Here is a 56,590-nt window from a genome sequence, read left to right as displayed (position 1 = left end):
ACGAAGCGCATGGCATGCGAGCCCGGCTCGGCATTCAGGATGTAATTGATATCGCCCTGTCGCCAGACGGTAATGTTCTTGCTCTTGTGTCTCGCGACAGGGCTGTAGCCCATGCGGGTAAAGAGCTCGGCGAGCTTCTCCGGCTCCGGATGGGCGAATTCGACGAATTCGAAGCCATCCGTACCAGCCGGGTTCTCCGCGGTAATCGTTGCGGGCGGGGCGTCATGCGGGAACGGGCCCATCGGAAGTCTCCTCTTTAAGTTCTCCAGATTTCTCTGGCCTCCAAACTTTGCTGGAGTATGACGCAAATTCGATGCATGATGCTTGTATTCTTGTGCGTTTTGAGCAGGATGCCGCACAAAACGTGCGAAATACTGTATAAGGATGCATGAATGGAGCAGCTTGACGGGTTCGATCTCAAGATCCTCAGCGAACTGCAGCGCGACGGACATCTCACCAACAACGAGCTATCGGAGCGCATCGCCCTTTCGCCCTCGCAATGCTCGCGCCGCCGCACCCGCCTGGAGGCGGAAGGCTTCATCACGGGCTATCAGGCGCAGATCGACCGGCAGAAGCTCGGACTCGATCTGATGGTGGTGATTTCGGTGACGCTCGCCACCCACAACCGCGACAACGCCAAGCGCTTCGGCAAGCTGATCTCGGCTCTGCCCGAGGTTCTGGAGGCTTACGCGCTGACCGGCGAAATGGATTATCACCTGCGGGTGGTGACGCCGGACCTCGCCGGCCTCTCGCGCTTCGTCAACGATGTGCTGCTGCCGCATGACAGCGTGCAGCACGTCAAGACGTCGATCGTGCTCGACACCTTGAAGAGTTTCCAGGGCGTGCCGATCCCGGAACGCATGAAAGGCTGATATCAGCGCCGGCTGGTACAAGGCTCATTTGCGGGAAGGGCGCTTCTCGGCCCTGTCGATCGCCCGTTCGATCGCTTCAAGGCCGGCGCATAGCGCCTTCAAGCCGCCGGCGCCGATCAGTTCGTTGAGGTGCGCCTGGTAGACGCTCGCAAGTCCTGTGAGTTCGCCATAGGCCAGCCGGCCGGCCCTGGTCAGTTCCAGATGTTCCAACCGGCGGTCGTCTTCGTCCTCGCTGCGCTTCAGCCAGCGCCGCTCCTCAAGCGCCGAGACGGCGCGGCTGACCTTGGTCTTGTGCATGGCCGAATGGGTGCCGACTTCCGTCGCCGTCATCGCACGGGCCGAGCTTCCAAGCGCCGCCAGCGTGCGCCACTCGGGGCGCGTCAACTGATAGCGCGCCTTGTATTCGGCTGCGAAGCGCACGGCGACGAACTCGGCGGCGCGGTTCAGTCGGTAGGGCAGGAATGCGTTGAGCTCGAAGCCATCGGCCGCCATCTGTGGCATCCTTGATAGTTACAAAATCGATAGTTACGATTGCAACTAATAGGGCGGCAGCGCGCCACCGTCCATTCGGATTTGGGGCGGCGCCCATATGTATAGAACGTGCCGTGGACTTCCGGGATCAGCCGTGATCCTCGATGGGCAGGCACCAGAGGAGGAGGTTGAGGTCATGTTGGACAAGGCACAGAAGCAGGCGGGCGCCGGGTCGACTGCTGATCAGTCGCTTGATTACATGCCGGGGTTCGGCAACGATTTCGAGACCGAAAGCCTGCCGGGCGCCTTGCCGCAGGGCCAGAACAGTCCGCAGAAATGCGCCTACGGTCTTTATGCCGAACAGCTCTCCGGTTCGCCCTTCACCGCGCCGCGCGGCACCAATGAGCGCTCCTGGCTCTACCGTATTCGCCCGAGCGTGCGTCACACCGGGCGGTTCCAGAAAATCGACTATCCGTACTGGAAGACCGGGCCGCATGTGGCCGATCATTCGCTGGCTCTTGGCCAGTTGCGCTGGGGGCCGCTGCCGGCGCCGTCGGAAAAATTGAACTTCCTCGAAGGCATCCGCACCATGACGACGGCCGGCGACGCGCTGACGCAGGGCGGCATGGCAGCCCACGCCTATGCCTTCAACGCCGATATGGTCGACGACTATTTCTTCAACGCCGACGGCGAGCTTTTGATCGTGCCGGAATGCGGCGCCATCCAGGTGTTCACCGAACTCGGCAAGATGGATGTCGAGCCTTCGGAGATCTGCCTGGTGCCGCGCGGCACCATGTTCAAGGTGACCAGGCTTGGCGACGAAAAGGTCTGGCGCGGTTACATCTGCGAAAACTACGGCGCCAAGTTCACACTGCCGGATCGCGGTCCGATCGGCGCCAACTGCCTTGCCAATCCGCGCGACTTCAAGACGCCGGTAGCTGCATATGAAGAAAAGGAAACGCCCTGCCGCGTGCATGTGAAGTGGTGCGGCGCCTTCCACGTCACCGAGATCGGCCATTCGCCACTCGACGTCATCGCCTGGCATGGCAATTACGCGCCCTATAAATACGATCTCAGGACCTTTTCGCCTGTTGGAGCGATCCTGTTCGATCATCCTGATCCGTCGATCTTCACCGTGCTCACCGCGCCGTCGGGCGAGGAGGGAACGGCGAATGTCGATTTCGTCATCTTCCCGCCGCGCTGGCTGGTGGCCGAACACACCTTCCGGCCGCCCTGGTATCACCGCAACATCATGAGCGAGTTCATGGGCCTGATCTATGGTCGCTATGATGCCAAGGAGGAGGGCTTCGTGCCCGGCGGCATGAGCCTGCACAACATGATGCTGGCCCACGGGCCGGACGCATCAGGTTACGACAAGGCGACAAACAGCGAGTTGAAACCGGTGAAGCTCGATCATACGATGGCCTTCATGTTCGAAACCCGCTTTCCGCAGCAATTGACCCGCTTCGCCGCCGAACTGGAGACGTTGCAGGACAACTACATCGATTGCTGGACCGATCTGAAAAAGCGCTTCAACGGCACGCCGGAAGGCGACTGGTCTTGAGAGCACGCCTGGTTCTGCTCGGCAGCAAGGGTGGCCCGGCAATCCGTCCGGGCGGCCCTTCGCCGACCTCGTCCTTGCTTGAAATCGGCGGCCGCACTGTGGTTGTCGACTGCGGCCTCGGCGTCACCCGCGGCCTCACCGATGCCGGCGTCAGCCTCAAAGCGCTGGATTTGATCTTCATCACCCATCTGCATTCCGATCACGTGCTCGAGCTCGGGCCCTTGATCCACACCGCTTGGACCGCCGGTCTCGCAACGACCGTGCGCGTCTTCGGCCCGCCGGGAACCCGCGACTACTGGCACGGCTTTCTGCAGGCGATGAAATTCGACATCGTTATCCGCGTCATCGACGAGGGCCGGCCCGATCTGCGCCAACTCGTCGACATCGTCGAATTTGCCGAGGGCCCGGTCCTGGCCGAAGGCGACCTGGCGGTGTCGGCGCTGCGCGTCGATCATCCGCCGGTGACCGATTGCTTCGCGCTGCGGTTCGACCATGCGGAGGCGAGCGTGGTATTTTCGGCCGACACGGCCTATTTCGCGCCGCTCGCCGATTTCGCTGATCGTGCCGACATTCTGGTGCATGAGGCAATGCTGACAGAGGGCGTCGATCGGCTGGTGGCGCGCACCGGCAACGGCGCGCGGCTGAAGGAGCACCTGCTGGCAAGCCACAGTTTTGCCGGAGAGGCCGGTGCGATTGCCACGGCGGCCGGCGTCGGGCGGTTGGTGCTGCATCATCTCATCCCGGCCGACGATCCTGAAATCACGCACGCTCATTGGACGGCTGCCACGCGCAAAAGCTGGACCGGTGCCTTGACGATCGCGTCTGACGGCCTTGTTGTGGAACTTGCGGACGAATCGTCTGCGTAGAGGGAGGATTGCATGAAACTGGCGACACTCAAGGATGGCTCGCGTGACGGAAAACTCGCGGTCGTCTCCCGCGATCTCACCCGCTGCTCGGAGGTCGGGCACATTGCCCGCACGCTGCAGGCCGCACTCGACGACTGGGCACATACAGGGCCGCGGCTCGAGCGCGTTGCCGAAGGCATCGAAACCGGTGCGCAGCCAACGGTCCGCTTCCACGAGCACGATGCGCTTTCGCCGTTGCCGCGCGCCTATCAGTGGGCGGACGGTTCAGCCTACGTCAATCACGTCGAGCTGGTGCGAAAAGCCCGCAACGCCGAGATGCCGGCGAGCTTCTGGACCGATCCGCTGATCTACCAGGGCGGCTCGGACAGCTTCATTGCGCCGCGCGATCCGATCCTGATGGCGGATGAAAGCTGGGGCGTCGACATGGAAGGCGAGATCGCCGTCGTCGTCGACGACGTGGCGATGGGTGCCTCGATCGAAGAGGCGCGCGCCGCCATTCGGCTGGTGATGCTGGTCAACGACGTGTCGCTGCGCGGTCTTATCCCGGCCGAACTCGCCAAGGGTTTCGGTTTCTATCAGTCGAAGCCGTCGTCTGCCTTCTCGCCGGTCGCCGTCACGCCGGATGAATTGGGCGACGCCTGGGATGGCGGCAAGCTGCATCTGCCGCTTCATGTCGACCTCAACGGCAAGCCTTTCGGCCGCGCGGACGCCGGCGTCGACATGACCTTCGATTTCGGCCAACTGATTGCGCACGCGGCCAAGACGCGGCCGCTTGCATCGGGCACGATCATCGGTTCGGGCACCGTCTCCAACAAGCTCGACCGTGGTCCCGGAAAACCGGTCTCCGAAGGTGGCGCCGGCTACTCCTGCATTGCCGAGCTGCGCATGATCGAGACCATCGTTGGCGGCGCGCCCAAGACGCACTTCCTGCGCTTCGGCGACATCGTGCGCATCGAGATGAAGGACAAGGCGGGCCATTCGATCTTCGGTGCGATCGAGCAGTCGGTCGGGCCTTACGAAAAGGCCTGATTGTGGGCAGCGCACGCGACGAGGATAGCAGCATGGCCGAGACCGATCTCTATGACTATTGGCGGTCCTCGGCGAGCTACCGTGTCCGCATCGCGCTGAACAGTCTCGGCGAGACCTATCGATCGGTGCCGGTGGACCTGCTTGCCAGGGGCCATCGGCAAGCGGAACATCTCGACCGCAATCCGCAGGGGCTCTTGCCCGTGCTCGACATCGATGGCGAGCGGTTCACGCAATCGCTCGCCATCATCGAGTATCTGGCGGAAACGCGGGAAGCGGCCGGCTTCCTGCCTGATGATGCGGTGGGGCGGCAGCGCGTGCGCGCGCTGTCCTACGCGATCGCGATGGACATCCATCCCGTCTGCAATCTCGGCGTCGTATCCTTCGTCATGGCCAATGCTGCAGACGGCGAGGCCGCGCGCCGCGACTGGATGCGCAAGTTCATCGGCGAGGGCTTGGCGGCGTTCGAGCGCCTGCTCGACCACCCGTCAACCGGGAGCTTCTGCCACGGCGACAGCCCCGGCATGGCCGATTTCTGCCTGGTGCCGCAGGTCTACAATGCCCGTCGCTGGGACGTCGATCTTTCCGCCTGCCCGAAACTTGTCGCCATCGACCAGCGCTGCGCGGAGATCGACGCGTTTGCCCGCGCCCATCCCGATCGCACCCCGCGCTAGCCAATCCAGGCGCCATTCACAAAGCCGCACCGGTGCCGGCTGGCCGGTTCCGTCCAGCCGATGTCGCGAATGGATCGACAGCCGGGCGAAGGCCGCGCTAGTTTTCGCGGTGACTGGCCGTATAAGGGGGGCCGGAAAAACCTCTGGAGCGAGAGACAGATACCGATGAAAAGCTATGTGCTGACCGTCACCTGCAAGTCCACCCGCGGCATCGTTGCCGCCATTACCGGTTATCTCGCGGAAAAAGGCTGTTATATCACCGACAGTTCGCAGTTCGACGACCTGCAGACGGGCCTGTTCTTCATGCGCCTGACCTTCATCAGCCAGGACGGCGTCAAGCTCGACGAGCTGAAGGAAGGCTTTGCGCCTGTTGTCAAGCGGTTCGACATGACCTGCGAGATCCGCGACAGCGAAGAGCGCATGAAAGTGCTGCTGATGGTGTCGCGTTTCGGCCATTGCCTCAACGACCTGCTCTACCGCTGGAAGATCGGCGCCTTGCCGATCGATATCGTCGGCGTCATCTCCAACCACTTCGATTACCAGAAGGTGGTCGTCAACCACGACATCCCCTTCCACCACATCAAGGTGACCAAGGAGAACAAGCCGCAGGCCGAAGCACGCATGCTGGAGATCGTCGAGCAGACGGACGCCGATCTGGTCGTGCTCGCCCGCTACATGCAGGTTCTGTCCGACCAACTCTGCAAGAAGATGTCCGGCCGGATCATCAATATCCACCATTCCTTCCTGCCGTCGTTCAAGGGCGCGAACCCCTACAAGCAGGCCTATGAGCGCGGCGTGAAGCTGATCGGTGCGACGGCGCACTATGTCACCGCGGATCTCGACGAGGGTCCGATCATCGAGCAGGACATCGCCCGCATCACCCATGCCCAGAGCGCCGAGGACTATGTCTCGATCGGCCGCGACGTCGAAAGTCAGGTGCTGGCGCGCGCCGTACACGCCCATATCCATCATCGCTGCTTCATCAACGGCAACCGCGTCGTCGTCTTCCCGGCGAGCCCCGGCAGCTATGCTTCCGAGCGCATGGGCTGATTGCCGGCCGGCAGCCCGACCTGCCATCGCCGGGCGTTGTCCCGGCGGTGGAACACGTGAAAATCCGATCCGGTCGCTGGCGCCAACAAGTCGCGTTGCACTGCACAATCGCTGCGCTATAGTCGCTTCCAACCGCGAGAGAGGCGGTGCAGGAGGAAGACATGGACAAGCTTGACCCGGTCGTCATCGTTTCGGCGGCACGCACACCGATGGGCGCCTTTCAGGGCGGCCTCAAGGATTTGACGGCGCCGGAGATCGGCGCCATCGCGCTGAAGGCGGCGCTTGCGCGCGCCGGCCTCGATGCCGTCGACGAAGTGCTGATGGGCAATGTACTGCCCGCGGGCGTCGGCCAGAACCCGGCGCGCCAGGCGGCACTCGGCGCCGGCCTCGGCATGGAAACGCCGTCGACCACGATTTCGAAAGTTTGCGGTTCGGGCATGAAGGCGCTGATGCTCGGCCATGACACGCTGCTTTCCGGCGGCGCCACGGCGCTTGCGGTCGGCGGCATGGAGTCGATGACCAATGCGCCCTATCTACTGCCCAAGGCACGCGGCGGTTTTCGCCTCGGCCACGGCGAAGTCAAGGATCACATGTTCCTCGACGGTCTCGAGGATGCCTATTCCGGTCGGCTGATGGGCACCTATGCCGAAGATACGGCCGAGCACTACCAGTTCTCCCGCGAGGATCAGGATGCCTTTGCCCTGCGTTCGCTGGAACGCGCCGTGAAGGCATTGGAGGATGGTTCGTTTGCCGAGGAGACGGTTGCGATCAACGGCGCCGGCAAGCGACAGACCGTAACGCTTGACCACGATGAGCAGCCCGGAAAGGCGGACCCGGCAAAAATCCCGAAGCTGAAGCCGGCGTTCCGTGAAAACGGCAGCGTGACGGCCGCCAACTCCTCCTCGATCTCAGACGGTGCGGCAGCGCTCATCCTGATGCGCGCAAGCGAGGCGGAGAAGCGTGGGCTGACGCCGCTTGCGATCGTTGCCGGCCATGCCGGTCATGCGCAGGAGCCAGCCTGGTTCACCACCGCGCCGATCGGAGCCATTGAGAAGCTGCTGTCAAAGCTCGATTGGGAAAAGAACAGCGTCGGGCTCTATGAAATCAACGAAGCCTTCGCCGTGGTTGCCATGGCTGCGGTCCGCGACCTCGGCCTTTCCGATGACATCGTCAACATCCACGGCGGCGCCTGCGCGCTCGGCCACCCGATCGGCGCTTCCGGCGCCCGGATCATCGTGACGCTTCTGCACGCGATGCGCGCCAAGGGCGTCAGGCGCGGCATCGCCTCCCTCTGCATCGGCGGCGGCGAGGCGACGGCGGTGGGGCTGGAGTTGTTGCAGTAAGGGGGGCATTGTCGCCGCCCTCATTCCTGTGCTTGTCACAGGAATCCAGCAGCGCCGCGTCTGCGGCGCTGAAGGGCTTCTTTCCTCCGAAGAGCTGAATGCGCGATGACGATTCATTCACGGCGCCGACGCGCCGTAGCTGGATTCCTGTGACAAGCACAGGGATGAGGTGAGAGGAGATCGTCTCTCGCCGTTCAGATATGCAGCGCGTGGCCCAAAGCCTTGAGGGCCGCCTCCTGGAACGCTTCCGATTGCGTTGGGTGAGCATGGATCGTGCCGGCGATGTCTTCTAGGCGCGCGCCCATCTCAATCGCAAGTCCGAAGCTTGCCGAAAGCTCGGACACGCCGTGGCCAACGGCCTGGATGCCGAGGACCAGATGGTTGTCGGCGCGCGCGACGACGCGCACGAAACCGTCCTCCGACAGCGTCGTCATGGCGCGGCCGTTCGCCTGGAAGGGAAACTGGCCGATCTTGATCTCGATGCCGCTGGCACGGGCTTCTTCCGGCGATAGTCCTGATGTCACGATCTCCGGGTCGGTGAAGCAGACGGCGGGAATGCAGCGCTTGTCCCAGGCGCGTTTGTTGCCGGCGACGATCTCCGCGACCATTTCCCCTTGCGCCATGGCGCGGTGGGCCAGCATCGGCTCGCCGGTGACGTCGCCGATCGCATAGATGCCGCGCATCGACGTGCGGCACTGGTCGTCGATGCGGATGAATTTTCCGGCGCGGTCGAGATCGATTTCTTCAAGCCCAAAACCTTCGGTCACGGGTTTGCGGCCGACCGTCACCAGAACCTTTTCCGCCGGTACCTCGATCGGCCGACCATTGTGCTCGGCAAGCAGGCTCTTGCCGTCGGCGGAGAGCCCCTTGGCAACTGTCTGGGTGAACACTTCGATGCCGAGTTCGCCGAGCCGCTTGGCAATCGGCTTCGACAGATCGGCGTCATATTGCGGCAGGATGCGCGTCTGCGCCTCGAGCACGGTGACGTGAGCGCCGAGCTTGGCAAAGGCGGTGCCGAGTTCCAGTCCGATGTAACCGCCACCGATGACGGCAACGCTGGCCGGCACGCTTTTCAACGACAGCGCCTCGGTCGACGAAATGATCGAGCCGCCGAACGGCATGTCGGGAAGCTCGATCGGCGCCGAGCCGGTGGCAATCACGATCGCGTCGGCGCGAATGCGCTGCAGGCCGATCTCGGTCTCGACATCGACCGTCTTGCCGTCGACGAAACGGGCGACGCCGATGACGGCCTTAACGCCTGCCTTCTTCAGAAGGCCGGTGACACCGCCGTTCAGCCGGCCGACGATGCCGTCCTTCCAGGCAACGGTGCGGGCGAGATCGATCGTCGGGTTGGCGAGCGACAGGCCGAGCGGACTGCGGCCGGAGGCAGCCGAGCGCAACTTATGGAATTCGTCGGCGGCGTGGATGAGCGCCTTGGACGGGATGCAGCCGACATTGAGGCAGGTACCGCCGGCCTTCGCCTTCTCGACGATGACGGTGTCGACGCCGAGCTGGCCAGCGCGGATGGCGCAGATGTAGCCGCCGGGGCCGGCACCGATGACGAGCAGCTTGCAGGAAATTTCCTTCATGATCGCCTCATGCCTCCACGAAAATCAGCGCTGGCGTTTCGAGCAGAGCCTTCAGCCGCTGCACGAAGGTGGCCGCATCCCAGCCATCGATGACGCGATGGTCGAAGCTCGACGACAGGTTCATGATCTTGCGCGGTACGAATTGCGCACCGTCCCAGACCGGGCGAACCGCCAGCTTGTTGACGCCAACGATCGCGACCTCGGGGTGGTTGATAACAGGGGTCGTGACGATGCCGCCGAGTGCGCCGAGCGAGGAGATGGTGATGGTCGAGCCGGTGAGCTCGTCGCGGGTCGCGGTGCCAGTACGGGCCGCTTCCGCCAGCCGGTTGAGCTCGACGGCGCAATCCCAGATGCCGCGCGCTTCGGCGTGGCGCACGACCGGCACGGTCAGGCCCGCCGGCGTCTGCGTGGCGATGCCGATATGTACCGCGTGGTGACGGTTGATGATGCCGGCGCCATCGTCGAAGGTGGAGTTCACACCCGGCAGATCGGCGATCGCCCGCACAAGCGCGCGCATCAGATAGGGCAGGATCGTCAGCTTCGGCTGATCCGGCTTGCGATCGCGGTTCATCATGGTGCGCAGGTCTTCGAGTGCTGTCATGTCGACCTCCTCCACATAGGTGATGTGGGGGATGCGCGAGGTCGACAGCGTCATCTTCTCGGCGATGCGGCGGCGTAGACCGGTCACCTTGATCTCGTCGATGGCGGTCTTGCGCACGAGCCCGGCAGGGACTGCCACCGGCTGCGCGCCACGGGCAAGAAACTGGTCGAGATCATCATGGGTGATGCGCCCGGCAGGCCCGGTGCCGGTCACCTGGCGCAGGTCGACTCCGCTTTCGCGGGCGCGCAGGCGCACGGCGGGGGAGGCCAGTGCCTTCTCCAGGCGCTCGGATGAAACATGCACGCCGTTCTTGGCCGGGGCCGCCGTCTTCGCCTCGACCTTTGCCGGTTGGCTCGGTGTTGCGGCCGGGGCTTCGGTCTTCGGCACCGGTTTTTCCTCCGCCTTGGCCGCTGGCTTTTCTTCGGCCGCAAGAGCCTCCGTGCCTTCGCCGGCGATTTCGATGCGAACGAGAGGGGCCTTGACCGCCACCGTGTCGCCGATCTCGGCACCGAGCCAGAGCACCGTGCCGTTGACCGGTGAGGGGATCTCGACCGTCGCCTTGTCGGTCATGACGGCGGCGAGGATCATGTCCTCGCGCACGGGATCACCGGGTTTCACATGCCATTCGACCAGTTCGGCCTCGGCCACGCCTTCGCCGACATCCGGCATCTTGATTACGAATTCGCCCATGCTCAGGCCTCCATCACTTCGACGAGCGCGCGTCCGACGCGCGCCGGGCCGGGGAAATAGTCCCACTCCTGGGCATGCGGGTAGGGTGTGTCCCAGCCGGCGACGCGCACGACGGGGGCTTCCAGATGGTAGAAGCAATACTCCTGGACGAGGGAGGCGATTTCGCCGCCGAAGCCCGATGTCAGCGTCGCCTCATGCACGACGACGCAGCGGCCGGTCTTTTCGACCGACTGGACGATGGCGTCGAGATCGAGCGGCAGCAGGCTGCGCAGGTCGATCACCTCGGCGTCGATGCCGGTTTCTTCCACTGCTGCCAGCGCCACATGCACCATGGTGCCATAGGCGACGACGGTGACGGCCGAGCCCTTGCGACGCACTTCCGCCTTGCCGATCGGGATCGTGTAATGCCCCTCCGGCACCTCGCCGAGATCGTGTTTCGACCAGGGGATGACGGGCCGGTCGTGATGGCCGTCGAAGGGACCGTTATAGAGCCGCTTCGGCTCCAGGAACATCACCGGATCGGGGTCTTCGATCGAGGCGATCAGCAGGCCCTTGGCGTCATAGGGATTGGACGGCACCACGACCTTGAGGCCGCAGACATGGGTGAACAGCGCTTCCGGGCTCTGGCTGTGCGTCTGGCCGCCGAAGATGCCGCCGCCGGTCGGCATGCGCAGCACGATCGGGCAGGTGAAGTCGCCGTTGGAGCGATAGCGGATGCGGGCTGCTTCCTGGGTGATCTGGTCGTAGGCGGGGTACATGTAGTCGGCAAACTGGATCTCGACGCAGGGTTTCAGCCCGTAGGCCGCCATGCCGATTGCCGTGCCGACGATGCCGCTTTCGCTGATCGGCGCGTCGAAGCAGCGGGTCTTGCCATATTTCGCCTGAAGCCCTTGCGTGCAGCGGAAGACGCCGCCGAAGTAACCGACGTCCTCGCCGAAGACGACGACATTGTCATCGCGCCCCATGGAGACGTCCATGGCGCTGCGCACGGCCTCGATCATTGTCATTCTGGCCATATCAGTATCCTGCCTTCTGGCGCTGGCGGCGAATATGTGGCGGCATCTCGGCGTAGACGCCTTCGAAGATGTCGCGCACCGATGGCTTGCCGCCGGCATGCAAGGTGCCGTGGCCTTCTGCCTGCTTTTGCGCCTGGATCACCGCGTCGACGATCTCGGCTTCCGCCTGGGTGTGGCGCTCTTCCGACCAGGCGCCACGCAGGATCAGGTGCTTTTTCAGCCGGAGGACCGGGTCGCCGAGTGGCCAGGCTTCCGATTCCGTCTTCGGCCGGTAGGCGCTCGGATCGTCGGAGGTGGAATGTGCTCCGACCCGGTAGGTGACATATTCGATCACCGTCGGGCCGAGGTTGCGCCGGGCGCGCTCCGCCGCCCATTTGGCGACCGCATAGACGGCGAGATAGTCGTTGCCGTCGACGCGCAGTGCCGGGATGCCGAAGCCGAGGCCGCGGGCGGCAAAGGTGCCGGAGCCGCCGCGGGCGATGCCCTGGAAGGTCGAGATCGCCCACTGATTGTTGACGATGTTGAGGATAACAGGCGCCTTGTAGGTGGAGGCGAAGACGAGCGCTGAGTGGAAGTCGGATTCCGCCGTCGAGCCGTCGCCGATCCAAGCGGCCGCGATCTTGGTGTCGTTCTTGATCGCCGAGGCCATGGCCCAGCCGACAGCCTGGACATATTGCGTGGCGAGGTTGCCGGAGATGGTGAAGAAGCCATGTTCCTTGGAGGAATACATGATCGGCAACTGGCGGCCGCGCAACGGATCGCTCTCGTTCGAGAAGATCTGGTTCATCATCTCGACCATCGGGTATTCGTCGGCGATCAATAGGCCCGCCTGGCGATAGGTCGGGAAGTTCATGTCGCCCTTGTTCAGCGCCTTGCGGAAGGCGCAGCTGACCGCCTCTTCGCCCAGATGCTGCATGTAGAACGAGGTCTTGCCCTGCCGCTGCGCCATGACCATGCGCGCATCGAAGGCGCGCAGCGTCATCATGTGCTTGAGGCCGGCCAAGAGTTCGTCGTCCGACAACAGCCCGGCCCAGGGGCCGACCGCCTCACCGTCGCGGTTGAGTACGCGGATGATCGAATAGGCGAGGTCGCGGATCTCTTCCGGGGCGACATCGATTTCCGGCCTCGGAACGGAGCCCGCCTTCGGAATCTTGACGTTGGAAAAGTCCGGCTCGCCACCCGGCCGGACGGCCGGTTCGGGGACATGCAGGCTAAGTCGATCGGGATCGCTCATGCGGTTTCCGGCCTCCCTCCGGAGTGCGCGACGCGCACCAGTCAGCATCGGGGAAAACGGGATGTCGCCGCATGGCAAAAGTGGGCGGGACCACCTGCGGGCTCCTCCGCCCCAGATCGTCACGCCTTCCTCCTCAGCCCGTTCTCCCGACGGGAATGCACACAGACTGCCATGAGTTCAGGGGCTTATGAAGGCCTTTCGGCCGCCCGGGCTGCTTGCAGCAGAAGAAAGACAGATTCCTGCCATCGCCATGCCAGCGGCAGATGCGGCTGCGATTCCAGGTCCGGCTCACGCGTAATTTTCTTGCGCGACCACTTGCCGTTCGGATGATCAAACCGGCGGAGCGATGGTGATCGGGGTGCCGTCGGAGAAACGTGAGAGGCGAAAAGGTGTGGGGTCGACGATCGGTTTTTGACCGGTAACGAGGTCGGCGACCAGATGTCCGGCCCCTGGGCCGATGCCGAAGCCATGGCCGGAAAATCCTGCGGCGACGACCAGGCCGGGCAGGCTTTCGACCGTAGAAATCACCGGCACGGCGTCGGGCGTGACGTCGATCAGGCCGGCCCAGACCTGCTGTACGCGAGCGTCGCGGAGGGACGGCAATGCCTTTTTTGCTTCATCGAATGCGCGCAGCGCGGAATGCTGATCGGGTTGCGGATCCAGCACCCGGTGCCGCTCGAAGGCGCCTGGGCGGTTGAGTGGAACGGAACCGATCTCGAAGAGTTCGCGCCAGCTCTGGGCACTGAGGCCGACCTGGACGGAATCGCCCTCGGCCTTCCGCGCCGGTTGGAAATCGCGGAAAAAGGCGACACTATCAGGCACAACGGGGTGCAGATTGGCGCCACCGTCGGCAATCGTGTAGCCGCCGTCGAGGCGTTTGCGATAGGCGTAGCTGCCCGTCGCGCCCGCGCCCTCGGGGCCGCCCGATACCGCACTGGTCCGGAGCACTGTGTTGCGCACTTTCAGTTGCGGCAGCCGGATGCCGAGCCCCTTGAGGAAGAGGCGTGACCAGGCGCCCCCGGCCACGACCACGGTCGCGGTTTCGATCCGGCCCTTCTCGGTGACGACGGCACTGATCCGGCCGGCCGTCCTCTCGACACCGCGGACGGCACAGCCGGACAGAACGCGGGCGCCGGCGCGCCTGGCTCCGGCAACGATTGCCGGTACCGCCTTTTGCGGTTCGGCCCTGCCGTCGCTCGGCGTGTGCAGCGCGCCCCAGTAGCGGATGCCTGCGCCCGGCATCAGGTCTTGTGTTTCTTCGGCCCCGATCTGCCGGCTGTCGACGCCATAGGGTCTTGCCATGGCAAGCCACGCATCGCGGTTGGCGATATCGGCATCGTTTTCGGAGATGTAGAGGATGCCGCTGCGGCGAAAGCCGGTTTCGCCTGCAACGCGGGCATCGAGCGTATCCCAGATCTTCAGCGCTTCGATCGCCAGCGGTATCTCCCGTTCGTCACGGCCCATGACGCGCACCCAACCCCAGTTGCGGCTCGACTGTTCCGCTCCGGGCACACCCTTTTCGCAGAGCACAACATCGATGCCGCGTTCGGCGAGAAACAGTGCGGTGCTGGCACCGATGATGCCGCCACCGACGATGACGACATCGGCTTTCGCCGGTTGGATCTGATCGGTTTCGACGGCATCGAGAGGGGGACCGGGCATGAGGGCAAGCTTTCAGGCGGGGTTTTGCGGACGCGCCATCGGTACATGCCGGCATCGCCAGATCAAGGCCCGGATTCTAGCCTTTCTGCACCCTTGATGTTTTGCCCGGTTCGGCCGATGTGAAATCGGCCGGGCCTGGCTTCAGACCGACTTTCGATTTGGCGCGCAAACTTCTATGTTTCGCGCATGAGTGACCGACCCGACGACCTTCGCCCTATTCTGCGCATCGACTTTCCGCCAGGGGACCGACTTGGGCGCGGCAAGATCATGCTTTTGGAACTCATCCGCGAGACCGGATCGATCTCGGCTGCCGGCCGCGCTATGGACATGTCCTACCGCCGGGCGTGGCTTTTGGTCGATGCGCTGAACCGGATGTTCCGGGAACCGTCGGTCGAAAGCCAGCGTGGCGGCAAACAGGGTGGTGGTGCGATGCTGACACCGTTCGGCGAAACGCTGATCCGCCGTTATCGCGAAATGGAGGCGAAGGCGAAGGCCGCCATCGCCGATGATCTCGCCTGGCTGGAGGCAGTCCGCGATCGGGAGCAGGCGAGTGCGCCTGTCAGTGATCGATCGCCACGGACTTGATGATCGCGTGGACCGGCTTGCCCTGATAAAGCTGGAGCGCATCGCGTGAAAAGGTGGTGATGCGGGCGGCGATCGTCGCGCTTCCGCAGTCCACCCGCACATCGACACTGCCGTTTTCGCCCACTGTCAGGTCGACGATCGTTCCCTCCAGCACGTTTAGAGCGCTGATGCCTTCAGGACGAACCGTCGCCAGCATGACGTCGCGTGCGGCAATATGCAGGCGCAGCGCGTGCCCCGGCGCCACGTCGATCCTTTGCACCCGGATCAGCCGGTCGCCGACCCGGACGGTTGTCAGATCGTGGGTGGCGTCGTGCATCTCGACCACGCCTTCGAGCAACACGCCCGCTTCGCGCCGGCCGGTTGCCAGTGCCGCCGCCGGCGCGCTCAACACTTCGGCGGCGGCGCCCGATGCCTTTACGCGGCCGTTCTCCAGCACGACGACCCGTTGCGCCAGGCGCGCGACCTCACTCACGGAGTGGCTGACATAGACGATCGGCACGCCCGCATCGTCGCGCAATCGCTCGAGATAAGGCAGGATCTCGGCCTTACGCGCATCGTCGAGCGCGGCAAGCGGCTCGTCCATGAGCAGCAGGCGGGGGGCGGCAAGCAAAGCGCGGCCGATGGCGACGCGCTGCCGCTCGCCGCCCGAGAGCGCCGAGGGGTTGCGCTCGAGCAGATGGCCGATGCCGAGCATGTCGACGACACGCGCCATGTCGGCCGCCTTTCCTGACCTGCCGGCAAACCAGCGGCCATAGGCAAGGTTGCTGCCGACGCTTAAGTGCGGGAACAGCCGAGCTTCCTGGAAGACATAGCCGAAGCGGCGGCGATGCACCGGCGTGAAGATCCGTCGTTCGCTGTCGGCGATGATGTCGCCGTCCAGCACCACGCGGCCGCTTTCCGGCTTCATCAGTCCGGCGATGATGTTGATCAGCGAGGTCTTGCCCGAGCCCGAGCGGCCGAACAGCGCGGTGACGCCGCCGTCGGAGGTGAAGGTGGCGTCGACGGAGAAATCCCCGAGCCGATGGCGGGCTTCAACGAGAAGGCTCATGCGGCAACCGTTCGCTTGGCGGCGGCGTTTGCCAGCAGCTCCGAGAGCATCAGCGCCGCCATGGAGATGATCACCGAGATGATCGTCAGGCGCATGGCGCCGGCATCGCCGCCCGGCACCTGGGTGAAGGTGTAGATCGCAGACGACAGCGTCTGCGTTTCGCCGGGGATGTTGGAGACGAAGGTGATGGTCGCGCCGAATTCGCCCATCGCCTTGGCGAAAGCGAGGATCATGCCGGCGATGATGCCTGGCAGGATCAAGGGCAGCGTGATGGTGAAGAACACCCAGACCGGCCCGGCGCCGAGCGTGGTTGCGGCATCCTCGAGCTTGCGGTCGACCGCCTCGATCGACAGCCGGATACTGCGAACCATCAAGGGGAAGGCCATGACGGCGCAGGCGAGTGCCGCGCCGGTCCAGCGGAAGGAAAAGACGAGGCCGAAATTCTCGGCGAGAAAGGCGCCGATCGGTCCGCGACGGCCGAACAGCAGCAGCAGCAGGAAGCCGGTGACGACGGGGGGCAGGATCAGGGGCATGTGAACGAGGCCGTTTAGCGCCGTCTTGCCCCAGAAGCGTCCGCGGGCAAGCAGCATGGCGACCCCAAGCGCAAACGGCAGGCTGCAGACCATCGCAACCGTCGCCACGCGCAGGCTCAGCAGGATCGCCGTCCATTCCGCCTCGCTCAACTCCAACCAATCCAAAGTCATCCCACTCCCGGTCGAAATGCCCAGCGCCGCGCGATGTCCGCGCGGCGCTGGAGAAAGATAGATGCTTCGCCCGTTTCTGGACAGGCGCCGCACGCGCTATTTCAGGATAGTAAAGCCCTGCTTTTCGAAGAGCGGCGCTGCCTTGTCGGACTTGATGAAGTCGACATAGGCGGTCGCGTCGGCGTTCTTGCTGTCCGTGGTGACTGCGATCGGATAGATGATCGGCGGATGGCTGTCCTCGGGGAAGGTTCCGACGATCTTGACGCCCGGATCGGCTGCAGCGTCGGTCTGGTAGACAATGCCATAGGGCGCTTCCCCGCGCGAAACGAGCAGCAGTGCGGCGCGCACGCTCTCGGCGCCCGCAACCTTCTGTTCGACGCTCGACCAGACGCCGAGCTTTTCAAGCGCTGCCTTGCCGTATTTGCCGGCCGGCACGGAATCGACTGCACCCATCGCCAGGCGACCGTCACCGAGTAGCGTTGCCAGATCGAAGCCCTGCTTGATGTCGACCGGCTGCGCGTCTGTCTTGCCCGAGATGAGAACGATGCTGTTGCCGAGCAGGTTGGCACGGGTGTCGTCCTTGATCAGCTTCTTCTCGGCCAGATAGTCCATCCAGGCGAGGTCGGCGGAGATGAAGACGTCAGCCGGTGCGCCCTGTTCCACCTGCTTGGCGAGCGCGGAGCTGGCCGCATAGGAGACGGTCGTTTCCTTGCCGCTTTCTTTCTGCCATTCGGCATTGATCGCATCGAGCGCGTTCTTCAGGCTCGCGGCAGCAAAAACGGTTACCTTGTCCTCGGCCATGGCGGCGCTTGGCGCGAAGGTCGCGCCGGCCCAGGCGACGCCAAGGGCGAGCACCAGCCCCTTCAGCCATTGTCTGCGTTGCATCATCAGTCTTGCCTCCATCAAGTTCGTGATATTTTTCAGGATATAACGATATCTCATCCTGATTAGCGTTGTATCCATTGAAATACAATGCTGCTCGAAAGCGCTAGTAAAAGCCGTGAAACAAGCGGCTCGTCGCGCGGTTAGCGCTTGCGGCTGCGGGTGATCGCTCTAAATTCCGGGGCGGCAAGCGGATGAAACGGACCGGAGGCGTGATGGAAACGGCAGTGAAGCTCGAAGAAAGCTGGAAGGCGGCGTTGGAGCCCGAATTTTCCAGCGCGTATATGGGCGAACTCAAGCAGTTCCTGGTCGGCGCGCGCAGCGAAGGACGGCAGATCTTTCCGCGGGGACCTGAATATTTTCGGGCGCTCGATCTGACGCCGCTCGACAAGGTGCGCGTCGTCATCCTGGGGCAAGACCCGTACCACGGTGACGGCCAGGCGCACGGGCTCTGCTTCAGCGTGCGTCCGGGCGTCAGAACGCCACCTTCGCTCGTCAACATCTACAAGGAACTGAACGCCGACCTCGGTATTCCACCGGCTCGTCACGGCTTTCTCGAAAGTTGGGCGAAACAAGGCGTGTTGCTGCTCAACAGCGTGCTGACAGTCGAGCGCGGGCAGGCGGCTTCACATCAAGGGCGGGGCTGGGAGCGCTTCACCGACGCGATCATCCGCGCCGTCAACGAGGCCGATCACCCGGTGGTGTTTCTGCTGTGGGGTTCCTACGCGCAGAAGAAAGCCGCCTTCGTCGACCGCTCGCGCCATCTCGTTTTGCGGGCGCCGCATCCCTCGCCGCTCTCGGCGCATTCCGGCTTTCTCGGTTGCCGGCACTTTTCCCAGGCCAATGCCTTCCTCGCCTCGAAAGGCTTTGAGCCGATCGACTGGACGCTGCCGGAAAATCCGGAGGCACCTTAAGCGCGTGCGCCAAGCAATGACGCCGACGGCTGGGAGCGTGTCGCGGGCGGGTCTTGTGTCTCAATCGGCAATCCGCCAAAGACACTGCAACACTTTGATCTGCTGCAGATAACAAAGGCGAGGACCGCGTGCGAAAACTTCTGATCATCGGCATCGGCTCCGGCAACCCCGAGCATATGACTGTACAGGCGATCAATGCGCTCAACCGCGCCGACGTGCTGTTCATCCCGACCAAGGGTGAGAAAAAGACCGAGCTTGCGGAGGTGCGCCGCGAGATCTGCGCGCGCTACGTCACGCGCGCCGACAGCCGCACGGTCGAATTCGCTGTGCCGGTCCGCCGCACCGAGGGCGTCAGCTATGATGGCAGCGTCGACGACTGGCATGCCCGCATCGCCGAAATCTACGAGCGCCTGATCGATGGCGAACTGACCGAAGACGGAACCGGCGCCTTTCTCGTCTGGGGCGACCCAATGCTCTATGACAGCACCATCCGCATCGTCGAACGGGTGAAGGCGCGTGGCAAGGTCGCGTTCGACTATGACGTTCTTCCCGGCATCACCAGCCTGCAGGCGCTTTGCGCCAGCCACCGCATTCCGCTGAACCTTGTCGGCAAACCGGTCGAGATCACCACCGGGCGCCGCCTGTCCGAAAGTTTTCCGAAGCGCAGCCAGACGTCGGTCGTCATGCTCGATGGCGAGCAGGCATTCCAGCGGATCGACGATCCGGACGCCGAGATCTACTGGGGCGCCTATCTCGGAACGCCAGACGAAATCGTCATCTCCGGCCGCTTGGCCGACGTCAAGGACGAGATCCTGGCGACCCGCGCAAGGGAACGCCAGCGCATGGGGTGGATCATGGATATCTACCTCTTGCGCAAGGGTGCCGATTTCGAGGAATAGCCGCTGTTGTGCCTGCTTTCTCCAGGCTTTTCCCGTCGTCTTTGATCTCTCTCAACGTCGGTGGCTGTGCTATAGCGTCTGGTGAAAAAAAAAGCCCAACGAGAGGGCGACCGCTGGGAGCGACCGAGACAAGACTATGAGCAGTTGCGCCGTGCCGACATCGCAAACAATGGATGCCGCCGCCTCTATGCGCCGGGGTGCGTGCCCGTCGCTTGCAGCACCGATGCCGACCGGCGATGGCCTGCTGGTGCGGCTGCGGCCGCTCGACGGCAGCCTGACGCTTTCCCAGTTCTCTGATGTCGCTGAGGCCGCCCGGCAGTTCGGCAATGGCATCCTGGAAATTACCGCGCGCGGCAATCTGCAGGTCCGCAGGCTGACGGCATCGACCGTTCCCGGCCTTGCCCAAGCGATCGGCGAAGCGGCGATCGTGGTCCCCGATGGAGTTGCCATCGAGACGCCACCGCTTGCCGGCATCGATCCGGAAGAGATCATCGACCCACGGATCCTCGCTGCCGTGCTGCGCAAAGAGATCGCCGCACGAGGCGCTGCACTGCGGCTGGCGCCGAAGCTCGCCATCATCGTCGATGGCGGCGGCCGGTTCCACCTCGGCGATACGGTTGCCGATCTCCGTCTGCAGGCTGTCGGGCGCGGCGGGGACGTCTGGTGGAACCTATCGCTTGCGGGAACCGCTGCAACGGCGAAGCCCATTTGCGCGCTTCGAACCGAGGCGGTCGTGCCGATCGTTATCCGGATTCTTGCAGCGCTGACCGACATCGGGCCGGCTGCGCGTGGCCGGGATCTCGAGATCGATGCGGTGCAGATGCTCTGTCCGGTGGGCGCCGACTTTGTCGAGATCGTTCCGGCTCCGATGTCGGTGTCTCCGGTCGTCGGTATCCACGATCTCGGCTCGACTGGTGCTGTCCTTGGCCTTGGGCTCGCCTTCGCCCAAATCGACGCTATCAGCCTCATCGCCCTTCTGCGGCAAGCCGCGGAGCTTGGGGCGCGAGAAATCCGGCTTGCGCCCGGCCACAGTTTCTTCATGCTGGGTCTGGAGCCGGAAGCGGCCGAAATCGTCCAGCGGCTGGCGCTGGCGCAGGGCTTTCGTATTGCAGCGGATGACCCGCGAAACCACATTGCCACCTGCGCCGGCAGCACCGGCTGCGCTTCCGCATGGATGGACACCAAGGCGATGGCGCGGCTATGGGTGGAAACGGCGCCGGATCTGCTCGACGGCTCGCTGACGGTGCACCTCTCCGGTTGCGTCAAGGGCTGCGCCCGTCCGAAGGCGTCGGCGTTGACGCTGGTGGGTGCGCCATCAGGATATGCGCTTGTCGTAAATGGGGCGGCGAAGGATGGCGCGAATGCCTACACCGATGAAAATGGAATGAAATCCGCGCTGGAACGGCTGGCTGGCCTGGTGCGGGAAAACAAAGACGCTGGCGAATCGGCGCGGTCCTGTCTTACACGGCTGGGTGCCGCGCGCGTCTCGGCTGCGTTCGAACAGGGATAGAAATGCCTGAGTATGATTACATCCGGGATGGCAACGCCATCTATGAGCGTTCCTTCGCCATCATTCGGGCAGAAGCCGACCTTTCCGCCTTCTCCGAGGAGGAAGCCGATCTCGCGGTGCGCATGGTTCATGCCTGCGGCCTCGTCGAGGCGTCGAAGCAATTCGTGTTCTCTCCCGATTTCGTCACCGCTGCCCGCGGCGCCCTGAAGAACGGCGCGCCGATCCTCTGCGACGCCGAGATGGTGGCGCGGGGCGTAACGCGGGCGCGCCTGCCTGCAGGCAACGAGGTGATCTGTACGCTTCGCGATCCGCGCACCGCGGAACTGGCAGCCGAGATCGGCAATACCCGGTCGGCTGCGGCACTGAAGCTCTGGGGTGAGCACATGGCTGGTGCGGTCGTCGCGATCGGCAACGCGCCGACGGCGCTCTTCTATCTGCTCGAAATGCTGCGCGATGGCGCGCCGAAGCCGGCTGCGATCATCGGCATGCCGGTCGGTTTCGTAGGTGCTGCGGAATCGAAGGATGCGCTTGCCGAGAATTCCTATGGCGTGCCCTTCGCCATCGTGCGCGGTCGCCTCGGCGGCAGCGCCATGACGGCTGCAGCACTCAATTCGCTAGCGAGGCCGGGCCTGTGAGCGGGGCAGGCATGGGCCGGTTGATCGGCGTCGGCACAGGCCCCGGCGATCCGGAGCTGCTGACGGTCAAGGCCGTCAAGGCGCTGGGCGAGGCGGATGTGCTTGCCTATTTCGCCAAGGCAGGCCGCAGCGGCAATGGCCGCGCTGTTGTCGAGGGGCTGTTGAAGCCCGGTCTCATCGAATTGCCGCTCTACTATCCCGTGACCACCGAGATCGACAAGGACGACGGCGCCTACAAGAGCCAGATCACCGATTTCTACAACGCTTCTGCTGACGCAGTCGCCAGGCATCTCGAGGTCGGGCGGACCGTTGCGGTGCTGAGCGAGGGCGATCCGCTGTTCTATGGTTCCTACATGCATCTGCATGTGCGGCTTGCCGGGCGCTTCCCGGTCGAAGTCATCCCCGGTATCACCGCCATGTCCGGCTGCTGGTCGCTTGCCGGCTTGCCGCTGGTCCAGGGCGACGACGTCCTGTCGGTCCTGCCGGGCACGATGGCGGAAGGTGAGCTTGGACGACGCCTTGCCGATACCGAGGCCGCCGTCATCATGAAGGTCGGGCGCAACCTGCCGAAAATCCGCCGGGCGCTTGCCGCCTCCGGCCGGCTCGACCAGGCCGTCTATGTCGAGCGTGGCACGATGAAGAACGCGGCGATGACGGCACTTGCCGAAAAGCCCGATGACGAGGCGCCATACTTCTCGCTCGTGCTCGTTCCCGGGTGGAAGGACAGGCCATGACCGGCACGCTCTATGTCGTCGGCACGGGCCCCGGCAATGCCGAGCAGATGACGCCGGAGACGGCGCAGGCGGTCTCAAACGCGCAGGAATTCTTCGGCTACATCCCCTATCTCGATCGCCTCAACCTCAGGCCCGACCAGATGCGCATCGCGTCGGACAATCGCGAGGAGCTTGATCGCGCACAGGCGGCACTGACGCGCGCTGCTGCCGGCGCCAAGGTCTGCATGGTATCGGGCGGCGACCCCGGCGTCTTTGCCATGGCGGCTGCTGTCTGCGAAGCGATTGACAAGGGACCGGCGGAATGGAAGTCCGTCGATCTCGTGGTGACGCCCGGCGTCACCGCGATGCTGGCGGTTGCCGCGCGCATCGGCGCGCCGCTTGGCCATGATTTCTGCGCCATCTCGCTGTCCGACAACCTGAAGCCCTGGGAGGTCATCACCAAGCGGCTGAAGCTCACGGCGGAAGCCGGGCTGGTGATCGCGCTCTACAATCCGATCAGCAAGGCACGGCCCTGGCAGCTCGGCGAGGCCTTCGAAATCCTGCGCGGCGTGCTGCCGGCAACAGTGCCGGTGATCTTCGGTCGCGCCGCCGGCCGGCCGGATGAGCGCATCGCCGTCATGCCGCTCGGCGAGGCCGACGCCAGCCGCGCCGACATGGCGACATGCGTCATCATCGGTTCGTCGGAAACGCGCATCGTTGCGCGCGAAGGCAAGCCGGATCTGGTCTATACGCCGCGTTTCTATGCGGGAGACAGCCATTGATCGATGCGTTCGAGCGCGGCATCGCAGTCGCTCACCGACAGCACGTCGGTGGGCTTGCGGCGCTCGACCATGATCACCGCGATCCCCAGCCTGCGCGCAGCCGCGATCTTTCCATAAGTTGCGGCTCCGCCACTGTTCTTGGCGACGATGACGTCGATGCGATGAGCCCTAAGCAGATCGATCTCGTCCGTTTCGGCAAATGGGCCGGTGGCAAGGATCGCCGTCGCGTCCGGCAGTTTCAGGGGCGGGGTCACCGGGTCGACGCTGCGGATGACGTAGCTGTGCTGCGGCGCAGTCTCGAAATGAAAGGCCTCCTGCCGGCCGATGGCGAGAAAGACACGGCGCGGGGCGTCGCCAAGGGCCACGACCGCCTCCGCAACGGTGCCGACGCCGGTCCAGTTGTCGCCGGCTTCCGCTTGCCACTGCGGGCGCTGCAGGGCGAGCAGGCGCACCCGCGCAGCCTTTACCGCCGCGGCGGCGTTTTGGGAAATCCGGGCGGCGAAGGGGTGTGTCGCGTCGACGACCAGCGCGATCTGTTCGGCGTTGAGGAAGGCTGCGAGCCCCTCGGCGCCGCCAAAACCGCCGATGCGGGTCTTGACTGGCTGCGGGCGCGGATCGGCCGTACGGCCGGCAAGCGAGATCATGGTGTTGTAACGCATGTCACCGGCAAGGCGGGATGCCAGTTCGCGGGCCTCGGTCGTCCCGCCAAGAATGAGAATGCGAGGTTTTTCCATGGCTGAGGTGTCGAACAGCGATCCGGCCATCGTCTCCCCCTGGTTGACCATCATCGGCATAGGCGAGGATGGTGTAGCCGGTCTCGGCGACGAGGCCAAGCGGCTGATTGCCGCTGCGCCGGTCGTCTATGGCGGTGCCCGCCACATGGAGCTGACGCACTCGCTGATAAAGGGCGAGGGCCGCGTCTGGCAAAGCCCGTTCGGCCGCTCGGTCGAGGAGATCGTTGCGCGTCGCGGCAGCCCGGTGGTCGTGCTCGCCTCAGGTGATCCCTTCTTCTTCGGCGTCGGCGCCACGCTTGCGCGCCGCGTCGCCGCGCCTGAGATCCGCACGCTTCCGGCACCGTCCTCCTTCAGCCTTGCCGCCTCACGTCTCGGCTGGGCACTGCAGGAGGCAACGCTCGTTTCGCTGCACGGCCGGCCGATCGATCTAGTGCGGCCACACCTGCAGCCCGGCAACAGGGTGCTCGCTCTGACCTCGGATGGGGCGGGACCGAAGGCGCTCGCCGAGCTGCTCGCAACAAGCGGTTTCGGTCAGTCCAGGCTTACGGTTCTGGAGGCCCTTGGCGGCGCCGGCGAACGCGTGACGACGCAGATTGCCTCGCGCTTCATGCTGGGTCTGGTCCATCCGCTCAACGTCTGCGCCATCGAGGTGGCCGCTGATCAGGGCGGACGGGTGCTGCCGCTTTCGGCCGGGCGCGACGACACGCTGTTCGAACATGACGGCCAGATCACCAAGCGGGAGGTGCGGGCGCTGACCCTTTCGGCGCTGGCGCCGCGCAAGGGCGAGCTGCTCTGGGATATCGGCGCCGGTTCCGGCTCGATCGGCATCGAATGGATGCTGGCCGATCCGGCCATGCGGGCGATCGCCATCGAGGCCTCGCCGGAGCGCGCGGCGCGTGTCGGCCGCAATGCCGAGGCATTCGGCGTGCCCGGCCTTACCGTCGTCGAAGGCAAGGCGCCGGCGGCTCTCTCAGGCCTGTCGCGTCCCGATGCAATCTTTATCGGCGGTGGCGGCAGCGAGCCTGGCGTCATGGACGCAGCCGTTGCGGCGCTTGGCAGCGGCGGCCGGCTTGTCGCCAACGCGGTTACGACGGAAATGGAAGCGGTGCTGCTTCAACGCCACGCGCGGCTCGGCGGATCGCTGATCCGCATCGACATCGCCCGCGCCTCGCCGGTCGGCGGCATGACGGGATGGCGCCCGGCGATGCCGGTGACGCAATGGTCCTGGACCAAGGCCTAGAGCATGTCGCGCAAAAGTGTACCGCGGTTTTGCGACAACGGCACGCGAAAGAACATTCGCGCAAAAGGGCGGAGCGTTTTACGTCCGACTTGCGCAATTATGAGATGGCGTGGATCCACGATGCTGTGTGCAAAGGGGACGCTCCAAAACATTCGGAGAGACACATGACGGTACACTTCATCGGCGCCGGTCCGGGAGCGGCGGACCTGATCACGGTTCGCGGCCGCGATCTGATCGGGCGCTGCCCGGTCTGCCTTTATGCCGGCTCGATCGTCTCGCCGGAACTGCTGCAATATTGTCCGCCCGGCGCCCGCATCGTCGATACCGCGCCGATGTCGCTCGACGAGATCGAGGCGGAATATGTGCGCGCGGCGGAAGTCGGCGAGGATGTCGCCCGGCTTCATTCCGGGGACCTCTCGGTCTGGAGCGCGGTTGCCGAGCAGATCCGCCGGCTGGAAAAGCACGGCATCGGCTATACCATGACCCCCGGCGTGCCGGCCTTTGCCGCCGCGGCCGCGACGCTCGGTCGCGAGCTGACCATTCCGGCGGTCGCCCAGAGCCTGGTGCTGACGCGGGTTTCCGGTCGTGCCTCGCCGATGCCCAACACCGAGACGCTTGCCGGCTTCGGCGCCACCGGCTCGACCCTTGCCATCCATCTCGCCATCCATGCGCTCGACCAGGTCGTTGCGGAACTGACACCGCTCTATGGCGCCGAATGCCCGGTGGCGATCGTCGTCAAGGCGTCGTGGCCGGATGAACGGGTGGTGCGTGGCACGCTTGGCACCATCGCCGCCAAGGTGGCCGAGGAGCCGATCGAGCGCACCGCGCTGATCTTCGTCGGTCTGGGACTGGAAGCGTCGGATTTCCGCGAAAGCTCGCTCTACGATCCCGCCTATCAGCGCCGCTTCCGCGGGCGCGAGTAGGCCTACTCTGCGCTCTCTTCGGGCAGCGGCTTCTGTTTCAACGGAACGCCGCGGCGTTGCTCGACGCGGTCGCGATAAAGTGCTGCCTGGCCGAGCAGCATCAGCGTCACCGGCGTGGTCATGATGACGAAGACGATGATCAGCACTTCGTGGAACACCCAGCGGCTCTGCAGCACGGCAAAACAGATGATCGAGGCGGTGCAGATGAGGATGACGCCGCCGCTGGTGGCAAGGGTCGGCGCATGCAGGCGGGTGTAGAAATCCGGCAACCTCAGCAGGCCGAGCGAGCCGATCAGCGCAATCGCCGCGCCGAGAAGAACGAGCCCGCAGACGACAATGGCGGCCCAGGTCGGAAGGTCGGTCAGATGGCTCATTCGATCAACTCCCCGCGCATCAGGAACTTGCCGAAGGCGATCGACGAGACGAAGCCGATCAGCGCGACGATCAGCGCCGATTCGAAATAAAGGCTGTTGGCGGTGCGGATGCCGAAGGATAGCAGCATCAGCATGGCGTTGATGTAGAGCGTATCGAGGCCGAGGATGCGATCCTGCGCCCGCGGTCCCTTGACCATGCGGTAGAGCGCGAAGGCCATGGCAAGCCCGATCATGATCTGCGCGATCAGGATCGACCAGATGATTGCAAGCTCAGTCATCCGAACATCTCCTTCAAACCTGCCTCATAGCGCTTCACCGTCTGCAGCCAGATCTCCTCGTTTTCCATGTCGAGCACGTGGAAGAGCAGCGACTTCCGGCGGCGGTCGTATTCGAGCCACGCGGTGCCCGGCGTCGCCGTCATGATGCAGGCGAGCAGAGCAAGCGCGTTTTCGTCTTCGAGATCGAGGTCGACCGTCAGGAAGCCCGAGTTCGGCGCCCGCCGTCCGGCGCGCAGGATCACTAGCATGACGGCAATGTTGGAGCGGATGACGTCGACGACGACGCTGGCGCCGAAGCGCAGCGTGCGCAGGATCCGGCGCGGATGCGAGTGGGCGGGATTGAGCTTCAGCGTCACCCAGCCGAGCGCGACGCTCAATATCGTGCCCATGACGATCGTGCCGGGGGCGACCGACTGGTTGAGAAGCAGCCAGATGATGAGCAGGCCGACAGACAGCAGCGGGTAGGGGAACCAGGTGCGCATCGGTTACTGCCCTCCCGCACGTGGCGCCCTGAGGACGCGCTGGGTGTAGCCCGACGGGTCGAGCAGGGAATCGGCCGTTGCCTGCATGTAGTGCATCGTCGGCCCGGCCTGCAGGCTCAGGAAGATGCAGGCGCCGAGCAGCACGACGACGGGGGCAATCTCGATGACGAAGACGCGCGGCACGGTGTTTTCGATCGAGGCCCAGAAGGTGCGGATGCCGACGCGGTTCATGGCGATCATGGCGGAGAGGCCGGACAGGATCAGCAATGTGACGTAAGTCCAGTCGGCGGCAGAAATCGCCGGCGCGGCCTCGGGGCCGGAAAGGCCGAAGAGGCCGCTCAGGATCGCGAATTTGGCGACGAAACCCGAGAGCGGCGGCAGGCCGGCGAGCAGCAGCGCGCAGAGGCAGAAGCAGAGGCCGAGCACGGCCATGGTGCCGGGAATGGCGGCACCCGCTTCATCGACTTCCTCGTCCTCGTCGGCATCGCCATAGGCTTCCATCGTCACCGCCAGAACGTCGGCGCCGGCATCGCGGCCGCGCTCCACCAGTTCGATCAACAGGAAGAAGGCCGAGATCGTCAGCGTCGAACTGACGAGGTAGAACAGTGCACCGGCAATCATGCTGGAATGCCCGAGGCCGATCGCCGCCATCAGCGTGCCCGAAGAGACGAGCACCGAATAGGCGGCAAGCCGGGCCATCGCCTGCGAGGCGAGTACGCCGATGGCGCCGAAGGCGATGGTCAGCATGCCGCCGACCACCAGCAGAGTCTGGCCGAAGCCGGCGGACACCCCGGCATTGGCGCCAAAGACGAGCAGCGACAGCCGCAGGATGACGTAGATGCCGACTTTGGTCAGCACCGCAAAGACGGCCGCAACCGGTGGCGTTGCCGCCGAATAGGCGGTGGGCAACCAGAAGCTCAACGGCCACATGCCGGCCTTGACCAGAAAGGCGACGCCGAGCACGCCGGCGCCAACTTCGACCATCTGGCGGTTCTCTGGCGAGATGGTCGCAAGCTTGACCGCGAGGTCGGCCATGTTGAGCGTGCCGGTCGCGCCATAGATCAGGCTGACACCGATCAGGAACAGCGACGAGGCGGCAAGGTTGATCGCGACATAATGCAGGCCGGCCTTGACGCGCAGCGGGCCCGAGCCGTGCAGCAGCAGGCCGTAGGAGGCCGCGAGCATGATTTCGAAGAAGACGAAGAGATTGAACAGATCCCCCGTCAGGAAGGCACCGTTGAGCCCGGCGATCAGCAGCTGGAACAGCGAGTGGAAGTGATGGCCGGCGGTGTGCCAGCGGGCGATCGAATAGACCTGGGCGGCGAGCGCCAGGCCGCTCGTCAGGCAGAGCATCAGCGCGGAGAGCCGGTCGAGCACCAGTACGATGCCGAACGGCGCCGGCCAGTTGCCGAGCTGGTAGACGCTTGTGCCCGCAAGAAAGCCTTCCGTCGAGGCGCTAGCGCGCATCAGCACCATCGAGAGCACGAAGAGGGCGAGCGTCGAGACGAAGCCCATCACGCCCTTGGCCATGCGGTTGCGCTCGTCGATCGGGATCATCGCCGCGCCGACCATCAGCGGCAAGAGGATCGGCAGGATCATCAGGTGGTGCAGCCAATCAGTCACTGCGCTGCTCCCTTCCATCGACATGGTCGGTGCCGGTGAAGCCGCGCGAGGCGAGCAGTACGACGAGGAAGAGCGCCGTCATGGCAAAGCCGATGACGATCGCGGTCAGCACCAGCGCCTGCGGCACAGGATCGGTGTAGCGCGAGAGATCGCCGACGCCGCCGGGCTCGAGAATGGGGGGCGCATTCACGCGCAGCCGACCCATGCTGAAGATGAAGAGATTGACGGCATAGGAGAGCAGCGACAGGCCGATGATCACCTGGTAGGTGCGTGGGCGGAGCAGGAGATAGACGCCCGAGGCGGTGAGGACGCCGATGGCGGCAGACAGGATGATCTCCATTACTTCGCCTCCTTTCCGGCGCGAAGGACGGCACGGGCATGGGCACGCGGAGCGCGGATCGACTGGTGCGCAAGCGCGATCAGGATGAGCACGGTTGCCCCGACCACCAGCGAGAAGACGCCGAGGTCGAAGAGGATTGCGCTTGCCAGCGGGAATTTGCCGACGATCGGCAGGGTGACATATTGCGCGTGCGAGGTCAGGAACGGATAGCCGAACAGCCACGAACCGATGCCGGTTGCCGCCGCGACGATGATGCCGATGCTCATCCAGCGCAGCGGGTGGATGCGCAGCCGCTCCTCGACCCAGCGGGTGCCGCCCGACATGTATTGCAGGATGAAGCCGATCGACATGGCGATGCCGGCCGCAAAGCCGCCGCCCGGCAGGTCGTGGCCGCGCAGGAAGAGATAGGCGGCCAGCATGCCGCTGACCGGGAACATCCAGCGCATGATGACAGATGGAACGAACAGATATTCGGCGACGCTGTCGCCCTTTGCGCGATCGGGATGATCGTCGTCGAAGGCATTTTGGACCTGCTGCTGTACCGGCGCCTCAAGGCTGTCTGCCTGAGGACGGAAGCGCAGCAACAGTGCAAAGACGGTCAGGGCCACGATCGCCAGCACGGCGATTTCGCCGAGCGTGTCGAAGCCGCGGAAGTCGACGAGGATGACGTTGACGACATTGGTGCCGCCGCCTTCCTTGTGGGCACGCTCGAGGAAATAGCTGGCGATGGTTTCGGGCATTGGGCGGGTCATCACGGTGTAGGCGATCAGCGCCACGCCGCCGCCTGCGACAATGGCCAGCAGAAAGTCGCGCAGGCGCCGCAGACGGACGCGCAGCGACAGCAATTCTGATTCCTGCGTGTCCTCGATGCGCTTGGGCAGCCAGCGCAGGCCGAGCAGGATCAGCACAGTCGTGACGATCTCGACGAGGAGCTGGGTAACCGCAAGATCGGGGGCCGACAGCCAGACGAAGGTGATGCAGGTGACGAGACCGGCGCCGCCGAGAAGCACGAGTGCCGCCAGCCGGTGGAACTTTGCCTGGTAGGCGGCCCCAACCGCGCAGGCGATGCCGATCGCCCAGAGCAGGGCGAAGGCCGGATCGATGCCGCGCACCAGAAGCGGCGGCAGTTCGAAATGATTGAGCAGCAGCGGCAGGGCGCCGGCGACGATCGCGACGAAGACCAGGAACCGCATCTGCGGCTGCAGTCGGCGCGTGCCGAGCCTCTGTTCGAGCCAGCGCGCCCACTTCCACGACAGGGTCACCAGTACCCGCTCGAAGATGCGCTGGCCGTGCAGCAGGCGGAAGACCGGCGGCCCTTCGGTGCTGGTCGCCAGATAGTTCCCCATCAGGAAATAGAGGCCGATGCCACCGAGAAGCGCCACGAAGCTCATTATCAGCGGCAGGTTCCAGCCGTGCCAGACCGAAAGGTTGTACTGCGGGGTGCTGGCACCGAGGATAGACACGACGGCTGTGTGCAGGAACGGGCCGATGGTGATGGCCGGGATAATGCCGACGACGAGGCAGGCCAGCACCAGGAACTCGATCGGCGCCCGCATCCAGCGCGGCGGCTCATGCGGGATCTTGGGCAGATCGCTCGGCGTCGGGCCGAAGAAGACGCTGTGGATGAAGCGCAGCGAATAGGTCACCGCGAACATGCCGGCGAGCGTGGCGACATAGGGCGTCATCGTATCGAGCAAATTGGCCTGGTGCGTCTCGATCGCTTCGGCGAAGAACATTTCCTTGGAGATGAAACCGTTCAACAGCGGCACGCCGGCCATCGCGGCGCTGGCGACCATGGCGAGCATTGCGGTTCCCGGCATGTAGCGTATGAGCCCGCCGAGCTTGCGCATGTCGCGCGTTCCGGTCTCATGGTCGATGATGCCGGCCGCCATGAACAGTGATGCCTTGAAGGTCGCGTGATTGACGATGTGGAAGACGGCGGCGACCGCCGCGAGCGGACTTCCGAGGCTGAGCAGCACCGTGATCAGGCCCAGGTGGCTGATGGTCGAATAGGCCAGAAGCCCCTTCAGATCCTGCTGGAAGATGGCGAAGTAAGCGCCGAGCAGTAGTGTCGTCAGGCCGGCGAGCCCGACGATCCAGAACCAGGCCTCGGTGCCGGCCATCACAGGCCAGAACCGGACGAGCAGGAACACGCCTGCCTTCACCATCGTCGCCGAATGCAGATAGGCGGAGACGGGGGTTGGTGCTGCCATCGCGTGCGGCAGCCAGAAATGGAACGGGAACTGCGCGCTCTTGGTCAAGGCCCCGAGCAGGATCAGGACCAGCATCGTGACATAGAGTGGGTGGTTGCGGATCGTATCGCCGGAGGCAAGCACGACGTCGAGGTCGTAGCTGCCGACGACGCGGCCCATGATCAAAAGCCCGACAAGCATGCAGAGCCCGCCCATGCCGGTCATCGTCAGCGCCATGCGCGCACCGTCGCGGGCGTGGGCATTGTGGTGCCAATAGCCGATCAGCAGGAAGGAGACGATGCTCGTCAGCTCCCAGAAGACCGCAAGCAGGATCAGATTGCCGGAGAGAACGACGCCCAGCATCGACCCCATGAAGGCGAGAAACAGGGCAAAGAAGCGCGGTACCGGATCCTCTGCCGCCATGTAGTAGCGGGCGTAGAGCACGACGAGCACGCCGATTGCGGTCACCAGCACCGTGAACAACCAGGCAAAGCCGTCCATTCTCAAGGTGAAGTTGAGGCCGAGCTCGGGCATCCAGGCAAGTTCATAGCGAAGAACGCCGCCGGAGGTGACGAAGGGGTAGAGGCAAACCGCAACGAGGAAGCAGAGCAGCGCGATCGCGCCTGCGAACCAGGCCGTTGCGCCGCGTTGATCGGACGGAAAGAAGATTGCAATGAGGCTCCCCGCAAACGGGGCTAGGATGAAGACAGAAAGCAATTTCCCCGCGTATTCGATCGTATCGTTCCCTTCTCTTGGGCATATTGGAGATTGGGTGCCGAAGCCCCTCAAGGACCATCGCTGACGCAACGGTCGCAGACGACGCCGTCATGGTCCGCATAGCGGTAACAGCCGTATGTTTTTATGACGATTTTCCCGGGGGCTGCCAAGCCTCGATGGCGGGAAAAATGTGAGATCGCGTCATTTTTGGCCAGCTCGAGCGCGCGCCGAACTGTCGCAGCCGACCGAAGGTGGCGTCAGGCGGCCTGCCACCTACGCTCGAAAACAAAGGTCGCAAGATCGTTGGCGCTCATCGGCCGGGCAAAGGCATAGCCCTGAAGGCCGTGGCAGCCGAGCTCCTGCAGAATGCGGGCGTGCTCGAGCGTTTCGACGCCCTCGGCGATCACCTCGATGCCGAGCGAGGTGCCGATATCGATGATCGATTCGACGAGGCGCCTTTCGGCCGGCGAGTTCAGGATCGGCAAAATCAGCTGGCGATCGATTTTCAGGCGCCGCGGGGTCAGCTTCAGCAGGCTGAGGATGGAGGCATAGCCGGTGCCGAAATCGTCGATCTCGATATCGATGCCGAGTTCCTTGATCCGGCGAATGTTGGACAGCACCGTGACGTCGCTCTCGTCGAAGGAGATCGATTCCAGCAACTCGAAGGACAGGCGGCCGCGCGGGATCTGCAGCTGTTCGAGACGGCCGATCAGCCCCTCGTCGTGCAGGCGGGCATAGGAGAGGTTGACCGAGATCTTCGGGATGTGGATGCCATTGGCCTCCCAGCGATAGATCTGGAACAGCGCCTGCTCCAGGATCGCCTGGTCGATGGAGGCGACGACGTTGATGTCTTCGGCGGTCTTGAGAAAGGTGTGGGGACCCAGCAATCCCTTGGTCGGGTGGTCCCAACGTGCAAGCGCCTCGACGCCGATGACCTCAAGCGTGTTCGGGCAGAACTGCGGCTGGAAATGCGCGATGAATTCCTTGTGTTCCAGACCGCGAAGGATCTCGTCGGCGGTCTGCTTGGTCTTGAACACGGCAGTCTTCAGGTCGCCGGTGAAGGTCTCGTGCCGATTGCGGCCGCGGCGCTTGGCCTCGTAAAGGGCGATGTCGGCATTGACGAGGATCTGCGCCAGGTCGTCGGTCGGCTTGGTCTGCGCCGCGATGCCGATGCTGACGCCAATGCGGCATTCCTGGTCCTTGTAGCGAACCGGAACGCTCATTGCCTCGATGATGCATGACGCCAGCCGGGCGTCGGGCTCGGCGCTGTCCTCCGGGCGGACGAGGACGAATTCGTCGCCGCCGATGCGAGCGACAAAGTCCTTCTCCTTGGCGTTGGTGCGCAGCAGTTCGGCTGCATGCCGCAGGATTTCGTCACCGGCCGCATGCCCCAGCGTGTCGTTGATCTGTTTGAAGCGATCGAGATCCATATGAAAGATGCTGAGCCTTGCCTCCGCTTCGAAGTGATGGCTTCTGTCTGCGAGTACCTGGTCGAGGAAGCGCCGGTTCGGCAGGCCGGTCAGCGGATCGTGCAGGGCATTGAACTCCATGCGGTAGCGCGCGGCCTCCAGTTCGGCGCTGTGCGCCTCGGCCTGGCGCTTGGCTTCCGACAGGGTTGCGCGGGTCTTGATGTCGGCGGTCACGTCCCAGTTGACGCCGACGATCTTCTTGCGCCCATCGGCGCCGTCATAGGTCGAGCCGATGGCGCGGATATGCCGGATGGTGTCATCCGGTAGCCGGATTCGAAACTCGGAATTGTAGGCGCTGCCCGCCGCAAGGGCTTCGGCGAACTCCTCTTCCGCGCGGTCAATGTCGTCGGGATGCAAGGTCGTCTTCCAGTCGTCATAGGCCTTGCGCACCGATCCGGTCTTTCCGTAGAGCTCCTTCATCCGCTCGTCCCAGAGCAGCTTGCCGCTGGCGATGTCGAGTTCCCAGATGCCGATCTGCGAGCTGTCGAGCGCGATCTTCAGGCGGTGCGACAGTTCCTGCAATTGCGCCTTGCTGTGCCTGAGGGCGCGAATATTGTTCTGCCGCTCGCTCATCAGCCGGCCCGTCAGCAGCATCGGCAGGATGATCATCAGGCCGCCGGCAACGATCAGCGCGCGGATGAACCAGGCATTGCGGGGCGTGTGCGGCCAGCCGCCTTTGGGAACGGCGGCGATGTGCCAGGAGCCGCCGGGAAGCAGGACGGTCATATCAACCGGCGCCTGACCAAAAACCTTGGGGTCGCCGAAGAAGGCCGTTCCACTGCTGCCCGTCCCGTCGCGGCCGGTCATCGCGATATCAATGCCCAGCTTGGAAGAGAGGAGACCGCTGTCATTGTAGAGACGATCGACATCGATGACGGCAGAGACGATGCCCCAGAAGCGATTGCTGCCTCCGCCGGCATCGATCGATACCGGGAAGCGGCCAATCAGTCCGCGCCCGCCCTGCACGAGATCCACCGGGCCGGCGAGAACCATCTTGCCGGTGTCCCTTACCTTCATGACGGCGGCGCGCTGGGCATCGTTCTTGCGGTAATCGAGCCCGATCGCCCTTTCATTGCCCTGCAAGGGATAGGCCATGCGCACGATGAGGTTCGGCGCCGCGGCGATGCTGCGCAGCTGCGAGCGCTCTGTGAAGATGCTGCGCGAAAGAGCTGCAAAACGCTCCTGGTCCATACCCGGTTCGGTCACGATGGTGCCGATCAGGCCCCGTACGAGCTGGATATTGCCGTTGATGCTGGCCTCGAGTTTGGAGCGGATCGGGTTGAGCTCGTCGGCGACTTGAGATCGCATGCGGGCTTCGGAGACCACCTGGTTCTGATTGTCCGCAAGAATGCCGGCCGCGAGAACAACGAAAGAGGCGATGATCGCGGGAAGGTAGTTCGGCGTCAGAACTCTGGAAAGTTTCTTCTTCCCGAGGTGGAAGATATGTCTGGCAAGCACAAGATCACCCCGGCGGTGTGCGAATGATACGAAACGACCGGGATGATCCCAAATTGGTATTAACAATTGTGTTTTAGTTCCGGCTTTTATGCTTGCCGGGAGGTCATTTTGCCGTCTTCCGCTCGGGCAGTTTCTTGCGCTTGGTTTCCGCAAGTTCTTCAAGCTCGCTTTCGGTCATGGATTTTTCCATTTCGCGTGACGCGCCCTTGAGTTCGGATTTCTTCATGTCTCCGCGTTTGGCGGCAAGGGCTGCACCGGCCGCCTTTTGCTGTGCCTTGGATTTTGCAGGCATGTCGCATCTCCTTGCGTGCGTTCGAATAGCTCAAACGCCGATCGATCGCGCCGGTTCCGCGCTTTACAGCGCCGTGCGTCAAATAAGACGCGCGAAGGACGCTGTAACGCTTTAAATTTGCTACATAATTTTATCCTTAAACCGGATCCGATTTAAGGAATTATGCAGTCGATCACGATCTGCCATCGATCATCGCCTGCAAGGTCTCCAGCCGGTCGGCCTCATGCGGGAGCTTGTCCTGACGCAGCCGTGCAATACGGGGAAAGCGCATGGCAACGCCCGACTTGTGCCGGGTCGACCGGTTCAGCCCCTCGAAGGCGACCTCGACGACGAAGCCGAAATCGGGTTCGGCCCGCACGGCCCGGACCGGGCCGAAGCGCTCGATGGTATTATCCCGGACGAAGCGGTCGAGAATTTCCAGTTCGGCATCGGTAAAGCCGAAATAGGCCTTGCCCACCGGCACCAGCGTTTCCGTGCCGTCGATCTTAGTCCAGACGCCGAAGGTGAAATCGGAATAGTAGCTGGAGCGCTTGCCGTGGCCGCGCTGCGCATACATCAGCACCGCATCGACGTTAAAGGGCGCGCGCTTCCATTTGAACCAGGGACCCTTGGCGCGGCCGGCGGTATAGGGCGAATCCAGCCGCTTCAGCATGATGCCTTCGATGACGGGATCGGGCGGATCGGATCGGAGCTGGTCGAGTTCCTCCCAGGAGGAAAACGGCACGAGCGGGGACAGGTCGAAATGCTGCGGCGAGGCCCGTTCGACAAGGTCGCTCAATATCGCCCGTCGTGCCAGGAAACCCTCCGCCCGAACGTCGGTTTCGCCCGCAAAGAGCACGTCGTAGGCGCGGATGAAGGCGGGGTATTCGTCCAGCATCTTGCGGCTGACGGACTTGCGGTTCAGCCGTTGCTGCAGGTCAGAAAAGGTCCGGGTGGCACGGTTGGTGCGGGCGGTGCCTCCGACCAGCAGTTCGCCGTCGATGATGCCGGAAAAGTCGGCCGCCTCCAGCACATCAGGGAAGGCACCGGAGATTTCGTCGCCGCTGCGCGAGTAGAGCCGTGTGGTCCCACCGATATTGGCGAGCTGCACGCGGATGCCGTCCCACTTCCATTCGGCGGCAAAATCCTTCGGGTCGAGCCCGTCGAGGTCGCCTTCGCCGACAGGAGTGGCAAGCATCACCGAATGGAAGACGGCGGGCGTCGAAAGCACCGGCCTTTCCGCCTCTCCCGCCAGCCATTGGAAGAGCGGCAGATAGGGCGGAGCGAGCCCGTGCCAGAGAGTTTCGATTTCGCTGACGTCCTTTCCACCCATCTCGGCCAGAGCCTGCTTTGCGAGCTTGGCGGAGACGCCGATGCGCAGGCCGCCGGTCACGAGTTTCAGGAAGGCGAAGCGCGCCGATGTGTCGAGCCGGTCGAGCATGTCGCGAACGACACTGCGCACATTGGCGCGGCCGGTCGCCTGCAGCTTTTCGATCGCGTCGCCGAGCGGAATGTCGTCGAGCACCACGCCTGCAGGCGGCTCCCAGACCAGCGACACGGTCTCGGCAAGGTCACCGACATAATCGTAGGAATAGCGGAACAGCACCTCGTCCATGCGTTCGAGCAGAAGGTCACGGATCATCGCCGGCTTGACGGTTGCAAGCGAGAGCGTGCCGGCGATCGCGGCGAGCGCATAGCCGCGGCTCGGATCAGATGTAGTGCGGAAATAATCCGCCAGCAGCCGGATCTTGGCGTTGCGCTGCGGGGTGAGCACGAGGCGGTCGAGCAGTTCGGCGAAGGCCTTCATCGCTCACTCTCCCTCGTCGTCATAGCCGACGAGATGCAGCGGTCGCGCGGCGATGCCTTCGAGCTCGCACCAGCGCACCAGCGCCTCCTCGCGGCCATGGGTAACCCAGACTTCCGCCGGGCCGATCTCACGGATCGTTTGCGTCAGTTCTGGCCAGTCGCAGTGGTCGGAGATCACCAGCGGCAGCTCGACGCCGCGCTGCTTGGCCCGTTGCCGGATCATCATCCAGCCTGAAGCGAAGATCGCCAGGGGATCGACGAAGCGCCGCGCCCAGCGGTCGGCGAAGGCTGCGGGCGGGCCGATGACGACGGTGCCGGAAAAATCCTGCTTCTCGTCGGCGGCAAGCGTCGCCGGGCGGATTTCACCGAGATCTATGCCTTCGCCACGATAATAATCACAGAGCTTCTGCAAGGCGCCGTGGATGTAGATCGGCTGGTCGTAGCCCTGCTCGCGCAGAAGGGCGATCACCCTCTGCGCCTTGCCGAGCGCATAGGCGCCGACCACATGGGTGCGCTCGGGAAACTGCTTCAGCGACGTCAGCAGCTTCTGCATCTCGGTGCGGTCGTCCGGGTGGTGGAAGACCGGCAGGCCGAAGGTGGCCTCGGTGATGAAGACGTCGCATGGAACCGGTTCGAACGACAGGCAGGTCGGGTCGCGGCGTCGTTTGTAATCGCCCGAGACGACGATGCGCGTGCCCTTCGCCATCACCGAAATCTGCGCCGAGCCGAGCACATGGCCTGCGGGGTGAAAACGCACCTCGACGCCGTTGACGACCATCGTCTCGCCCAGGGCAACGGCCTGGCTCGTGCCGCAGAAACCGTCGCCATAGCGGATGCGCATGATATCGAGCGTTTCGCGGGTGGCGAGCACCTGACCGTGGCCGGCGCGAGCGTGGTCGGAATGGCCATGGGTGATCAGGGCGCGATCGACCGGCTGCACCGGGTCGATGTAGAAATCCCCGATCTCGCAATAGAGACCTTTCGGGGCTGGATAGAGCAGGGCGTCCGGTTTCATGGCCATAAAGATAGCCGGCGAACGCATGTCCGCCAGCTATCGCAGCAAAGTTTTTCGAACGGTTGGACAAGCCGGTCCGTTCGGGGTGACATCAGTCGTGCAGCGCCAGCGTGTCGCCGATCAACTTCAGGGTTTTCGCTGCATCGATGTCGATGCAAGCTTTCTGGCTCGGCAGGTTGTCCCACGGGCTCGGCGGGAACAGCCGGCTGTCGGGCTTCTGGATCGTCTGGCCATCGGCAAGGCCGCCGCAGACGACGCGGATGACGCCGCTGCGCACCTTGAACAGGTCCGGCGCCACGACATAGGCACAGGCGCAGCTGTCATGCACCACCATACCGTCAGGCACATGCTGCTCGTAGAAGGTGATGTAGAACTGCGAGATGTCGGAGAGCAGCTGTGCCGGCGCTCCGCCGCGTGCGGCGATGTCGGCGAGCATGGCCTTGGTCATCACCGTCTTGGTGGTGACATCGAGACCGACGACCGTAACCGGCCACGGCGCCGTCATGACGACGTCGGCTGCCTCGGGGTCGCCATGGATATTGGCTTCGGCGGCCGGCGTGATGTTGCCGTTGACGTCGAAGGCGCCGCCCATGATCACCACTTCGCGCACCAGCGGCGCAAAATCCGGATCTTCGCGCAGTGCCAGCGCCAGGTTGGTCATGCGACCGACGGCAATCAGCGTCACTTCGCCGGGATTGGCGCGGACGGTGTCGATGATGAAGCGGTGCGCCGGGCGGGGATCGACGGGCAGGTCGATGGTCTCGGGCACGTCGATGTTGCCGAGGCCGTCATCGCCATGAATAAAGGTCGGCCAGCCGACATGCGGCCGATCCGGATTGAAGGTCTTGTCGAGACCTTTTGCGACCGGTGCCTTAATGCCCCACTCGCGCTTCAGGAACAGCGCATTGCGCGTCGTCGTTTCGACCGAGGCGTTGCCGAAGACCGTCGTAATGCCGATGAGGTCGATATCCGGGTGGCGGTGGAGGAAGAGGAGGGCCATCGCATCGTCGATGCCCGGATCCGTATCAAAGATAACCTTGTGCATGTGTTCTTCTTTTCTTTTTCTTGCGTTTGACGGGTCGCAATGGAGGCAAGATGCCTGCGAAAGTCAATCACCCTTCGATCCCTATCGAACACGCCCGATGTCGAAGCTGAAGATGTCTTTTGGGCGAGCTCCTCTGTTCTTCCCGTTCGTCTATGGCGCGCGGCGCTTAAACTTTCTGAAAGGTGCAGCGCCTATCCTTGCAAGGCGCCTTCGGGCTTTTGTTACAGTTCCTGAAATGACAGCGGAGCCATTCTCGTGAAGGCTATTCTCGGCAACTTGCGCCCATCGAAGAGGCTGGTCGTCATCCTCGCCGCGGCGTTCGGCGTGTCGGCTGCCTCAGGTGCTGCCGCCGTCTATGTCGGCCGCGACGCATTGATGGAGCGGATTTCCAAGCCCGCCACCTCCGGCCTCGAATGCACCCTGGTCAGAACCATCAAGCTCGGCCATCACGGTCAGCGCTGGGTCCGCATGCACATCAAGACGGATCGTGCCGACGGCGAAGCGCGCATGCGCACGGCGCTTCGCGTGGTCGGTGCTCTCTCCAAGACGGAAAATGCCGAGCTTTACCAGGTGGTCGTTCTCGATGCGGCCGGACCGGAAGAGCGCGCCCAGGTTCGGGGTGCGGCGATCGGCGCGCAAGTTCTCTTTGCACCGGGCCCGCAGAGCGTGCCCGGTATGGATGAACCGTTCCGCGCGTCCTACAATGACGGCACGGCAAACTCGGCCGGCTTCTTTCATGGCAACACCATCGATCTTTCCGTGGGTGACATCCGCGGCATGATGGCCGGCATGGACGATCGGTCGCCCTGCATCGATCCGAATGCTGTCGCCGTCGAGGGCGAGGCGGCACCGGACGCCACGGCGCAAGAGCACAAGGTCGAGAGCGCCGAAGCGCCTGCAGGCCACTGAAGCGCCGTTCTCGCGCAGCGCGCTGTCACTCCATCATTGAAAATGAAAAAAGCCCGCCGCAATCGCGCCGGGCTTTGTCTTGTGCCGTTATGACTTTGATCAGTCGGCCTTGTTGCGGCGCGCCGGGAACAGGATGATGTCGCGGATCGACGGCGCGTTGGTCAAAAGCATGATCAGGCGGTCGACGCCGATGCCGAGGCCGCCTGCCGGCGGCATGCCCTGGTCGATGGCATCAAGGAACTCGTCATCGAGCTGCTTTGCCTTTTCGCCGCGGGCATGGGCCTGCTCCAGCTGCTCGACCATGCGGGCGCGCTGCTCTTCCGGATCGTTGAGCTCCGAGAAGGCGTTGCCGAGTTCCCAGGTGTTGCAATAGGTCTCGAAACGCTCGACGAGGCGCGGCTCGCCCGGCACTTCCTTGGCGAAAGGCGAGATGTCCTTCGGGAAATGCGTGACGTGGGCCGGCTGGATCAGCGTCGGCTCGACCTTTTCTTCGAAGATGAAGGCGAGGCACTCGCCCCAGGTCCAGTCCTTCTCGACTTCGAACCCGGCAGCCTTGGCGGCCGCACGGGCTTCCTCGTCGGTCTTCATCGCCAGGAAGTCGATACCGGTCGCTTCCTTGACGGCATCCGGCATCGGCACGCGGCGGAACGGACCCTTGAAGGAGATTTCCTTGTCGCCGAACATGAATTCGGTCGAGCCGTGGATCGACAGAGCGAGCTTGGTAAACAGCCGCTCGACGAGGTCCATGATGTCCTCGTAGTCGGCATAGGCCCAGTAGCATTCCATCATGGTGAATTCGGGATTGTGCCGGGTCGAGACGCCTTCGTTGCGGAAGTTGCGGTTGATCTCGAACACCTTGTCGGTCAGGCCAGATACCAGCGTGCGCTTCAGATACAGTTCCGGCGCAATGCGCAGGAACATGTCGAGCTTCAGCGTGTTGTGGTGAGTCTTGAACGGCTCGGCCGTCGCACCGCCATAGACCGAATGCAGCATCGGCGTTTCGACTTCCATGAAGCCGTCGTCTTCCATGAAGCGGCGGATGCCGGAAACGATCTTGCTGCGCTGCTGGAAGCGCAGCTTCGATTCCTCGTTGGTCATGATGTCGAGGTGGCGCTTGCGGTAGCGCAGCTCGATATCCGACAAGCCATGCCATTTTTCGGGCATCGGCAGCAGCGACTTCGTCAGCATGGTGATCGTCTGCGCGTTGATCGTCAGTTCGCCGCGCTTGGTGCGGCGCACGACGCCGGTGACACCGATGATGTCGCCGATGTCGATCATCGGCAGCAGTGCGCGTGCGTCTTCAGGCGTGGTGTCCTTGTGGCTGAAGATCTGGATCTTGCCGGAGGCATCATGGATATCCATGAACATGCCGGAGTTGCGCGACGAGTAGACGCGGCCGGCGACGGTGACGACGTCCTGCGTCTCGGTGTCCAGCTCCAGGTTCTCGTACTTCGCCGCAAGTTCGGCATTGGTCATCGTGCGGTGGAAATGCGCCGGATAGACGTCGCCGATCTGTTCGCGGAGCAGCTTCAGCTTCTGCGCGCGCACTTCCGTCACATCGGAGGAGAGGGCTGTTGTTTCGGTCTTGTCGTTCATCGTCCTGTCCTTACTTTCCGCTGCCGGCCATCGAGGCGGCGACCTGGCCTGCAATCTTCAACCGCTGGCGCACGACCGAGCGGCCGAGCAGTTCCATGCTGTCGAAGAGCGGCAGCGACCGCGACGAACCGGAAACCGCCACGAACAGCGGTGCCAGCACGACCTTGAGCTTCTTGCCCATGCGGTCGGCGATCGCGCGTAGTTCCGCTTCGATCGTTTCCTTGTTCCATTCGAGGATCTTTTCCAGATCCGGCTGTACCGTGTTGAAGATCTCGACCAGTTCTTCCGGGCTCGACTTGATCTTGGCGAAGGCCGCCGGCTCGAGGCCGAGGTCGGACTTCAACAGGAAGTCGGCAAGGGCCGGCAGTTCGCCGAGCTTGGAGATGCGCGACTGCGACAGCTTCAGGCCCTGCTTCAGGCGATCGTTCTCGGACGCCCAGGCAAGCACCCGGCCGAGGAATTCGTCGTCGCTCAGCTTCTCGCGGATCCAGCGGCCGTTCAGCCAGTCGAGCTTCTGGATGTCGAAGATCGCGCCCGACTTCGACAGGTTGTCGGGGTCGAACTTTTCGGCAAGCTCGGCCATCGTCATCAGTTCCTCGCCTTCGGCGATCTGGATGAAGAACAGGCCGAGGAAATTCATCAGCGCTTCCGGCAGGTAGCCGAGCGCCGAGTAGTAGGAGATCGACGTCGGGTTCTTGCGCTTCGACAGCTTCGATTTGTCGGCATTGCGCATCAGCGACAGGTGCATGAACACCGGCGGCGTCAGGCCGAGATACTGATAGATCAGGATGTGCTTCGGCACGGAGGCCAGCCACTCCTCGCCGCGCGCGACGTGGGTGATCTTCATCAGGTAGTCGTCGACGACGTTCGCCATGTGGTAGGTCGGCATGCCGTCGGCCTTGAGCAGCACCTGCATGTCGACCGAATCCCACGGGATCTCGACGTCGCCATAGACGCCGTCGGTGAACTTGCAGGAGCCCTCGGTCGGGATCTTCATGCGCACGACATGCGGCTCGCCGGCATCGACGCGGCGGGTCACTTCTTCGGCTGTCAGGCTCAGGCAGTGGCCGTCATATTTCGGCTGCTTGCCGGCGGCGCGCTGGCCCTCGCGCATCTGTTCGAGCCGTTCCGGTGTGCAGAAACAGCGGAAGCCGTGGCCGTTGTTCTCGATCTGGCGAACGTAGTCGAGATAGATGTCCTTGCGGTCGCTCTGGCGGTAGGGGCCATAGGGGCCGCCGACGTCAGGGCCTTCCGACCATTCGAGCCCGCACCATTTCAGCGCATCCAGAACCTTCTGCTCAAACTCCGGCGTCGAGCGTGTGGCGTCGGTATCCTCGATACGAAGGATGAAGGTGCCGCCGTGCTTCTTTGCGAAGAGATAGTTGAACAGTGCGATATAGGCGGTGCCGACATGCGGCTCGCCGGTGGGGGAGGGTGCGATGCGTACCCGAACTGCTGAATCTGCCATGGTCTTTGCCCGTTTGACGTGCTTCTCGCCCCTTGCCGGAAGACAAGTCCGGCCGCCGGGCGCGCATTTTATGGGAAGGAAAGGCCCGTAGGGGTGCCGCACCAGCGGTATCGGCGGGCTATTCCAGTCGGCTCGCGTGAGACCATAGAACATGGAGCATGTCAACGGAAAGTGGATCACGCCGGTTTTTGTTGACACTGCCGATGGCTGGTTATATTGAACCGTGAGGTTATTTAACTGAAAGGTTTTTTAGGAAATGCCGGAAGATCGCCTGTCGACCACGCTCTCAGCCCTTGCCGACCCCACGCGCCGGGCGATTCTCGCCCGGCTCTCTCTCGGCGAGGCCTCTGTCGGCGAACTGGCGGAGCCGTTCGAGATGAGCCTGCCGGCGGTTTCAAAACATCTGAAAGTTCTCGAGCGCGCCGGGCTGATCAGCCGCGGCCGCGAGGCGCAATGGCGCCCCTGCCGGCTCGAAGCGGCACCCTTGCGCGACGTCAACAGCTGGCTCGACAGCTACCGCCGCTTCTGGGAAGAGAAGTTTGATCGTCTCGACGCCTATCTGCAGGAGTTGCAGAAGGTGGATCCGGACGCCGGGAAAAACTGATCTCAGCGATCTTGCTGGCGCAGCTTGGCTGCGCTACACATCCCGTGTCGAAAAAGGCAGGACCGGATATGGTAAGCCCGGTCCCTTCGTCACCGTACGAGCGGTTGCGAAGCTCTGCTCGAACCTGATCGTTCGAACCCGCGGCGTGGTTCCGATGCATCCGCATCGGTCCGCGGCGGGGTGTATCCAGATCAGACGCAGTCCGCCGCGTTTCTCAAAACACGGAGACTGCATATGCGACTGAACCATCTCGACCTTCACAGCCCCGTCGTTACCGAAACGGCGACATTCTTCATCGAACATCTTGGCTTCACGCTTGTCGAAACGCGCGGCAAGGATGCCTTTTATCGCCTGGCAGACGATGCCGGCATGGTGCTGGTGATCAGCCCGCCGATCGCCAAGCTTGGCGGTGGCGACCAGGTCAGCCTCGGTCTTCAGACCTACCATATCGGCTTCCTGCTGCCCGAGCGATTGGCAGTCGAGGATGCCTATCGGCGCATCCTGCCGAGCGGCATCCGCATCACCGAACCGGAAGAGCGGCATGGCGCCTATGTCTTCTATATGGTCATACCCGGCAACATCCTCGTGGAGATTGGGCAACGTCCCGACGCCTGAAGCAACCGGAACGATTTACCGGATGAGGCGTTATCCGTTCGAGAGGCGCGGGCTGTGCCAATCGGACATGACGAAGGCGGAGAACACGGGAATTTTTCCGATTTCTTCCCGTGGCCAACGAAACGGCAGTCGAGCGCCACTGCATGTTTCCTTAAATGCTATTCGATATAAGCATCAAAACATGCAGCAATTCAAAGCGCGACAGCGACCTTTGCGCGTCTCGTAAGACGCGCGGCGCTGTAGCGTTCTCACAAACGCCCGCAGCAAGATGGCCTGCATCCCCTGTGATGCAGGTCTTTTTTCGGCGCAACGAAAAGGCGGGGCTGGTGGCCCCGCCTTTCCAGTTTTGTTCGTGGCAACGCCTCAGTGCAGCTTGCCGGCGGCCTTCTTTCGCAGCCGCGCATTGCGCGCCACCATGTTGAGAACCTCCACCAGCGCCGAGAAGGCCATGGCGGCGTAGATGTAGCCCTTCGGCACGTGCAGGCCCATGCCTTCGGCGATCAGCGTCGTGCCGATCATCAAGAGGAAGGCGAGCGCCAGCATGACGATCGTCGGGTTCTTCTCGATGAAGTTGGCAAGCGGCGTCGCGGCAACGAGCATCACGGTGACGGCGGCTAGGACGGCGACGACCATGATCGGCAGATGCGGCGTCATGCCGACGGCGGTAATGATGCTGTCGACCGAGAAGACGAGGTCGAGCAGCAGGATCTGGCCGATCGCCGCGCCGAAGCTGTTGATCGCCGAAGAAGCGATGAAGTCTTCGCCGTGGTCGCTCGGATCGACGCTATGGTGGATTTCCTTGGTCGCCTTCCAGACGAGGAAAAGACCGCCGGCGATCAGGATCATGTCCTTCCACGAGAAGCCGTGTCCGAAGACCTCGAACACCGGCGTGGTCAGCTTGACGATCCAGGCGACGGTGCCGAGCAGGGCGAGGCGCATGACGAGCGCCAGGGTAATGCCGATGCGGCGGGCCCTCTCGCGGTGTTCGGCCGGCAGCTTGTTGGTGAGGATGGAGATGAAGATCAGGTTGTCGATGCCGAGAACCACCTCCATGACAACCAGTGTTATGAGGGCGACCCAGGCGGCTGGGTCCTGGGCAAGCGACATTATCCCCTGCATCGGCGATCTTTCCTTTTTCGGTGGCGCGTCGTCGCGCAAGAATCGCGGCAGTATTTAAGCAACATTGCGAAAGTGACAAGCGCCGCCGGCCATTTGCGGCGGCGCTTTACCGTTTACGCTTGGATCGGAATCCACATTTCGACCACCCCCATGCCCGAATGCGGGTCGAAACGATCATCATAACGCTCGATGAGATCAGGCGTTTGGCCATGCTGAAGACCGGACTCCGGCAGCCAGGTGCCGAAGATATGGTGCGCCGTCGTGGCGATCGACGAGATATGGCCGCGGTGCAGGAACACGGCGTAACGCTGCTTCGGCAGCTTCATGGTGGTAAAGCCGGCGGGCAGGGCGCCGGCGTCGTCGACTTCTGCTGCCGCCATATAGCGAAATGTCCCGGCTTCGCCATCGCTCTGGCTGCAGACGCCGTAGGCGACGTTGCCCTTCTGTCCGGGGATGTTGCCGAAGTGGGTATTGAAGCGCTGCCACAGCGAGGGAATGCCTTCGGTGCGGCCATAGGCGTAGGTTTCGGCAAGGCCGGCCAAAAGCAAAGGCGGGCTGTCTTCGAAGCGCGGTGGGTCCAGTTTGAGGAGGCGGGTGTCGTCCATTCTGATAGGCTCCGTCAGTGCGATGTTGCTGAGGTGCCCTTGCTTGCGCACGGTCTCCGGCGTGACGCCGAACTGCTCGCGAAAGGCACGGGTGAAAGCCTCGTGCGAGCCGTAGCCCGCTTCGAGGGCCACCGCGAGAATGCTGGACGAGCCGTCGGCAAGGTTTCGTGCGGCGCCGCTCAGCCGCCGCGCACGGATATAGGCGCTGATGGAGCGACCGGTCACCAGTCCGAAGACGCGCGACAGGTGAAAGCGCGAAAGGCCGGCAGCCTCGGCGATCTCCTCCAGCGATATATCCCTGGCGAAATGGCTCTCGATGAACCAGATCGCCCTTCCGATAGCACTCATGTTCACTCCCGTGGCAGACAGCCCATGCTCATAGGGTCTTGCCGCAAGGCGTGCTTGATCGCAATTGCTGGATTGAAGGCTAGCCCGAACGAATGAGCCCCTTGGCTTGGCTCAGTCCGTCTTCTTCTTCGGTCCATAGGCGGCCATGAAGACGCGGACGGCCGCGGCAACCGTGCCCTCGATCTGCTCTCGCGGCGGCGCCGAGCACATTCCGCCGAACAGGCGGTGCTTGAACAGCCCGGCCTGGGCCATCTCGATGAACTGCCTGGCCGCTACTTCCGTGTTGTCGATGTCGAGCGTGCCTGTTGGAACCTGCCGGTCGAGATAGGTCTTGAGGACCGTATAGCCGTTTTCGGGCGCCTCGCTGAAGAAGCGTTCCGCCAGATGCGGCATCCGGTCGATCACGCCGATCACCATGCGCATGGAGCGGATCGTGGCCTCGGAGGTGATGCTGCTCGTCAGGGTGACGCCGAAATCGTAGAGCGCCTCCTCGACGTCTTCGTGGTCGTTGAGTGCATGCTTGGCGGTCTGGATCACCAGGGTCTTGCCCTGGATGATCAGCGCCTTGAACAGGTCTTCCTTGTTTTCGAAGTAGACGTAGAGCGTGCCCTTCGAGACGCCGGCCTCGCGGGTGATATCGTTCATGCTGGCGGCGTCGAAGCCCTGGCTCATGAAGACCCGCCGCGCGCCCTCGAGAATCTGTTGGCGCTTGGCAGGGTCTTCACCCGCCGCATGGCGTCCGCTGCCGGGACCAAGCTGGTCGTCCGCGCCGTTATCAGGCCGGAAGGTCTCGTTTTGCTCGGTCTTTGCTGGTTCCATGATTGCCGTCTGCACCCGTCCCGTTCGCATTAATTCTCGTCCATCGAACTACCCGGTTCGATTCCCTCTTGATATGCGACGTCAAAGCGACTAAGTCAAGCTTCGATCGAACCGAACGGTTCAGTTCAGTCACCCCTCATTAACCAGGCCGGTATCCATGTCCGCATCCAAAACGTCCAGCGCCGCTCGCGTTCGCCCTGTCGGCGAGGATTTTGAAGTTCCGCAGACCCATGAGGCCGAGCCCGAGGCCAAGGGGGCGACTGCCGAGGCGCCGGCAGCGGTGCAAGAGCCTGCTGTCGAGGCCGCTTCGAAAAAGAAGAAGCGCAGCCCGATCTTGCCGGTTCTCGGCCTTGTCGCGCTCGCTGGCGCCGGCTGGTATGGCTATGACTGGTGGACCAATGGCCGCTTCATGGTTTCGACTGATGACGCCTATATCGAAGGCGACATTGCCACGATCTCTCCGAAAGTGTCGGGCTATGTCGCCAAGGTCGACGTCGTCGCCAACCAGAAGGTGAAGGCCGGCGATCCCATGGTCACGCTCGATGACGGCGACTACCGTATCGCGGCCGAGCAGACCGAAGCCCAGATCGCCACCCAGAAGCTGGCGCTCAGCCGTTTCGACGCGCAGATCGCAGGGGCGATGGCGAGCCTTGCCCAGGCCGAAGCCCAGAAGAACGCTCTCGAAGCAACGGTGCGCGGCGCCGAACTCGCGCAGAAGCGCGCGAGCGACCTCCAGTCCAAGGACGTCGGCACCGTTGCTTCGCGCGACAATGCCGACGTGGCTCTGGATCAGGCTCGGGCGAACCTTGCCGGCGCCGATGCCAACATCGCGGCTGCGAACGCCAACATCACCGTGCTGCAGGCGCAGCGCTCAGAGGCGGAAAGCCAGATCCGCTCGCTCGAACTTGCCCGTGACAAGGCCAACCGCGACCTCGGCTTCACCGTCTTGAAGGCGCCCTATGACGGCGTCATCGGCAACGTCGCCGTCCAGGTCGGTGACCTCGTTTCCGCTGGCCAGCGACTGGCCGCGCTCGTGCCTGTCGACCAGCTCTATATCGACGCCAACTTCAAGGAGACGCAGATCGCCCATCTGGTCCCCGGCTCGAAGGTCAAGGTCCATATCGACGCCTATGACGAGCACGCGGTCGAAGGCACGGTTGCCTCGATCGCGCCGGCATCCGGCTCGGTGTTCTCGCTGCTGCCGGCGGAAAACGCCACCGGCAACTTCACCAAGGTGATCCAGCGTGTGCCGGTGCGCATCACGCTGCCGGCCGATGTGCTGGCGGAAGGCCATCTGCGGGCGGGCTTGAGCGTCGTCGTCGATGTCGACACGCGCACGGCGCCCGACGAGACCAAGGTCGCCGCCACGAAGTAATCGGGCCTGACGCGCCGGCGTGTTCTTTTGAACGCGCCGATGCGCCTTTACACGCAGGGAGTGGCTCAGATGGCCGCAACGGCAACAGCAGGCTCGGTGGCGGCAGCCGCACCGAAGGTCGAAGAACATATGGACCCGAGAAGGCTGATCGCCTTCTTCGCCATGGTCGTCGGCATGTTCATGGCGATCCTCGACATCCAGATCGTTTCGGCATCGCTTGCCGAAATCCAGGCCGGCCTGTCGGCCGGCTCCGACGAAATCGGCTGGGTGCAGACCTCCTACCTCATTGCCGAAGTCATCATGATCCCGCTTTCGGGCACGCTGGCGCGTATCGTCTCGACGCGGGTATTGTTTTCGGTATCGGCTGCGGGTTTCACCGCGGCAAGCGCGCTCGCCGCCACAGCCACCAATATCGACCAGATGATCGTCTACCGGGCGATCCAGGGCTTCATCGGTGGCGGCATGATTCCGTCAGTCTTTGCGGCTGCCTTCACCATTTTTCCGCCGTCGAAGCGCAACATCGTTTCGCCGATCATCGGTCTGATCGCCACGCTCGCGCCGACCATCGGCCCGACCGTCGGCGGCTACCTCAGCCACGCCTTCTCCTGGCACTGGCTGTTCCTGGTCAATGTCATTCCCGGCATCATCGTTGCGACGCTGACCTGGACCTTCATCGATTTCGACAAGCCGGAGCTTGGTCTGTTCAAGAAGTTCGACTGGTGGGGGCTCGCCTCGATGGCGATCTTCCTCGGCTCGCTCGAATATGTCCTGGAAGAAGGCAACGCCAACGACTGGTTCAACGACGAGCATATCGTCATGGGTGCCGTCGCCACCGTGATCGCCGCGGTGATTTTCTTCTACCGGGCCTTCAAGGTGGAATTCCCGGTGGTCGACCTCAGGGCGTTTTCAAACCGAAATTTCGCCTTCGGTTCGATGTTCTCCTTTGTCATGGGCATCGGGCTCTATGGTCTCACCTATCTCTACCCGCTCTATCTCGGGCGCATCCGCGGCTACGATTCACTGATGATCGGCGAGACGATGTTTGTCTCGGGTCTAGCCATGTTCTTCACGGCGCCGGTCGCCGGCTTCCTGTCGGGCAAACTCGATCCGCGCGTGCTGATGACCATCGGCTTTGCCAGCTTTGCCAGCGGCACCTGGATCATGGGACATCTGACGGCTGACTGGGACTTCTACGAGCTGTTCATTCCGCAGATCCTGCGCGGCGTCGGGCTGATGCTGTGCATGGTGCCGATCAACAACATCGCGCTCGGCACCATGCCGCCGGCACGCATGCGCGGCGCATCCGGCCTCTTCAACCTGACGCGCAACCTTGGCGGCGCTGTTGGCCTGGCGGTGATCAACACCATCCTGACCCAGCGCCAGGATCTGCACTATGCCCGGCTCTCCGAACACATCCAGTGGGGCAACCCCGAGGCGATGGAGCGGTTCAACAACATGGCCGCCACCTTCAACGCCCATGGTCTCGATGGTGCTTCGATCGCCATCAAGCAGCTTGCGGCGATGGCCCAGAAGCAGGCGATGATCCTGTCGTTCGGCGATATCTTCGTCATCCTGACCGTGCTGTTCCTGTCGCTGATCCTGGGTGTGATGATGATCAAGAAACCGCAGGGCGTCGGACCCAGCGGCGGCGGGCACTAGGCCCACGCGCGGTTTACGCCGTCTTCGTGTTGCGGCACAATCCGGCCGGAAAGCAACGTCCGGCCGAACCCTGATCGACGATCCGGCACCTGGCCGGGTTGGAAACGGGGCCGTTCATGCGGGCATACCAACACTTCGGCATCTCCAGGCGCTCCTTCCTTGCCGCCGCCGCCGGCATCGGCGCGACACTGTTGGCCACGCCCATGCGCGCAGCCGGACGCCCGCCCATCGATGCTACCTTCCTGTTTTCGAACGATATCCACGCCTGCCTCGTCTCGACCGAGGGCCTTGCGCCGAACTGTGCGGCCGAAGGCAAGACCGACGCGAATCTGCTTCGCCACGTGGCAGCGCTCAATGCCCTGCCGGCGATGCACTGGCCGGAAACCGTCGGCGGTCAGTCAAGCGGGCTCGGCAGCACCGGCCGGCGGATCGGCCGGCCGCTCGGTCTTGTGCTCGGTGGCGACGTGACCGATGACGGCGGCGGACAGGTGCGCCAGCCGCGTGAGGGACGGCAGCTGCAGCAGTTTTCGAGCCGCTATCAGGAAGGACCGGGTGCCGACCGCGTGCACTTCCCCGTCTATGTCGGGCTCGGCAACCATGACCTCGACCAGGACGGGCCGCCGCCGCATGTCGACTGGTATCGCCGCGAACTGCGCGACTATGTCGAGCTCAATCATCGGCAGTCGGTGTTCTACAAGCCTCCGGTGCCGGTGACGAACTACGACCCGCTGTCGGATTGCTATTCCTGGGATTGGGGCGGGCTGCATCTCGTTCAGCTCCAACGCTTCGGTGGCGACGTCAGCAAGGGTGCGGTGGATGCGCTGCCGTGGCTGAAGCAGGATCTGGCAACCTATGCCGCTGACGGCCGACCGGTGATCCTGTTCCAGCACTATGGCTGGGATGCCTTCTCGACGGAGGTCTGGGACGCTGCCGCCAGGACCTTCGACGACCAGGGCAATGGCCCGCCGCATTGGTGGAGTCCTGGCGAGCGGCAGGCGCTCGTTGATGCCGTCAAGGGCTATAATGTCATCGGTCTCTTTCACGGCCATCAGCACGAAACCGCGATGATCTATCGCCGCGAAGGGCTGGATCTGTTCAAGCCGAAGGCGGCCTATATGGGCGGTTTCGCGCTCGTGCGCGTGACCGACGGCTTCATGGATGTGGTGCTTGCCGAGGCCGGGAAGGGCCACGGCGAGGTCACTTTCACGCAAGCATTCAGCAAGCGTTTTTAGCCAGCGAAAACAGCGGCCGGTCTTTCCTTGCGTGTTTTTGATTTACGTACATCAAAAATTCCTCTAAGGCAGTTTGCGGGAGGAAATGATGCGCCCTACAGTCCACGACATCGCTGCAGAAGCAGGCGTCAGCCTTGCGACCGTCGACCGGGTTTTGAACAATCGCCCGGGTGTGCGGACGGTCACGCGCGACAAGGTCGAGCGCGCGATCGCGACGCTCGGTTATATCAGGGACGTGGCGGCGGCCAACCTTGCCAAGAGCCGCAGCTATCCGCTGATCTTCATTTTGCCCGAAGGCGAAAACGCCTTCATGCGCGGGCTCGAGGCCGAGGTCCAGTCCGCAATGGCCCGCTCCGCCGTCGAGCGGACCGATGTCAGCATCCTCTCCGTTCCCGCCTTCGATGCATCGGCGCTGGCCGATGCGCTCGACGAAGCGCGCCGACGCGGACCGGCCGGCGTTGCCGTCGTTGCCGTCGAAGCGCCTGAAGTGGTTGCGGCCGTTGGGCGGCTTCGCGAGGACGGCATTGCCGTCGTCACCCTCGTGTCCGACCTGACCGGCTCCGAGCGCGAGCATTTCGCCGGCGTCGACAATATTGCCGCCGGACGCACGGCCGGCAGTCTGATGCGGCGTTTTGTCGGCGGCCGCGACGGGCCCGTTGCCATCGTCGCCGGATCGATGCTGGTGCGAGACCATCGGGATCGGCTTGAGGGTTTCAGCGCTGCCGTCAATGAAGGTGCCGCTAAGCGGCAGCTTTTGCCCGTGGTCGAGGGCCACGATGACCCGTCGGAAGTCGAAAATCTGGTGCAGGATCTGCTCGCCGCGCATCCGAACCTTACCGGCATCTACAGCCTCGGCGCCGGCAACCGCGGCCTGATCGCGGCGCTGGAGAAGGCCGGACGTCAGTCCGAGATCTGCGCGATCGCGCACGAATTGACGCCGTACAGTCGTGCTGCACTCGTTTCGGGTACCATCGATGCGCTGCTCAACCAGGATGCCGGTCACGAGGTGCGCAGCGCCATTCGCGTGCTGAAGGCCCGCGCCGATGGGCTCTCGATGATAGAGGCGCAGGAACGCATCCGCATCGACATTTTCCTCAAAGACAACCTGCCGGTCGAACCGGTGTAATGCTTTGAATTTACACAATTCCTGACGGAAAACCGTTGCACGCTTTCCCCGGAATTGCCCAATGGAGGCACGCATGTATCTTGGACTGGATCTCGGCACGTCGGGCGTCAAGGCGATGCTGATGGATGGCGATCAGCGTATTGTCGGTTCGGCATCCGGCGCACTCGACGTCTCGCGGCCGCATCCCGGTTGGTCGGAGCAGGACCCGGCCGCTTGGATCAGGGCTACCGAGGAGGCGATATCAGGCCTGAAGGCGGCACATCCTTCAGCCCTTGCCGCCGTGCGCGGCATCGGCCTTTCCGGCCAGATGCATGGCGCGACGCTGCTTGACGCCGACGACAAGGTGCTGCGGCCCTGCATCCTCTGGAACGACACCCGCAGTTTTCGCGAGGCAGCGGCGCTCGATGCCGAGCCGCAATTCCGCGCCATCACCGGCAACATCGTCTTCCCCGGATTCACCGCGCCGAAACTCGCATGGGTGCGTGAAAACGAGCCGGATCTCTTTGCCAAGGTGCGGTGGGTGCTGTTGCCGAAGGACTATCTGCGCCTGTGGCTGACGGGTGAGCATATGTCCGAGATGTCGGATTCGGCCGGCACGGCTTGGCTCGATACGGCCAAGCGCCGCTGGTCAGAAAGCCTGCTTTCGGCCACCGGCATGGAGGAACGGCAGATGCCGGATCTCGTCGAAGGCACGGATCGGGCGGGCGGGCTCCGGCCCGAGCTGGCGTCACGCTGGGGCATGGATGCCGGCGTCGTCGTTGCCGGGGGGGCGGGCGACAATGCGGCGTCTGCCTGCGGTATGGGCACCGTCGGCGAAGGCCATGCTTTCGTTTCATTGGGCACGTCGGGTGTGCTGTTTGCCGCCAATGCAAGCTACCTGCCCAATCCGGAAAGCGCCGTTCACGCCTTCTGCCACGCTCTGCCGAATACCTGGCATCAGATGGGTGTCATTCTGTCGGCGACCGATGCGCTCAACTGGTATTCCGGAATCGCCGGTCGCAGCGCCGCCGACCTCAGCACCGAGCTCGGCGATACGCTGAAGGCGCCAAGCGGCGTGACCTTCCTTCCCTATCTCTCCGGCGAGCGCACGCCCCACAATGATGCAACGATCCGCGGCGCATTTGCCGGGCTCGGCCACGAGAGCAGCCGGGTAGTGCTGACGCAGGCGGTCATGGAAGGCGTTTCCTTCGCCATCCGTGACAGCCTCGAAGCTTTGCGTGCCGCCGGCACGACGCTTTCGCGGGTGACGGCGATCGGTGGTGGATCGCGTTCGCGCTACTGGCTGAAGTCGATCGCGACCGCGCTCGACCTGCCGGTCGATCTGCCTGCTGATGGCGATTTCGGCGCCGCCTTCGGTGCTGCGCGTCTCGGCCTGATCGCGGCGACCGGCGCCGACCCAGTCGCGATTTGCCATGCACCGAAAACGGCGGAAACGATCGCGCCCGAAGCGGCTTTTGTGGCGGCCTACGACGAAGCCTACCAGAGCTATCGGCGTCTCTATCCCGCCATCAAGGGCGCGACGACGTGACCGCACCGCGCCCCTCCATGGCTGTTTTCGATCGACCGGGCCTATTGCGCCGGCACCTTGTCGATAAAGCCGGTGACCTGTTTCAGCCGGCCGTTCTCGATGAGGCCGACGTCGGTGCCCTCGATCACGGATTCGTCGCCATCTGGGCCAAGCGCCCAGGAGAAGCGGATCGTGTCGGCAAAGCCGTCCGGCGTGCCCTTGAGCGTGAAGCGAAAACCAGGAAACTGGCCCTGAACGCCGGCGATCAAGCCGCCGATGCCCGCATGCCCGTCACCCTGCATGATCGGGTCGCGATAGGCGACGTCGACGGTAAAGGCCGCTTCGATCAACACGCTGCGGCTGCCGACCTCTGCGTTCCAGGCGGCGATGTAGGCCTCGGCGATCCGGTTGAAATCGTTCATCTGACTATTCCTTTGGCTTGGCGTTTCGATGCCGCAGGTATCGCCGCACGAGGGAATGAAACCAATTACCTTCCACGTAATGACCGGGCGTTTTGCAGTCGCGGCGCCGGCACACCAGCCTTGAGAGGAGCCAGACCGTGAGCACGGGATTTTTCGGCGATATCGCTAAGATCAAGTATGAGGGACCGGAGAGCAGCAATCCGCTCGCCTTCCGCCACTACAACAAGGACGAGGTCGTTTTCGGCAAGCGCATGGAAGATCACCTGCGCTTCGCGGTTGCCTATTGGCACACCTTCGTCTGGCCGGGCGGAGACCCCTTTGGCGGCCAGACGTTCGAGCGCCCATGGTTCAAGGACACGATGGATGCGGCCAAGCTGAAGGCGGATGTTGCGTTCGAATTCTTCCAGCTGCTCGGCGTTCCCTACTACTGCTTCCACGATGCCGACGTGCGCCCCGAGGGCCGGAACTTCGTCGAAAACACCAAGAACCTCAACGAGATCGTCGACTATTTCGCAAAGAAGCAGGCCGACACCGGCGTCAAGCTGCTCTGGGGCACCGCCAACCTCTTCTCCAATCGCCGCTATATGTCGGGTGCCGCCACCAATCCGGATCCGGATGTGTTTGCCTTTGCAGCCGCGACGGTAAAGACCTGCCTAGATGCCACCCAGCGTCTCGGCGGTGAGAACTACGTGCTGTGGGGCGGGCGCGAAGGTTACGAGACGCTGCTCAACACCGACCTTTCGCGAGAACTCGACCAGCTCGGCCGCTTCGTCAATCTGGTGGTCGACTACAAGCACAAGATCGGCTTCAAGGGCGCGATCCTGATCGAGCCGAAGCCGCAGGAGCCGACCAAGCACCAGTATGACTATGACGTCGCCACGGTCTACGGCTTCCTCAAGAGGTACGGTCTGGAGAAGGAAGTCCAGGTCAATATCGAGCAGGGCCATGCGATCCTCGCCGGCCATTCCTTCGAGCACGAACTGGCTCTTGCCAATGCGCTTGGCATCTTCGGTTCGATCGACATGAACCGCAACGACTACCAGTCGGGTTGGGATACGGACCAGTTCCCCAACAACGTGCCGGAAATGGCGCTCGCCTACTATCAGGTGCTGGCAGGCGGCGGTTTCAAGTCGGGCGGCACCAACTTCGACGCGAAGCTGCGGCGCCAGTCGCTCGACCCCGAGGACCTCTTGATCGGCCATATCGGCGGCATGGATTGCTGCGCCCGCGGCATCAAGGCGGCCGCCCAGATGATCGAAGACAAGGCGCTGTCGGCTCCGCTTGATCAGCGCTACGCCGGTTGGCAGGTGCCGGAAGCCAAGAAGATGCTCGAGGGTGGCTTCTCGCTGGAAGAGATCGAAGCTTGGGTGCTGAAGTCCGACCTCAACCCGCAACCGAAGTCCGGCAAGCAGGAGCTGCTGGAGAATGTCGTCAACCGCTACGTCTGAGCGGCTGCGATCAACGCTGATTGAAGAACCGGCCGCCGCTGCGGCCGGTTTTTTTACTGGTGCCTCGTCGTGCCGGTGAGGCGCACCGCAGTCAGTTTCCGGATTGGCATTTCGGCGCCTGTGAACGCAGGAGGACGCCTCCCGAAATTCTCGTCCCAACCGGTTGCTCCATACAGAAAATCTGCTAGCTTCGGCGCCTGCAACGTTTCAGGTGCTTCAGCTGCAGCGAAAATGAAGCTTTCGTCCGCTTCTTCCTGTCGTTGGCCGAACCGGCCGGCTCTGCCGGTAGCCATATCATCAGGAGGATGTTTGCGATGAAAACGATTAAGGGCCCCGGTCTGTTTCTTGCGCAGTTTGCCGGGGATGCGGCGCCGTTCAACTCGTTTGCGGCGATCACCAAGTGGGCTGCCGATTGCGGCTACAAGGGCGTGCAGGTGCCGA

Annotated in this window: 53 protein-coding genes and 1 pseudogene (1 of these 54 cut by a window edge); 26 read left to right on the top strand and 28 right to left on the bottom strand. The window is 63.5% G+C overall.

The window, feature by feature from the left end; translation table 11 throughout:
* Positions 1–242 carry the 5' portion of a 4-hydroxyphenylpyruvate dioxygenase gene (gene hppD / locus IB264_RS30810; protein WP_025424956.1) on the bottom strand. The gene continues 871 nt to the left of window position 1, outside the view, so 242 of the gene's 1,113 nt are visible here — the first part of the coding sequence; the start codon lies at positions 240–242; its stop codon lies off the left edge, out of view.
* 150 nt (positions 243–392) lie between these two features.
* Here hppD and IB264_RS30805 point away from each other — a divergent pair, with 150 nt between their 5' ends.
* Positions 393–872, top strand: a complete 480-nt coding sequence (locus IB264_RS30805) for an Lrp/AsnC family transcriptional regulator (RefSeq protein ID WP_025424955.1) — start codon at positions 393–395, stop codon at positions 870–872.
* 24 nt (positions 873–896) lie between these two features.
* Here the strand turns inward: IB264_RS30805 and IB264_RS30800 are convergent, their stop codons facing one another.
* A complete protein-coding gene (locus IB264_RS30800; RefSeq protein WP_025424954.1) occupies positions 897–1,364 on the bottom strand; it encodes a MarR family winged helix-turn-helix transcriptional regulator in 468 nt (155 codons plus the stop codon).
* A 175-nt stretch (positions 1,365–1,539) separates the two neighbouring features.
* On the opposite strand from IB264_RS30800, the gene hmgA reads away from it, so the two are divergent.
* The 6 genes from hmgA (at position 1,540) to IB264_RS30770 (ending at position 7,866) form a co-directional block, all read left to right on the top strand.
* Positions 1,540–2,907: a homogentisate 1,2-dioxygenase gene (gene hmgA, locus IB264_RS30795; RefSeq protein ID WP_025424953.1), complete on the top strand. Its 1,368-nt coding sequence runs from the start codon at positions 1,540–1,542 to the stop codon at positions 2,905–2,907.
* Positions 2,904–3,773: an MBL fold metallo-hydrolase gene (locus tag IB264_RS30790; RefSeq protein WP_192434858.1), complete on the top strand. Its 870-nt coding sequence runs from the start codon at positions 2,904–2,906 to the stop codon at positions 3,771–3,773. The genes hmgA and IB264_RS30790 overlap by 4 nt, the downstream gene beginning before the upstream one ends.
* Positions 3,774–3,785: 12 nt before the next feature.
* Positions 3,786–4,802 carry a fumarylacetoacetate hydrolase family protein gene (locus IB264_RS30785; protein ID WP_025424951.1) on the top strand — a complete coding sequence of 339 codons (1,017 nt, stop codon included), beginning with the start codon at positions 3,786–3,788 and terminating at the stop codon, positions 4,800–4,802.
* Positions 4,803–4,834: 32 nt separating this feature from the next.
* Positions 4,835–5,473 carry a maleylacetoacetate isomerase gene (maiA, locus tag IB264_RS30780; RefSeq protein WP_025424950.1) on the top strand — a complete coding sequence of 213 codons (639 nt, stop codon included), beginning with the start codon at positions 4,835–4,837 and terminating at the stop codon, positions 5,471–5,473.
* 165 nt (positions 5,474–5,638) lie between these two features.
* The gene (purU, locus tag IB264_RS30775) at positions 5,639–6,523 is read left to right on the top strand and encodes a formyltetrahydrofolate deformylase (protein WP_025424949.1); all 885 of its coding nucleotides are present in this window, start codon (positions 5,639–5,641) and stop codon (positions 6,521–6,523) included.
* 161 nt (positions 6,524–6,684) lie between these two features.
* Complete coding sequence (locus IB264_RS30770; protein ID WP_025424948.1) at positions 6,685–7,866, top strand: acetyl-CoA C-acyltransferase; 1,182 nt, start codon at positions 6,685–6,687, stop codon at positions 7,864–7,866.
* 194 nt (positions 7,867–8,060) lie between these two features.
* Here IB264_RS30770 and lpdA read toward each other — a convergent pair whose 3' ends face one another.
* The 5 genes from lpdA to IB264_RS30745 form a co-directional block, all read right to left on the bottom strand.
* Positions 8,061–9,455, bottom strand: a complete 1,395-nt coding sequence (gene lpdA, locus IB264_RS30765; protein ID WP_025424947.1) for a dihydrolipoyl dehydrogenase — start codon at positions 9,453–9,455, stop codon at positions 8,061–8,063.
* Between the two features lie 7 nt (positions 9,456–9,462).
* Positions 9,463–10,746 (bottom strand): dihydrolipoamide acetyltransferase family protein, encoded by a 1,284-nt coding sequence (locus tag IB264_RS30760; RefSeq protein ID WP_025424946.1) that lies wholly within the window; start codon positions 10,744–10,746, stop codon positions 9,463–9,465.
* 2 nt (positions 10,747–10,748) lie between these two features.
* Entirely contained in the window at positions 10,749–11,762 is a 1,014-nt protein-coding gene (locus IB264_RS30755; RefSeq protein WP_025424945.1) for an alpha-ketoacid dehydrogenase subunit beta, read from the bottom strand.
* Between the two features lies 1 nt (position 11,763).
* Positions 11,764–12,996, bottom strand: a complete 1,233-nt coding sequence (locus IB264_RS30750; protein WP_025424944.1) for a 3-methyl-2-oxobutanoate dehydrogenase (2-methylpropanoyl-transferring) subunit alpha — start codon at positions 12,994–12,996, stop codon at positions 11,764–11,766.
* A 330-nt stretch (positions 12,997–13,326) separates the two neighbouring features.
* The gene (locus IB264_RS30745; RefSeq protein ID WP_025424943.1) at positions 13,327–14,658 is read right to left on the bottom strand and encodes an FAD-binding oxidoreductase; all 1,332 of its coding nucleotides are present in this window, start codon (positions 14,656–14,658) and stop codon (positions 13,327–13,329) included.
* A 186-nt stretch (positions 14,659–14,844) separates the two neighbouring features.
* On the opposite strand from IB264_RS30745, the gene IB264_RS30740 reads away from it, so the two are divergent.
* Positions 14,845–15,243 (top strand): winged helix-turn-helix domain-containing protein, encoded by a 399-nt coding sequence (locus IB264_RS30740; protein WP_025424942.1) that lies wholly within the window; start codon positions 14,845–14,847, stop codon positions 15,241–15,243.
* Here IB264_RS30740 and modC read toward each other — a convergent pair.
* From modC to modA, 3 genes are all read right to left on the bottom strand, one after another.
* Positions 15,218–16,291, bottom strand: a complete 1,074-nt coding sequence (gene modC / locus IB264_RS30735; RefSeq protein WP_025424941.1) for a molybdenum ABC transporter ATP-binding protein — start codon at positions 16,289–16,291, stop codon at positions 15,218–15,220. The two genes, IB264_RS30740 and modC, sit on opposite strands and share 26 nt — an antisense overlap.
* Positions 16,288–16,989 (bottom strand): molybdate ABC transporter permease subunit, encoded by a 702-nt coding sequence (gene modB, locus IB264_RS30730; RefSeq protein WP_025424940.1) that lies wholly within the window; start codon positions 16,987–16,989, stop codon positions 16,288–16,290. Before modB ends, modC begins: the two co-directional genes overlap by 4 nt.
* A gap of 102 nt (positions 16,990–17,091) precedes the next feature.
* On the bottom strand, positions 17,092–17,883 hold the full coding sequence (gene modA / locus IB264_RS30725; RefSeq protein WP_025424939.1) for a molybdate ABC transporter substrate-binding protein: 792 nt from the start codon (positions 17,881–17,883) through the stop codon (positions 17,092–17,094).
* 209 nt (positions 17,884–18,092) lie between these two features.
* Here modA and ung point away from each other — a divergent pair, with 209 nt between their 5' ends.
* The 6 genes from ung (at position 18,093) to IB264_RS30695 (ending at position 23,330) form a co-directional block, all read left to right on the top strand.
* A complete protein-coding gene (gene ung / locus IB264_RS30720) occupies positions 18,093–18,791 on the top strand; it encodes a uracil-DNA glycosylase (protein WP_025424938.1) in 699 nt (232 codons plus the stop codon).
* 128 nt (positions 18,792–18,919) lie between these two features.
* Entirely contained in the window at positions 18,920–19,690 is a 771-nt protein-coding gene (cobF, locus tag IB264_RS30715; RefSeq protein ID WP_025424937.1) for a precorrin-6A synthase (deacetylating), read from the top strand.
* Between the two features lie 136 nt (positions 19,691–19,826).
* A complete protein-coding gene (gene cobG, locus IB264_RS30710; protein WP_025424936.1) occupies positions 19,827–21,200 on the top strand; it encodes a precorrin-3B synthase in 1,374 nt (457 codons plus the stop codon).
* A 2-nt stretch (positions 21,201–21,202) separates the two neighbouring features.
* A complete protein-coding gene (locus IB264_RS30705; protein ID WP_025424935.1) occupies positions 21,203–21,835 on the top strand; it encodes a precorrin-8X methylmutase in 633 nt (210 codons plus the stop codon).
* Entirely contained in the window at positions 21,832–22,569 is a 738-nt protein-coding gene (locus IB264_RS30700) for a precorrin-2 C(20)-methyltransferase (RefSeq protein ID WP_025424934.1), read from the top strand. Before IB264_RS30705 ends, IB264_RS30700 begins: the two co-directional genes overlap by 4 nt.
* A complete protein-coding gene (locus tag IB264_RS30695; protein ID WP_025424933.1) occupies positions 22,566–23,330 on the top strand; it encodes a precorrin-3B C(17)-methyltransferase in 765 nt (254 codons plus the stop codon). Before IB264_RS30700 ends, IB264_RS30695 begins: the two co-directional genes overlap by 4 nt.
* On the opposite strand, the gene IB264_RS30690 is transcribed toward IB264_RS30695, so the two are convergent.
* Positions 23,309–24,094, bottom strand: a complete 786-nt coding sequence (locus IB264_RS30690) for a cobalt-precorrin-6A reductase (protein WP_038576517.1) — start codon at positions 24,092–24,094, stop codon at positions 23,309–23,311. The two genes, IB264_RS30695 and IB264_RS30690, sit on opposite strands and share 22 nt — an antisense overlap.
* On the opposite strand from IB264_RS30690, the gene cbiE reads away from it, so the two are divergent.
* On the top strand, positions 24,063–25,304 hold the full coding sequence (gene cbiE / locus IB264_RS30685; RefSeq protein ID WP_107028392.1) for a precorrin-6y C5,15-methyltransferase (decarboxylating) subunit CbiE: 1,242 nt from the start codon (positions 24,063–24,065) through the stop codon (positions 25,302–25,304). The genes IB264_RS30690 and cbiE overlap by 32 nt on opposite strands.
* Positions 25,305–25,468: 164 nt before the next feature.
* Positions 25,469–26,227, top strand: a complete 759-nt coding sequence (gene cobM, locus IB264_RS30680; RefSeq protein WP_025424931.1) for a precorrin-4 C(11)-methyltransferase — start codon at positions 25,469–25,471, stop codon at positions 26,225–26,227.
* A gap of 2 nt (positions 26,228–26,229) precedes the next feature.
* Here the strand turns inward: cobM and mnhG are convergent, their stop codons facing one another.
* The 11 genes from mnhG to IB264_RS30625 all read right to left on the bottom strand — a co-directional run bounded on the left by mnhG (position 26,230) and on the right by IB264_RS30625 (position 39,297).
* A complete protein-coding gene (gene mnhG / locus IB264_RS30675; RefSeq protein ID WP_025424930.1) occupies positions 26,230–26,601 on the bottom strand; it encodes a monovalent cation/H(+) antiporter subunit G in 372 nt (123 codons plus the stop codon).
* Positions 26,598–26,879: a K+/H+ antiporter subunit F gene (locus IB264_RS30670; RefSeq protein WP_025424929.1), complete on the bottom strand. Its 282-nt coding sequence runs from the start codon at positions 26,877–26,879 to the stop codon at positions 26,598–26,600. Before IB264_RS30670 ends, mnhG begins: the two co-directional genes overlap by 4 nt.
* A complete protein-coding gene (locus IB264_RS30665) occupies positions 26,876–27,361 on the bottom strand; it encodes a Na+/H+ antiporter subunit E (RefSeq protein ID WP_025424928.1) in 486 nt (161 codons plus the stop codon). Before IB264_RS30665 ends, IB264_RS30670 begins: the two co-directional genes overlap by 4 nt.
* A 3-nt stretch (positions 27,362–27,364) precedes the next feature.
* Positions 27,365–29,008: a monovalent cation/H+ antiporter subunit D gene (locus IB264_RS30660; RefSeq protein WP_025424927.1), complete on the bottom strand. Its 1,644-nt coding sequence runs from the start codon at positions 29,006–29,008 to the stop codon at positions 27,365–27,367.
* Positions 28,977–29,324: a Na+/H+ antiporter subunit C gene (locus IB264_RS30655; protein WP_025428214.1), complete on the bottom strand. Its 348-nt coding sequence runs from the start codon at positions 29,322–29,324 to the stop codon at positions 28,977–28,979. Before IB264_RS30655 ends, IB264_RS30660 begins: the two co-directional genes overlap by 32 nt.
* Positions 29,324–32,233 carry a monovalent cation/H+ antiporter subunit A gene (locus IB264_RS30650; RefSeq protein ID WP_025424926.1) on the bottom strand — a complete coding sequence of 970 codons (2,910 nt, stop codon included), beginning with the start codon at positions 32,231–32,233 and terminating at the stop codon, positions 29,324–29,326. Before IB264_RS30650 ends, IB264_RS30655 begins: the two co-directional genes overlap by 1 nt.
* A gap of 257 nt (positions 32,234–32,490) precedes the next feature.
* Positions 32,491–35,145, bottom strand: coding sequence for an EAL domain-containing protein (locus IB264_RS30645; RefSeq protein WP_038576513.1), 2,655 nt, complete (start codon positions 35,143–35,145; stop codon positions 32,491–32,493).
* Between the two features lie 118 nt (positions 35,146–35,263).
* Positions 35,264–35,452 carry a DUF3008 family protein gene (locus tag IB264_RS30640; protein WP_025424924.1) on the bottom strand — a complete coding sequence of 63 codons (189 nt, stop codon included), beginning with the start codon at positions 35,450–35,452 and terminating at the stop codon, positions 35,264–35,266.
* 172 nt (positions 35,453–35,624) lie between these two features.
* Complete coding sequence (locus IB264_RS30635; RefSeq protein ID WP_025424923.1) at positions 35,625–37,238, bottom strand: cisplatin damage response ATP-dependent DNA ligase; 1,614 nt, start codon at positions 37,236–37,238, stop codon at positions 35,625–35,627.
* 3 nt (positions 37,239–37,241) lie between these two features.
* Positions 37,242–38,252 (bottom strand): ligase-associated DNA damage response exonuclease, encoded by a 1,011-nt coding sequence (locus IB264_RS30630; protein WP_038576510.1) that lies wholly within the window; start codon positions 38,250–38,252, stop codon positions 37,242–37,244.
* Positions 38,253–38,343: 91 nt separating this feature from the next.
* The gene (locus IB264_RS30625; RefSeq protein ID WP_025424921.1) at positions 38,344–39,297 is read right to left on the bottom strand and encodes a nucleoside hydrolase; all 954 of its coding nucleotides are present in this window, start codon (positions 39,295–39,297) and stop codon (positions 38,344–38,346) included.
* 255 nt (positions 39,298–39,552) lie between these two features.
* On the opposite strand from IB264_RS30625, the gene IB264_RS30620 reads away from it, so the two are divergent.
* Positions 39,553–40,206, top strand: a complete 654-nt coding sequence (locus IB264_RS30620; RefSeq protein ID WP_025424920.1) for a hypothetical protein — start codon at positions 39,553–39,555, stop codon at positions 40,204–40,206.
* Positions 40,207–40,305: 99 nt separating this feature from the next.
* On the opposite strand, the gene lysS is transcribed toward IB264_RS30620, so the two are convergent.
* Together lysS and gltX are read right to left on the bottom strand one after the other, a co-directional pair.
* Entirely contained in the window at positions 40,306–41,802 is a 1,497-nt protein-coding gene (gene lysS, locus IB264_RS30615; RefSeq protein ID WP_025424919.1) for a lysine--tRNA ligase, read from the bottom strand.
* Positions 41,803–41,812: 10 nt separating this feature from the next.
* Positions 41,813–43,270 (bottom strand): glutamate--tRNA ligase, encoded by a 1,458-nt coding sequence (gene gltX / locus IB264_RS30610; RefSeq protein WP_057210080.1) that lies wholly within the window; start codon positions 43,268–43,270, stop codon positions 41,813–41,815.
* A gap of 256 nt (positions 43,271–43,526) precedes the next feature.
* Here gltX and IB264_RS30605 point away from each other — a divergent pair, with 256 nt between their 5' ends.
* Together IB264_RS30605 and IB264_RS30600 are read left to right on the top strand one after the other, a co-directional pair.
* On the top strand, positions 43,527–43,874 hold the full coding sequence (locus tag IB264_RS30605; RefSeq protein ID WP_025424917.1) for a helix-turn-helix transcriptional regulator: 348 nt from the start codon (positions 43,527–43,529) through the stop codon (positions 43,872–43,874).
* A gap of 234 nt (positions 43,875–44,108) precedes the next feature.
* Positions 44,109–44,489, top strand: a complete 381-nt coding sequence (locus IB264_RS30600; RefSeq protein ID WP_025424916.1) for a VOC family protein — start codon at positions 44,109–44,111, stop codon at positions 44,487–44,489.
* 363 nt (positions 44,490–44,852) lie between these two features.
* Here IB264_RS30600 and IB264_RS30595 read toward each other — a convergent pair whose 3' ends face one another.
* The 3 genes from IB264_RS30595 to IB264_RS30585 all read right to left on the bottom strand — a co-directional run bounded on the left by IB264_RS30595 (position 44,853) and on the right by IB264_RS30585 (position 47,380).
* A complete protein-coding gene (locus IB264_RS30595; protein ID WP_025424915.1) occupies positions 44,853–45,608 on the bottom strand; it encodes a TerC family protein in 756 nt (251 codons plus the stop codon).
* Between the two features lie 113 nt (positions 45,609–45,721).
* A complete protein-coding gene (locus IB264_RS30590; protein WP_025424914.1) occupies positions 45,722–46,561 on the bottom strand; it encodes an AraC family transcriptional regulator in 840 nt (279 codons plus the stop codon).
* Positions 46,562–46,672: 111 nt separating this feature from the next.
* Entirely contained in the window at positions 46,673–47,380 is a 708-nt protein-coding gene (locus IB264_RS30585; RefSeq protein WP_025424913.1) for a TetR/AcrR family transcriptional regulator, read from the bottom strand.
* Between the two features lie 157 nt (positions 47,381–47,537).
* Here IB264_RS30585 and IB264_RS30580 point away from each other — a divergent pair, with 157 nt between their 5' ends.
* The 5 genes from IB264_RS30580 to xylB all read left to right on the top strand — a co-directional run bounded on the left by IB264_RS30580 (position 47,538) and on the right by xylB (position 54,300).
* A complete protein-coding gene (locus IB264_RS30580; protein ID WP_025424912.1) occupies positions 47,538–48,755 on the top strand; it encodes an HlyD family secretion protein in 1,218 nt (405 codons plus the stop codon).
* Between the two features lie 69 nt (positions 48,756–48,824).
* Positions 48,825–50,414, top strand: a complete 1,590-nt coding sequence (locus tag IB264_RS30575; protein WP_025424911.1) for a DHA2 family efflux MFS transporter permease subunit — start codon at positions 48,825–48,827, stop codon at positions 50,412–50,414.
* A gap of 116 nt (positions 50,415–50,530) precedes the next feature.
* Positions 50,531–51,646, top strand: a complete 1,116-nt coding sequence (locus IB264_RS30570; protein ID WP_025424910.1) for a metallophosphoesterase — start codon at positions 50,531–50,533, stop codon at positions 51,644–51,646.
* A gap of 88 nt (positions 51,647–51,734) precedes the next feature.
* On the top strand, positions 51,735–52,772 hold the full coding sequence (locus IB264_RS30565) for a LacI family DNA-binding transcriptional regulator (protein ID WP_025424909.1): 1,038 nt from the start codon (positions 51,735–51,737) through the stop codon (positions 52,770–52,772).
* Positions 52,773–52,845: 73 nt separating this feature from the next.
* Entirely contained in the window at positions 52,846–54,300 is a 1,455-nt protein-coding gene (gene xylB, locus IB264_RS30560) for a xylulokinase (RefSeq protein ID WP_025424908.1), read from the top strand.
* A 41-nt stretch (positions 54,301–54,341) separates the two neighbouring features.
* On the opposite strand, the gene IB264_RS30555 is transcribed toward xylB, so the two are convergent.
* Positions 54,342–54,701 carry a nuclear transport factor 2 family protein gene (locus IB264_RS30555; protein WP_025424907.1) on the bottom strand — a complete coding sequence of 120 codons (360 nt, stop codon included), beginning with the start codon at positions 54,699–54,701 and terminating at the stop codon, positions 54,342–54,344.
* Between the two features lie 137 nt (positions 54,702–54,838).
* On the opposite strand from IB264_RS30555, the gene xylA reads away from it, so the two are divergent.
* Positions 54,839–56,149: a xylose isomerase gene (gene xylA, locus IB264_RS30550; RefSeq protein WP_025424906.1), complete on the top strand. Its 1,311-nt coding sequence runs from the start codon at positions 54,839–54,841 to the stop codon at positions 56,147–56,149.
* 314 nt (positions 56,150–56,463) lie between these two features.
* Positions 56,464–56,590: pseudogene (locus IB264_RS30545) on the top strand (sugar phosphate isomerase/epimerase); the annotation flags it as partial.

Source organism: Ensifer sp. ENS11 (assembly GCF_014851895.1).
GTDB lineage: Bacteria > Pseudomonadota > Alphaproteobacteria > Rhizobiales > Rhizobiaceae > Ensifer > Ensifer canadensis.
This window is presented reverse-complemented; position numbering and strand designations above follow the sequence as displayed.

Bases quoted from the DNA above. Each gene is read 5' to 3' on its own strand.
- IB264_RS30665 (WP_025424928.1), bottom strand. From the start codon at position 27,361: ATGCGCACCTGGTTCCCCTACCCGCTGCTGTCTGTCGGCCTGCTCATC.
- IB264_RS30630 (WP_038576510.1), bottom strand. From the start codon at position 38,252: ATGAAACCGGACGCCCTGCTCTATCCAGCCCCGAAAGGTCTCTATTGC.
- IB264_RS30770 (WP_025424948.1), top strand. From the start codon at position 6,685: ATGGACAAGCTTGACCCGGTCGTCATCGTTTCGGCGGCACGCACACCG.
- IB264_RS30570 (WP_025424910.1), top strand. From the start codon at position 50,531: ATGCGGGCATACCAACACTTCGGCATCTCCAGGCGCTCCTTCCTTGCC.
- IB264_RS30580 (WP_025424912.1), top strand. From the start codon at position 47,538: ATGTCCGCATCCAAAACGTCCAGCGCCGCTCGCGTTCGCCCTGTCGGC.
- IB264_RS30705 (WP_025424935.1), top strand. From the start codon at position 21,203: ATGCCTGAGTATGATTACATCCGGGATGGCAACGCCATCTATGAGCGT.
- IB264_RS30760 (WP_025424946.1), bottom strand. From the start codon at position 10,746: ATGGGCGAATTCGTAATCAAGATGCCGGATGTCGGCGAAGGCGTGGCC.
- IB264_RS30635 (WP_025424923.1), bottom strand. From the start codon at position 37,238: ATGAAGGCCTTCGCCGAACTGCTCGACCGCCTCGTGCTCACCCCGCAG.
- IB264_RS30565 (WP_025424909.1), top strand. From the start codon at position 51,735: ATGCGCCCTACAGTCCACGACATCGCTGCAGAAGCAGGCGTCAGCCTT.
- xylB (WP_025424908.1), top strand. From the start codon at position 52,846: ATGTATCTTGGACTGGATCTCGGCACGTCGGGCGTCAAGGCGATGCTG.
- IB264_RS30585 (WP_025424913.1), bottom strand. From the start codon at position 47,380: ATGGAACCAGCAAAGACCGAGCAAAACGAGACCTTCCGGCCTGATAAC.
- mnhG (WP_025424930.1), bottom strand. From the start codon at position 26,601: ATGAGCCATCTGACCGACCTTCCGACCTGGGCCGCCATTGTCGTCTGC.
- gltX (WP_057210080.1), bottom strand. From the start codon at position 43,270: ATGGCAGATTCAGCAGTTCGGGTACGCATCGCACCCTCCCCCACCGGC.
- IB264_RS30660 (WP_025424927.1), bottom strand. From the start codon at position 29,008: ATGTCGATGGAAGGGAGCAGCGCAGTGACTGATTGGCTGCACCACCTG.
- IB264_RS30595 (WP_025424915.1), bottom strand. From the start codon at position 45,608: ATGCAGGGGATAATGTCGCTTGCCCAGGACCCAGCCGCCTGGGTCGCC.
- IB264_RS30695 (WP_025424933.1), top strand. From the start codon at position 22,566: ATGACCGGCACGCTCTATGTCGTCGGCACGGGCCCCGGCAATGCCGAG.
- IB264_RS30555 (WP_025424907.1), bottom strand. From the start codon at position 54,701: ATGAACGATTTCAACCGGATCGCCGAGGCCTACATCGCCGCCTGGAAC.
- IB264_RS30600 (WP_025424916.1), top strand. From the start codon at position 44,109: ATGCGACTGAACCATCTCGACCTTCACAGCCCCGTCGTTACCGAAACG.
- IB264_RS30640 (WP_025424924.1), bottom strand. From the start codon at position 35,452: ATGCCTGCAAAATCCAAGGCACAGCAAAAGGCGGCCGGTGCAGCCCTT.
- cbiE (WP_107028392.1), top strand. From the start codon at position 24,063: ATGGCTGAGGTGTCGAACAGCGATCCGGCCATCGTCTCCCCCTGGTTG.
- cobG (WP_025424936.1), top strand. From the start codon at position 19,827: ATGAGCAGTTGCGCCGTGCCGACATCGCAAACAATGGATGCCGCCGCC.
- lpdA (WP_025424947.1), bottom strand. From the start codon at position 9,455: ATGAAGGAAATTTCCTGCAAGCTGCTCGTCATCGGTGCCGGCCCCGGC.
- lysS (WP_025424919.1), bottom strand. From the start codon at position 41,802: ATGAACGACAAGACCGAAACAACAGCCCTCTCCTCCGATGTGACGGAA.
- maiA (WP_025424950.1), top strand. From the start codon at position 4,835: ATGGCCGAGACCGATCTCTATGACTATTGGCGGTCCTCGGCGAGCTAC.
- ung (WP_025424938.1), top strand. From the start codon at position 18,093: ATGGAAACGGCAGTGAAGCTCGAAGAAAGCTGGAAGGCGGCGTTGGAG.
- IB264_RS30670 (WP_025424929.1), bottom strand. From the start codon at position 26,879: ATGACTGAGCTTGCAATCATCTGGTCGATCCTGATCGCGCAGATCATG.
- IB264_RS30575 (WP_025424911.1), top strand. From the start codon at position 48,825: ATGGCCGCAACGGCAACAGCAGGCTCGGTGGCGGCAGCCGCACCGAAG.
- purU (WP_025424949.1), top strand. From the start codon at position 5,639: ATGAAAAGCTATGTGCTGACCGTCACCTGCAAGTCCACCCGCGGCATC.
- modA (WP_025424939.1), bottom strand. From the start codon at position 17,883: ATGATGCAACGCAGACAATGGCTGAAGGGGCTGGTGCTCGCCCTTGGC.
- cobM (WP_025424931.1), top strand. From the start codon at position 25,469: ATGACGGTACACTTCATCGGCGCCGGTCCGGGAGCGGCGGACCTGATC.
- hmgA (WP_025424953.1), top strand. From the start codon at position 1,540: ATGTTGGACAAGGCACAGAAGCAGGCGGGCGCCGGGTCGACTGCTGAT.
- IB264_RS30625 (WP_025424921.1), bottom strand. From the start codon at position 39,297: ATGCACAAGGTTATCTTTGATACGGATCCGGGCATCGACGATGCGATG.
- IB264_RS30800 (WP_025424954.1), bottom strand. From the start codon at position 1,364: ATGGCGGCCGATGGCTTCGAGCTCAACGCATTCCTGCCCTACCGACTG.
- IB264_RS30590 (WP_025424914.1), bottom strand. From the start codon at position 46,561: ATGAGTGCTATCGGAAGGGCGATCTGGTTCATCGAGAGCCATTTCGCC.
- IB264_RS30755 (WP_025424945.1), bottom strand. From the start codon at position 11,762: ATGGCCAGAATGACAATGATCGAGGCCGTGCGCAGCGCCATGGACGTC.
- IB264_RS30805 (WP_025424955.1), top strand. From the start codon at position 393: ATGGAGCAGCTTGACGGGTTCGATCTCAAGATCCTCAGCGAACTGCAG.
- IB264_RS30690 (WP_038576517.1), bottom strand. From the start codon at position 24,094: ATGGCCGGATCGCTGTTCGACACCTCAGCCATGGAAAAACCTCGCATT.
- modC (WP_025424941.1), bottom strand. From the start codon at position 16,291: ATGAGCCTTCTCGTTGAAGCCCGCCATCGGCTCGGGGATTTCTCCGTC.
- IB264_RS30750 (WP_025424944.1), bottom strand. From the start codon at position 12,996: ATGAGCGATCCCGATCGACTTAGCCTGCATGTCCCCGAACCGGCCGTC.
- IB264_RS30655 (WP_025428214.1), bottom strand. From the start codon at position 29,324: ATGGAGATCATCCTGTCTGCCGCCATCGGCGTCCTCACCGCCTCGGGC.
- IB264_RS30740 (WP_025424942.1), top strand. From the start codon at position 14,845: ATGAGTGACCGACCCGACGACCTTCGCCCTATTCTGCGCATCGACTTT.
- IB264_RS30605 (WP_025424917.1), top strand. From the start codon at position 43,527: ATGCCGGAAGATCGCCTGTCGACCACGCTCTCAGCCCTTGCCGACCCC.
- IB264_RS30785 (WP_025424951.1), top strand. From the start codon at position 3,786: ATGAAACTGGCGACACTCAAGGATGGCTCGCGTGACGGAAAACTCGCG.
- IB264_RS30745 (WP_025424943.1), bottom strand. From the start codon at position 14,658: ATGCCCGGTCCCCCTCTCGATGCCGTCGAAACCGATCAGATCCAACCG.